The sequence below is a fragment of the Pseudoalteromonas sp. SCSIO 43088 genome (genome assembly GCF_023650795.1).
Classification (GTDB): Bacteria; Pseudomonadota; Gammaproteobacteria; order Enterobacterales; family Alteromonadaceae; genus Pseudoalteromonas; species Pseudoalteromonas shioyasakiensis.
Genome location: NZ_CP072675.1, coordinates 3704169 through 3761839, shown reverse-complemented (window position 1 = coordinate 3761839; position 57671 = coordinate 3704169). Strand labels below are relative to the sequence as shown.

Sequence of the window (57671 nt, the reverse complement as noted above, 5' to 3'; positions counted from 1 at the left end):
ACATATACAGCGGTTTCATGGTGAGGATACGGCTTAGTTATATGGCTACCTTGCTCTGCTACCGTATCGACATAAAACATCGGTGAGTAGCTTTTCACAGGGGAGCTTAAGCCATAGGCATCACCGACAATGAGTCGCATCAGCACGCCTTTTTCGATTTTCTCAGGCAATTGCTGTTTTTTGATATGTTCAAAACGCGGTGCTATTTCGGTCATACTCTCAGGTAAAGCAACCCAGCATTGCAGACCATTAATGTCGTGCTCGCTCGCCCGCACTTCAAGGCTTTCTCTTTCTGAGTGCACTATACCGCGACCTGCGGTCATCCAGTTAACATCGCCGGGTTCTATTTGCAGGCTATTACCTAGCGAATCGCGATGGTAAATATTGCCAGTAAATAAATAAGTGAGCGTTGATAGGCCAATATGAGGGTGAGGCTTCACATTTATGCCTTCACCGCGAGGAAAGTGATTTGGCCCCATGTGGTCAAAAAAGATAAATGGGCCAACCATTTTTTTGTCAAAATGAGGCAAGATGCGTTTTACATCGAGCCCACCAATATCATGGCTGGTTGCTGTTAATAACGTTGCCATATTCGCGCCCTCTTAAAAACAAATTCAGCCAATAACCTAGGTTATTGGCTGGGATAAATGTTATGCCTGACTACGTTTTAACACTAGTTGATCTAGGCTGATTTTGCCTGCACCAACACTGGCTAATGCTAAAAAGCCGCCTGCCATTGCAATGTTTTTGTAGAACATTAAAAATTGCATTTGATCATCAAGCTGAAAGTGGAATAACAAAGCACTAACTAGGCTGAAACCAGCAAAAGCGACAGCGGTAAGTTGTGTTAAAAAGCCCAGTAAAATAAATAACCCGCCAACAATTTCAAAAGCAATCACAAATGGCAGTAAGAACTCTGGTAAGCCTACTGATGCCATGTACTGTGCAGTTGCATCAAAGAATTCTATTTTGCTAAAGCCGGTTAGTAAAAAGATGGCCGATAAACCAATACGTGCCAATAAAGTGCTAATATTTTGTAAGAGTGGTTGAGCTGAGATTAAAGTAAAAAGTTTCATAGTAGGTATCCTGTTTAGTTAAGCAGTGTGTCTGCGATGGAGTAACTATAAGTTCACTTTAAAAGAATTAAAAATTGTAAAATTAGCGCTTATCATTCTTTAAAAAAGAATTTAAAATGAGGTTGAATATGAAGTTGTTGTTATTAATAGGGTTTTGTTTTTCGGTGGCTACAAGTAGCTTGGTGTTTGCCGAAAAAAATTTACCAAATAGTCGTCATTATGAGTTGCTAGTTTCAGATATTGCGGTGCAGCAAAGCTGGCAAGTTAAAGACACAATTAAAGGTTATGAGATGCTGGAATATCAAATTAACCTTAATAAAGGCACTACTTTAAAGGTTGATTTTGCTCCATCAAATTCAAGCAACTACTTTAATATTTTACCAAAAGGCAACCCAACTGCTTTGTTTGTTGGCCCGGCAAAAGGTGATCATGCCGAGATTAAAATTCCTGATAATGGCGATTATGTGATTCGGGTGTTTTTGATGCGCAATGCTGCGCGACGTGATGAACAAAGTGAATTTACAGCAGATATTAGCGTCGTAAAAAGTACATTAAAAGGCATGCATCCAAGCTGGGATGTCGATGGTGATGGGGTAAATGATTGCGAGAAAGACGGTAGCTGCGATCACACGGTTGACTACAGCCTTCCTCGAAAGTCGAATTAGGCCTTTGCTAAGGCCTAATCAGCATATTATTCAGGCGCTACTTCAAGCGTTGTGAATAATGAGTAACGAACGTTATCGATATCTGCTTCTGCTGGTTTTTGATCAACAGATGCTTCAATCAAATACATATCGGCGTGAGCGAATGTCACAGTAAAGAAACCTTCTTTATCGGTTGTTACTTTAACTTCGTCACGCTCATTACGGTAGCGAGCACTACCACGAACAATAGCAAGCTCAACGTCAGCAGCTGGTTTGCCATCCATTAGCAATTGGAACTTAGCTTCTTCACCAGCAAACAGGTCGTTCGGGTGAGTAGGGCCTGAAATTTCTAAGCCCTGACCAAGCAATGTTGGCTTAGAAGTACCATTACGGCTAACAAAAGTATCAACAGTTGCGATTGATTTTACAGTGCGCACGTCGGTTGCGCCTGCTGGTAGGTCTGCTTCTTTTTTACCTGCGAAAACACGGCCGCGATTGCCGTCTTTATCTTTATAGAAAGTCATTAGCATTGGCTTTTGCTGCATAGCAATATGGTAAGTACCATCTTGCGTTAAGCTCACTGCCGCTGAGTTTTTGCGTTTTAAATAGTATGCACGAATCGTTTCTTCAACCGGCTTACCATTTGGAGCAAGGGCAATTAATAAGTTGTCGTCATACTCTGCGCCTTTTTGTTTTGGGCGGTATGCTTTATCTGGGCTAAACAACTCATTAGAAATACTCGCATCGATCATCACATAGTGAGTTTTATCACCAGATAAAGAAGTGTGAGATGGCATTAACCAACGGGCATGTGCTTGTGCATAGCCAGATGCAATTGCTGTGAAGGTCACGGCGCCGATCAGCGCCGTTTTTAATAATTTTAATTTCATTGTTTGTCCTTAATTACTGGTAATGGTAACAAAGCTAGTCGCGAACTCTTTTTCGCCTTTAATTGTGACTTTGCCGTCTTTCGTTAAGTCGATTTCAACGCGGGTGTAATCTCGGCCACCTTCTTCACGTACAACTTCAACATTTAGTAGGTAGCTACCAGGTTTAACTGGGTTGCCCTTTAAATCTTTACCTTGCCACTCAATGGTGTAAGTGCCTGGGCGTTTTGTTGCGCCAGTTACACCATCAAAGCTGTCGTTGCTACGGCCTGCTTTTCGCCACCACTGACGTAAGTCTTTAAACCATTCAGCTTTTTCGACCCAAAGTGCAATAGTGGTAACGTGTTTACGCTCAGGTGTTTCTAGCCAAAGCGCCACGTAAGGGCGATGATATGGAGAAACATCTAGCTCAGGTAAGGTAAATTCAACGGTTAGGTTGGGATCTTTTGCAAAGCTCAGAGGGCTGAACAAACAGCCAATTAGTAGAGCAACGAGTAAGTGGGCTTTTTTCATTAAGATACTCCTTTAAGTTGAGGCACCCAAACTAGATAAATAACCAAAGGCGTGGCAACACCAAGCAGCGTTAACCAAAGGCCTGCGGCACGTTTTTTACGGTTTTGAAAGAGAATAAATAATCCGGTAATAGCAAACAGAATCATCAAAACAGCTGAGATATCAATCACCCAGCTCCATGCTTCGCCTGTATGGCGGCCCTTGTGTAAGTCACCAATCAGACTCATAAAGCCACCAGTTTGATAATCAATATTAAGTTCACCGGTTTGAAAATCGATTTCGGCATAGGCAAAGCCAGCCGGAAGCGGGTAGTCGAGCATTACCAAGGCATCTTCTTTTTCCCACTCAATACTTTTTACATTGCTGAGTGAAAACTGCTGTTGCATGTATTGCTCTATTTCAGGGTAAAGGCTTGGTAATGTGTCGAGGTTTGCTTGTGCTTTTTCGAATAGCTCTGCAGAAACAAGTAGTTGGTTCTGACCATTATGTTTATCATTTTCGAGCCAACTAACGTGGTTAAGAATGATGCCACTGACACAAAATAAAATAAGCAAAAAGAATAAGGCCGTTGAAAGGTATATGTGTAAGGCGCGGCTAACGCTATAAAAGCTGCGTTTGTTAAATGAGAACATAATGCGGTTTATTCGTTAAAGATACAAATATGATAATGATTTGTATTACTGATAACAAGCAGGTTTACGTTCTTTACATTTCTTTGTGCTAGAAATGAATAGCGAGATACGCCATCACTGCTAGTTGCGAACTGAGAAAACAAGCAAGCAACATCAAGCGCATCTGTGTGGTTATATTAACTTGAATTAGAGTTGGTTTATTTGGCTCAGATGGGCGGTTAATTAAATAGGCTAATACGCTCAATTCAATCACTGCTACTAAATACATCACCCAAATTGGCGCGGCACTTAGTAGTAAAAAAGCATATCCGATAGCCATACCAAAACCTGCTAATAACTTAGCACGGGTAGGGACAACCTTATGCTCTTGCCAAAACCTTAACGGTTGGCCGTATCTGGGGTGGTTTAGCAGCCAGGCAGAAAGCTTGGGTGATGAGCGGGTAAAGCACGCCAATGCTAGTATAAAAAAGATAGTCGTCGGCATCACAGGTAATGCAATACCTATGATACCTAAACCCACCATCAATAACCCGAGTAATTGATAGCAGCCATTTTTATAGGCGGTAAACGCCGCTCTCACATTCATCAATAAAGCTGGGCCTGATAAAACTTAAATCGTTGCAGTGCTTGCTCGGCACCCTCTATCAAGGTGGCTTGTTGCTGTTCACAGAGCTCAAGGTTATCAATAAGATGATTTAGTTGACAGTCTTTAGAGTATTCACTTGCTTTAGCAAGGTAGCGTGCACCACGTTGATTATTTAACTTTAGCTCAGCTTCTACCTGTTTGCCTAATGTAGCTGCAGAAAATTGCGCTCCTTCAATTACATACAGCCAACCAAGTACATAGGCAAAGTCGGCATTTTGAAAGCGGCAGGGGTACTGTTGATGATTTGGTAATGGGTGCTTTAAATCGTCTAAGTCCTGCTTGATTAAAGATAATCGCGTACGATCATGTAAGTTATCTATATATTGATGTAAATCAGCATGCTCGTAGAGGCCTTTTAATTCTAACTGGTAGACATACTGTAAGGTTAAAAACTTTTTATAGTTATCTAAATCAGCACTAGGCGCTAACGCTAATAAATGATGATCAATATCATCGGTTATGATGCTTATCGTTTGTTTTAGCTTTTCAGCTCGAGAAAGTAGCTCGAGTATTGGCATGAATATGTTCCTCAGCAACGTCTTTAGAGTAAATGCACGGGGTAGTTGATGTTGTCATAGGGTTATACCCATAATTTCTAAGTGATAATCAGGCAAAGCTGCTATACAGCTTTTAACAATAAACCGGGCTTAGAATGATTCTATATAATAATGATTTTCATTTGTATAGCCAGAAAATGTTTTTACTAAAGGTACAGATCGGACCTGAATATTCTTTGTTTTGTGTTTGTAACGTTTTATCAATACTCCAAAGCTACATTATAAAAAAGTAAAAAAGCATGGAGGTGTTTGACTGTGAAGTTTAGTTCCAACATGCTTTATAGCATGTACTAAGCGATACTTGATGGTCGTGTAAGGATATATGTCACAATAAGAATCTTTATAAAACCAATCATGAAAACCAGCCATAGAGCGGGTTCTGCTAAGGCTAATAATGAGAAACTAAAACATATACACGTTACTGCCATGAGCTTTGCTTTGACAGGTATTACTTTGTTTTCTTGCCATAAACGCAATGTTAATCCAAAGCGAGGGTGGTTAAGTAACTGCTTTGCATGTGTTGGTGAAGCATGACTAAAGCACACTAAGGCAAGTATAAAAAAAATCGTTGTTGGCATAATAGGCAAAGCCATACCTACAACACCTAGAGCTACTAAAGTAAACCCACTTAGTTTTAGTGTGGTTTGTTTGTACCTTATTAGTCGAAGGTTAAATTTCATGAATACACTTGGCTTTGAAATTGTTGAAAGCGTGTAAAGGCTTGGCGAGCACCTTCAATTAGAGCAGCTTCTTGGGCTTGTGTTAGCTCTAACGTGTCTATTAGTTGTGTGAGTTCTCGCCATGCACTTCCTCGACCTGCTCCAGGTCCTTTCAAATATCGAGCGCCATGGTTAGCATCGAAGTTTAGCTGTGCCTCTACTTGCTTACCAAGCATAGCAGCTCCAACTTTTGAGCCCTCAACAACATAGAGCCAACCTAAAGCGGTAGCAAAATTTGTCTCATGGGTGATAGAAGGTTCTAAAGGGGTTTCTGGTAATGCGTATTTCAGGTCTTGAAAGTCCTGTTCTAATAAAGACAAGCGACGACGTGCGATTAGATCATTTATATGCTTAGCAAGTTCTGGGTGTTCGTATAATGCACTGACATCTTTCAAGAAGTTGTACTGTAAACTTAAAAATAATATATAGCTGCTTGTATCGGCAAATGGGTTTTGGGCCATGATGCTTTTATCGACATTATTGTGCACATCAGTCGTTGCTGTTTTTAGTGCTTGAGATCGCGAATGTTCAGTAATGGTAAGAGACATGTTTACTCCATAGATAAAGCACATTGCAGTGAAAAATGATCGCTGCAATGTATAAGGTAAAATAAGAACTTAAAGTTTGATTTCTAGGCCAAGAGTAATGGTCTTTCCAGGCTCGGGCATGGCGACAATAGAACCCGTTGAAACTTTATATTGGTCAGTTAGATTAGTTACAGATGCATAGCCACTCAGGCTTTCGTTGAACGTGTAATCAAGGTAAAAATCTAATTGATAACCAGATGGGATATACTCAAGTGCATCAACACCTGTTGATGATAAGAAGCCGCCAGGATGGCGCTTATCGGTATGCTTTTTATAAATAAAACCTGTATCTAATGAATCATCAAACAAGGTTGCACCGATATTGACGATGTAACTCTTTTCAGGAGGAATTCGCAACGGGGTTAAACTGCCTAAAAAGCCTTCACTATTACAACGTTCAGCACCGCCAATATCTGCCAATTCATTTGAACACATCTCTACGTCTTGGTAATTGATCATTGATGCAGATGCATAGAGGTACTGACTTTTATAATCTAGTTTTAACTCGATACCGGGAAGGGTGAATGAGTCATAGTTTGTAAATGCATAGGTGCGTTGCCAAGAATACGCTTCAGGATCCTTGTTGGGTAGGTTCGCCGTAGCAAGCATATCTTTTATTTCAGTGTGGAATAGGCTGAAATTGAAAGTAAAGTTATCATTGGTTGCGATGATGTCACTAAATGTGCTTTCAATATTCAATTCGTATGAATTTGTTCGCTCAGGAGTAATTGGGTAGCCGGGTGAGAAAGAAAACACCTCATTAGAAACGGTTCCCTCGTATAAACTCGGCATTCGATATGCCTTACTATACTTAGCAGATACAAATGTGTTGCCAATCAGAAGATATGAAGCTTGCAAGGTTAAATCTAGTTTAGCATCAAAGTTATGCTCTAATTCAGCTTGGCGGTCTTCAATTTTGGCATCATGAAGGTTCATGTTTAATAGAAGTTCTAAGTCATTAAAATCTAATTGCGCATTAGCAAAAAAACTATTTGAGGTTCGCTTACCATCACGTGATGTAGGGTATTTTGTATAGAAGGTGTCTTCATAACCTTCTTTTGGTTTTAATTCTTCAGACTGCCACGCGTAGCCAGTGGTCAAGGTTGTAGGGATCTGGCTGGCAATTTTAAAGCTTGATACATTATAAGCACTAAAGCCTGAACGAGTATTTGCATACTGGTGGGTATATTGTAATGCGTTTGAACCTAGGTTGCTTGCCAATGCATTGTATTGATCTAATTTTGCATGCGTGTTCCAAAGGTTCACTTTCAAATCGATAAGTGAGTTGTTCGTTGGTAAGTAGTGGTAAATAGCACTGATACTATTTACATGTGCTGTACCAAGTTGCCATTGTGGCATTGCCTCTTCACCTGCAGGAATTTCTTCCCATGTGCCGTCAGGTAGGCGGCGGTAATCACCTTCTTCATATTTATGCCAATAAGAAGCGAGCATTTCCCCTGCGGCTTGCTGATGATGGCGGGTATTGACTTCGAGAGTGTGTTCATCGGTAAACTCATAACTAAATTTAGCTAAGTAAGATTCACTTTCAAAGCTCGTATTAACGACTTCTGCGCCAGGTGATACCGGAGGGTGAATTTCAAAAGTACTCAGCCAGCCCTCAACAACTTCAACAAAATCTTCATAACCATTACTACCAGCAAAGTAGTTGCCGACCTTTTTGTCACTAAAAGCAAGTACTGCGCTGAAGTCATCATTTTTATAAGCTGTAGCTAGAACCATTGACCCGTTTTCAAAGTCTGTACTGTTATGGCTTGGCGCTACTTGGTAATACTCTTGCTCTACAGGGTCATCACTTACTTTTGGCATGGAGTTGTTGTTGTATGTTTTTAGTTTTACTAATGCGCCTAAATTTTGACCTTCCTTTAAAATATCAGCAGGATTTAAAGTGCTCATACTGACTGTGCCACCGATAGCGCCTGCGCTAAATGGTGAGGCTTTTGCCGTAGGGCCTTTTTCGACATTCACTGTACTGATCAGGTCTGAGTCAATGTAAGTGCGATCAGAGGTGCCCATATAACCGCGGTTAGTGTGAGTAGACTGTAAGCTACCATCAATAAAAATGGGAACTCGGCCTTCACCCTGTACGCCTCGGATGCCCACGTCTAATGCACCTGCTTCGTTACGAATATTATTCGCCTCAATTCCTGAAAAAGTTGAAAAAATATCAGAGTTTGAAAGGCCGCTTGTGCGGTCCATCTCTTCTCGAGTTATTTTTAATTGCGTACCTTTTACTACGATAACTTCTATATCTTTTTGTTTTTCTGTTAAATCATTAGAGACAGCGCTGTCTTTATCGGTAGTAGAAGAGGTTGAGTTTTTTGAATTGGTCGACTTTATAACAATACTGTTATCGATTACTTCTGCTCGAATAGCTGTATTCTTAAGAGCGACTTCTAAAGCATCATATACTGATTTTTGGCCATGTATTGAAGGAGCGACAATACCTTCTAATATTTTTGCATCAGCAATAAGGTTCATGTTCGCTTGCTGTGCTAGCTGGTTAAGTGAGTTACTTAATGATTGCTCAGCAATGTTAAAAGTAAATACCGCTCTATCTTGAGCGGCAAGGGGAGCGCTTAGGGCTAACCCAAGTGCAAATGCCAAAGGTGATAATTTAGTGGTTAAAGAGTAAGGGGTTTTCATTCATTTACATCCAAGTAATTAACTAACTAAAATGAAAACGAATGAGAATGAGAATCCCTCAATAAAAACTTTATAAATTATAGTTTTTTTATAACTATCTGATCTTTTTCTGTTTTTATTTTAACAGGAATTACATGGGGTAATAATTTTAAAAAATTATCCAATTCTGAGGCATTAAATGTTCCAGACAAAGGTAGTTGGCTCAATTCATTACTGGCAAATTTAAATTCTCTGTCATGGTATCGGTTGAACTCTACAAAAACTTCATTGAGAGGTGTATTGTCAAAAATTAGTCGCCCATGTTGCCATGCATCAATAAGAGTTGGGTTGATATTTTCAACAGAGATACCTTGCTCATTAACATAAGCTTGCTGACCTTGTATTAGTTCAACGATATGCTGATTATTTTGAACCTTGACTCTACCATGCGAGACGAGAATGCGTGTGTTTAATGGTTTTTTATCAACTGTAAACCTAGTACCTAACACGGTTATTTTAGTGGTATCTGTATTGACGATAAATGGTCGCTTGGGGTTTGTCGTGACATCAAATAAGGCTCGCCCTTTTACTAAGGTATTTGAGCGAATGTGCTCATTAAAATTAATGTTTAGGTTTGTTTGTGCATCTAAATATAGCTTAGAGCCTTCTGGTAGGTTTACTTTAAGCTGCTCACCAACTGCTGAGCTATATTGAGCACTGTAATCGCTGCTTTCAGTATGGGGCAATAATGTGAAACTGATCAGGCTTATCATGAATATCGCTAAGCATGCTGCTGTTGCCATCCATACATTTGCTTGTGAAAAACGAAAGACTTTTGATGTAGATAGGTTCTCAATTTCTTGTTCTGAAAACTGTGCTAACAAGCCGTCTATTTGTTTACTTTCTTCGAAAATAGTCTTGTGATCAGGGTTAAGTGAAAGCCAATACTGAAATTGCTCTTCTTGTTCTGTAGTAAAGCCACACTTTTGCTGTTCTAGCCACTTATTTGCTTGCTCTTGCAATAATGTTTGCTGACGGTCCATTGTATACTTTCCTATTTTCTATTCAGTGTTTCACGGCATAACATCATGGCTGTTGCTAGGTGCTTTTCAACCATACTAACAGAAATGTTCATTTGCGATGCAATTTGATGTTGGCTAAGATTTTTAAACTTATAAAGTACAAAGGCTTGTTTTGTTTTTTGCGGCAGCTGTTCAATGCATTGGTAAAGTTGCTTGAGTTGTTGCTGTGCCGCGAGTTTTGATTCTGGCTCAAAGTCAGCGGGAGCAATAAGATCTAGTTCAACCTCTTCGGTTACTTTTCGCTTTTTACGATACTGATCGATAACAATGTTTTTTGCTGTAGTAAAAAATAGAGCACGCTGCTGGGTTGAATCATGATTTGGATTGTTTTTCTTATGATTCAGTATCCTTAAGTAGGCTTCTTGTACAATGTTTTGCGCCTTTTCTTTACAGCCAACGGAGCGTGAAATGTAATTTAAAACTTCAGCGTAATAGCGTTCCAAAAGTCACCTTTTTAGGTAATTTAAAAAGGAAAAGGATACTAGCTGTCAGTCAACTAAATGGCAATAATTTTCGTTTGCATTTGTAACTGGTTTGAGGTGTGACAAATAGCCCAGCGCAAGGCTGGGCTAAATAGGTGTATGGAGCAATAGGGTTACTAAAAGTAATAACCTATATTGATATTGAAGCGGGTTTCAGTCTCGTCGCTGTCGCCAGCAATTGAACCACCAACAAATGGTTGGTTTTTCGCTTGTACAAAATCAAAGTAAGTGAATAAGCCACCTGCGGCAACAGATACACCGGTTACATTCATCCATGTATCTTCGCTGTTATCTGACTTGTCATAAATGATGCCGTAGTCATTATAAAACTGCAGGTTTGTTACCGGCCCCCACTCTACAGGCAGGCTGTAAGCGATATTAGCATTAGTCATGGTCGCTTCTGCGGCAATACTATCGTAAAACGCATAAGCACCCACGGCCATACGGTCGACGTTGTCGATATCGTAGTTATACTCACCATGCTGGAGCTGGAAATTCCATGGACCAATAGTACTGTTTAAGTGCACAGCCCAAGCGTAGTAATCGCCGGCTTTATCTTCACCGTCATGCAAGCCACCCGATAACGCAGAAACACCTAGCTCGGTGGTGCCGCCGTCATGCTCAAAATGATAGCCATAACGACCAGAGAAGGTGTTGTACTCACCAATCGCATTGGTTGGTTCGGCATATACACCTTCATCAGCTGAGCGGAAACCAACAACATCATATGAGTAGCGGTCGCTTCTGTCGCTTACGTAACCATCAACACCACCTAGCTCATCATTTTTGAAAAAGCCAAGATCAATTTGCCAGTTGTCAGCAATTTTGCGCTTGAATAGCACACCCAGATCGTGGTCATCTTCAAGACCAATATAGTAAGTGGTGCCAAAGAAGTAGTTGTGTGAGTTATAAGGCCAGTTACCAAAGGGCACTTTGGTAATACCTGCCTGTACCTGCCAGTCTTCGGCAAAGTCATAGGCTGCATAGGCATACTTAACTGCAGTCATGTAATCGAAAAAACGGATCTCAGCGTTAAGCTGCACATCACCGACATCGCCTGCAAAATTTAGCCTGAAGATGTCAAAATCGAAGTCACCACCGCGGTTTTTATTACCATCATTATAAGATGTATGGCTGAAGTTGGTACGTACTGCACCCCCGACCTTAATGCCAGATTCTTTTTTAGGAGCTTCAACAGCTGCTGTTTGTTGCTCAAGTTGCTTTTGCTGTTTTGCTACTTGTGCATCAATCTGCGCTTGTTTTTCGGCTTGTTGCTGCGATTTTTCTTCGGCAGCATCAAGTTTGCTTTGCAGTTGTTGCATTTGCTGTTTCAGCAATTGCAGCTGCTTTTGAAGGTCATCAATTTCAGATGCCTGACTAAGACTTGAAGTTGTGCCCAAGGCTATTGCGAGGGCTAACTTTGATAGTTTAAGCATGAATTTTCGCTAGTGTTGGAATGGGTACTACCAAGCATAGTTGATATTCATGCTGAACCCAAGACTCGACACAGAAAATTAATATTAATCAATCAGTTTTAATTTTTACTGTGGTTCTAATGTCTTGGTGATTGCGCCAACTTCAAGCAGGGGTGAAGCATCAAGCTGATCTGCATCCATCATTGCGGCAATACGTTGCATTGATGAAAGTAGTAAGCTTTGCTCCCACTCATCGAGTGCTGAGAACTTTTCAATGAAGTGTTCTTGCAGAGGCTGAGGTGCTTGATCTAGTAGCTGTTTCCCCGCTTCTGTGAGATGCAAACTAACTCGGCGTTTATCTAATTGGCTACGTACACGAGTGATCAGGTTACGGTTTTCTATGCGGTCTAAGATATTAGTAACCGTCGCTGGGCTTAGATTTACATTTTGTGCAATGCGACTAGCGGTTATGCCATCGGTTTGTGCAACCTCGTTCATAATCAGTAATTGTGGGCCTGTTAAGCCAGAGGTTTTATTGAGCTGTTTTGAATGAAGGTCGATGGCTCTGATCACTTTACGCAGCGACACTAGTAGCTCGTCATACTTTTGCATGTTTCTGTCTCTTAAATAAGGCGGCGTGGAGCAACCGCAATCAAAAAATTTTACACATCTAATAAATTGAGTTCAAATAAATAATGACTATATTGCTTATAATTTATGGCCATAAAGGTTGTTTTTATGCTTTTAAAATAATTAGAGCAGAAATTAAAAAGCAAAAGTTAAAATTTAGATAGAGTAATTGTTGTTAACACTTAAAATGCAACTACGAGGTGACACCATCACTTTGTAGTAAAACAATTTATACAAATAACTAAATATTATTTACTAAAAGCCACTGCATTGGGTAAGGTGGATTTTTCTTTCATTAAATGGGACGAATTATGAAGTTATCGCCATCAGTTACGATTGAGCAAAGTGAAACCGGGCTTGAATTTATTAAAATTGCTAGTGAGTTTTGTAGCGCAACTATTTTTCTGCAAGGTGCGCAGATCACTGAGTTCACGCCAACCGATAAAAAGCCACTATTATGGGTCTCAGAATTAGAAGATTACCAAGAAGGCAAAGGTGTGCGAGGCGGTATTCCGATTTGTTGGCCATGGTTCGGAGTAAGCCAACATGAAGGCTGGCCAGCTCATGGTGTTGCTCGCACAAGTTTATGGCGCGCAGAAGAAGTGAAAGAACAAGACGATTCTATTTATATCAGTTTGTCATTGCCGATGACGCAAGTTGATGAAAAGTATTGGCCTTATAAAACTAAGTTATTGGCTGAGTTTATTTTAACCTCTAGCTTAGAGATGCGTTTAACAACCACGAACTTAGATAACCAAACAGTACAGTTTACTCAAGCACTGCACACGTACTTCCCAACACCAGCAATTGAAGAAACAAAAGTAGATGGTCTGCAAGGCGCGAAATACATTGAATTTGCTGAAGGTCCATTTGAGCAAAATGAATTAGTGTCGTTCACGCGTGAAACAGATATGGTTTACACCGAAGCAAAAGACACTCAGCGTATCATTACACCTGATGGCATTATTGAAGTAGGCCGCGAAAATTCAACATCCTGTGTACTTTGGAACCCATGGATTGATAAATCAAAACGTCTTTCTAATTTTGCTGATGACGAATACCACGTCATGCTGTGTTTAGAAGCGGCTAATGTCCTTGATGATAGTGTTGAACTTGCGCCTGGAGCAAGCCATACACTTGCAACAAAACTACGCTGGGTATAATTTATAACGACTCAGTGTTAGCACGTAAGGCCGGCACAGCTGGCCTTTACAAGGAATTACCGTGTTTAGTAATCAACAAATAGAAACCCTTCCAAAGCATCAAACGATTCAATTCCAACCACTTGCAGATAATGCGATATGGCATGTACAACTAAATTGGTTGTTATTTTACGTGCCTTTAATGGCCGTGATCATTGCAGTACGGCACTTTAATCCAGCCATTAGCGAAGCCATTGCTACACCTTGGCTTTTGGTTTTGCCATTGTTGGTAATACTGTCGATGGTTTACAACCTTTACAGCGTTCGCGCTAAAGGGGTGGCAGTAAGAGAGCATGATATTGCCTTTAAGCGAGGTTTAATTTGGCAACAAATCACTTTATTGCCTATTTCTCGCGTGCAACACACCGAAATTCATCGCGGCCCAATTGAGCGAAAGTTAGGACTCGCAACACTCAGGCTTTACAGTGCGGGTGGTATGAGTGCTGATTTACATATCAGCGGGTTAACGGACGAGCAATGCAATGATGTTCGCCAGTTCGTGCAAAGTTATGGTGATAATGCAGCAACTCAAGAAAATGAGCTTGCCGATGAGTGATCAACAATGGCAACGCGTGTCGCCATGGGCGCTACTGTATTTTATTGTTCACTTTGCACTGCGCTTCATAAAAGATGGGCTACTTAATTTACTGCCAATTTTGGTGTTATTTGTTACGCAAGTTGAGCAAAAGCTGTTTTGGGGGCAAATAGCTGTTGCCGTAGCCTCTTTAGTTTTAGTGCTGTATGCCTTTGCTTATTATCGTAATTTTAAATACCGCATAACGGATGGTCACGAAATACTGCTCAATAAAGGGGTATTCAAAAAAGAGCGGCTAACCCTAAAATTTGCTCGAGTACAGAACGTAAACATTGCCGAGCCTTTTTATTTTCAGCCGGTTAATTTGGTTAATTGTATTTTCGATGCTGCCGGTAGTAGTGCTCAAGAAGCTGTGATCCCGGGAGTAAAGCTTGGCTATGCTGAGCAAGTTCGTGAACAAGTTATGGAATTTAAGGCTCAGTTACAACAGCAAGAGCAGCTACCTGTTGAGCATAGCGAAGCAACAGATAAACCGAAAACCTTAACGATCAGCAATGCTGAAATTGCTAAGTTTGGTTTGATGTCGAACATGGCAATATTGGCATTGGCCGCACTTGCTCCATTTATGAATGTGATTTTTGAGTACCTCGAAAAAACCATCATAAACCGCCTAGAGGCCATACTGAATGAGCAAGCTGCTTTTGTTGGTAGTGCTGCTGCAATCGCTGTGTTAATTATGGTTGTTGTTATTGTTTTATGTGCCATATTACTTTCTGTTGTCATGGCCTTAGTGCGCTTTTTTAACTTTCAGCTGTATTTTCAGGACGATAAGTTTAAGCGTGTGGCAGGTTTATTTGAGCGCCAGCAACTCTCGATCAGCGTGTCGAAAATTCAAAGTGTGCAAATCAAACAAAATATTATTGCTAGGCTCCTTAATCGCTATACCTTAATTTGCCCACAAGTGAGTAGTGGTGGTATGGCAGCTGGGGTTGCGGCACATAAAAATAAACAAACGTTAGTGATGCCAGTAATCACTAAAGAGCAAGTGCAAGCCGTGTGTGGCTGGTTATTTCCATGGTTTGTTGATTTAACAGAGCTTAACTTTATTAAGCCTGAGCGAGCTTTACTTTATAAAAATACGTTTTTCTATGTGATCCTGCCAACGGTATTTTCTGCTTTAATTTTCAACGCCTTATTTGATGCTGTTACGATGCTGTGGAGCAGTGTCGTAGGCTTAGTTTTGATGATCGGTGTGTTTTTGAATTATCAAAAAACGGGTTTGGCTATGTATCAACATGACGGTCGTTTTTTTGCCGTATTTAAAACCGGTATGCTGGGTGTGCAGTATCGTGTTTTTGAAATCTATAAAGCGCAAAGCGTCACCACAATAAGCACTTATTTAATGCGCCGATCACAGCTTAAAAGCTTGTATATACAACTGGCTTCTGGTTCTGTATCAATGCCTTACTTAAAAGCGGAGCTGGCTGAGCAGTTTGCTGATTTCGGCCTATATGAAATAGAAGGCGTTGAGCGGAATTGGCTTTAAATGAAAATAGTTCTCAATATCATTGACTCGTTTTAATATCGAGGTATACTAGCGCAACGTCAATAATCACGGGTGCGCAATGATTTATTTACTACCTATTTTAGCTATTTCAGGTGTTGTAGCCTTACTTTGTTATGCACGTTCGCAGCAGGAGTGTAAGGGCTTATGTGTGAGTGTTGCCGTTACAGCAATTGCTTTACTCGTAACCGCAGCTTTAGTCATCGCAGGGCTCGGTGCATTAAGAAGTAGCCTGATGTTTGCCGTGACTATTTTTATTATTTATCAATTACTAGGCTTGGTTCGCCCGCTAAAAATCGAGTAATTTCTTACACTTTTTAACTTCAGCCTTTTAAAAAAGCATCGCATACTAGCCCTTAAATTAAGCAACTTGCTAATCAAGGATTGTGATGAAAAAAGCTCTGTTAACTGTGGCACTACTTGCTGCTAGCCACGCTTCAAGCCAAGAGACTTGGCAAACTATTCATACCGAGCACTTTAATGTGCATTTTAGTACTGAGAATCAGCAATGGGCCCGTTCAGCGGCAACAGAGCTTGAAATTGTTCGCGATAAGGTACTAAAACAGCAAAATCGTGCTCTTGATGAAGTGGTCGATGTTCTGGCTTTTGACCCATTTAACGCCTCCAATGGCTTTGCTTTGCCGGTGACTAACAAGCCTTTAATGGCTTTGTTTACTACGCCTCCACAATCCGACACGGTGATTTCTAACACCGATGGTTGGCAGCAGTTATTAATTTTGCACGAATATATTCATTTGGTGCACCTTGCTCAGCCTACTCGAAGTGACGTGCGCCAAGCTATTCGTAATAGTTGGGATATTTACGACTTAGTTGAAGGCGAAATGCCGCGCTGGGCTGCTGAAGGTTATGCAACGCTGCTTGAGTCGAAAATGACAGGGCGGGGTCGTTTATACGATAACCTTTCAGAGGCAATACTGGTTGAATTTGCACAGCAAGGCGCACTGCCACGATATAGCCAATTAAGTAGTACCGAAGGGGGTTATTTAGCTGGCTCAATGGCGTATTTAATGGGTTCTCGTTTTCTTGCTTGGCTTGAAGAGAACTATTCAGCGCAAACTCTTGATGCAGTTTGGACGCGCATGCAAGCGGTTAAAGCGCGTGATTTTAATGAGGCCTTTAGCGGAGTATTTGGCGATTCACCTGAACGCCTCTACCGCCGTTTTATTGCAGAATATACTTATAAAGCAATGGCTAAAGAGGTAAGTGAGCAAGCACTTACAAGTAAGCTTTGGTTGGAGCTTGATCTATACGCTTCGAACCCTGTTTTAAGTTTAAATAACAGTAAGCTTGCCATTGTCGAGCGCAACAAAGATGACGAAACCCGTTTAGTCATTTATAGCACTGATGACAATCAACAGGCTGCTGATGATTTTGCGAAGCAGCAACAAGCGTTACTCGATGATGACCCTGCTGATATTGCAGATAAAGCCCCCAGTGTTTTTAAACGAAAGCAAAAACATGTGCTTCACCAAATTAATAGGCAGGGTATAAAAAACCCGCAGTGGTTAGACGAAAATACATTGTTTTTCACCGCCACAACAACCGTTGCTAAAGGCTCAATTCAAGGTATTTCTGATCTATATCGCTATGATATTGATACAGGTAAAGTAACTGCATTAAGCCATCATGCAGGGCTGCGCCGCTTTAGTATCAGTGATAACGGGCAAACGGTTTATGCTGAGCAAACGAAGCATGGTTTCTCGGAGCTAGTGCGCCTTGACCTCAATACGGGTGTCGCTACGCCTTTATTTGAGAAAAGCCTAGAAACGGTTTATGACTATCCATTACTAAGCCCTAATAAAACACAACTTGCCTATTTAAAAGCGAAATTGAATGCTAATTGGCAGTTGTATATACAAGATGTAAACTCTCAGCAATCAATAGCAGTGCCTATGCCTGATGGTTATCAGTATGTGTCACAACCTAATTGGCAAGCCGATGGCACAGGGCTTTATTTTGTCGCTGGTAAAAATAAAGCTCTCGATTTATATCATTATGATCTACAAAGCAATTCACTACGACAATTAACGCAAGGCCAAGAAGCTATTGCACACCCAATGGCAATGAATAACGGTGAACTTTTGTATTTATCGATCACTGCTGAAGGGCCGAATATCAAGCATTTTGCTGAGCAACCACAAGGGGTAGAGGTTGTTGAATTTGCTAAAAGTGCAGCGCCACCACGAGGGCAAGTAACGAGCGAAGTATTACCTGAGGCTAAAATCTACCCGCAAAGCCCAACTGAGCCAGCCGATTATGATATTTGGCAGCAAAAACCCACCTTTTCATTGGCATCTCAGTATTACTCGGCATCATCTTCGCTGCTTACCCTTGGGGTCAAAAGTAACGACTTTTTAAAGCAGCTCGATTTACAAGCAGGCTACAGTGTTGATTTACATGACAAAGCATTGGAAGGGGTGTTCGCGGCCGCTAGGTACTCAGCGTTTGATTTAAAATTTAAAGCGATGTTATTTGATTACGACCTTGAATCAGCAAAACAGTACCATTCACAAATACCGGTTAAGATAAGTAACACTGGGGCGCATTTAGCCATGAGCTACCCGTTGCAGTTTCAGCAGCTTAGTATTACACCGAGTTTGAGCTATAACTACAGTGATTTTAGTAAGGGGGATGATCAATGGTTAACCCTTGGACTTAAACAAAAATGGCAACATGATAGACAGCGATACGGTTTTGCTCAGTCTGTGAGTGCTCAGTGGTTATCCGGTGATGCTAACTCGAATAATTGGCAGGGCTATAACTTTGCCACCGTATTGAGCGGTTATGCTTTTGATATTCCTGTTTATGTTAATTTTGCACAGCAATATCGCGATGACAGTATTCTTGCACTTGGCGGTTATGAGTCAAACTTAATTAATAATGACACGCAAAGCGGCTTTGTTGTTGCCCCTGAGTTGCCGTTTATTAGTCAATCAGGTAACCGCTATAAAGGTTATGGCGGGGGCATTAGTTACAAAGATTCATTACCTTGGCTTTATTACCAACAGCATCAGGTCGATAACCGAGTTTATGCACAAAGTTACGGGCTAAAATGGCGGGGAGACTTTAGCTTTGGTATGGGGCCCGCAGGTTTGAACGATGTAAACCTTGATTTTGGCGTCGCCCGGGTAGAAGGCGACGACTTTGAAAATGATTTACGGGCTTGGCTAAGCTTCTATTACTCGTTATAGCCTAGTGTTGGTCTTTTAAGGCGAAAAGCTTGGCGTGATATAGCGCCAGTTTTTCGTCTTTATTTTCTATCTCAATGGCTTTTTCTAGCCATTCCTTACTGCTTTGTTCATTACCTTGTTGAAAACTAATAATCGCTAATTCTATATAGGGTTCAGATAAATAAGGGGCTAATGCAATAGCATCTTCGAGTTGTTGCTTTGCCTTGAGAAGCTTGCCATTGTTACGGGCGTTAATTGCCGTTGCCAGTAACTCGAATGGATCCTGCTCTAGCATCGCCAACTGAGAATTGAGCTGCTCTGCCAAAACCTGATCATTCAGTTGCTCGGCCAGCACTGCGTAATTATGTAGTAAATTTGTATCGCTAAAGCCATGCTGCATTGCTGTTTGATAAATATGTTTTGCTCCAGCTAAATCACCCGCTTGGCGATGTAAAACGGCAGCTAGATTATAAAGTGCTGCTGCATTTGGGGTGTATTCATTGGCTTTTAATATATAACTATAGCTTAAGTCGAATTGTTTCAAGGCCAGTGCTTTTGCAGCTAAATTACTGTAATAACGGCTAATTAAGTCTTTTAATTCAGCGCGGCCAGAGTAAAAACTACCACGAGCAGGAAAGTAATCGATTACTGTGCCTGGCGGCACCAAGTAATTATCGTCATCATTTAAAGGGGCGTAGACTTTGGTGCGAAAATGGCCCGATACATACACGATGTTATTTTGTTTGCTATAAACAGGCTCACTGGAGACCGCTTGAAAGCTTGTTTGAAGTCCTGCTAGTTGAGCATAAGCATGGGTTAAAATTGCTAAGCTAATACAGTTACCTTGATGACCTTGAAGAGTCTGCTGGGCATTAAGTGTGGCGCTAAAGTAATTAAAATTGGTGAGCTTATTCTCTAAATAGCGATATAGGATTTGGTCATCTCTTAAATCACTACCCTGACGCTTGGTAAAATAATCAAGAAAACGTTTCTTCTCATCTGCAGGGAGCGTAAAGAGCTCTGGGTCGCTAAGTTCAACGTGTTTAAAGTGTGCTGCATTGAGTAAGCTGGCCACACTCGGTGGTGGCGTTGGTTGTTGTTTTGTACTCTTGCATCCAACTAAAAAAGTACTTAAAACAAGCGCATATAAAATTGACTTCATGGCTTAACCCTCCTGAGCACTATTTAATCAATGTACCCAGATCACATTAATTATTCAAGTTAGTCGTTAGTGTCATCAGCTGTAAACAGCTTGTACGGATATCTTGCCAATAGACTGTTGTTTATTTTTTATTCTTTATTGCATTCTAAAACGCTCTCATTACAATGCCGCGCTCTTTTAAATCGCTTTAAAAACAGGTGTTTACTGTAATTTTATGGGTGATTTATAAACTGCTAACTTATTAACTAAATTGTAACGAGAGAGGTCTGTTTTGGCGCACTTTTTGCCGATTATTTCATGCTTTATTTTAGCGTTTAGCTTTTATCCGCTTTTAAATAAGATCCGTAAAAATCGCAGTGTGTCGGGCGTTTCGCTGTTAATGATGAGCTTTGGTGTTGCGCAAAGTTTATATTTCATCACCTTTAACCTGTTTTTTCAGCGTTTTTACATGGTTTTGCCGTTTGTTGTTACCGGCATGCTAAGTGGTGTGATTCTTTACTACTTTGTTCGTTACAACGCTGCGCGAAAGCAACGCATGCAGCTAGCTGGGTTATTAGCCATGTCGGTCGTGCCTTTTGGTTTGTTGCTTAACCCTCATTATGAAACAGCAACGGTGCTTAACTGGCTAACTTATGTAGGTTTAGTCATGAGCTCTATTCGTGTTATGCCGCAGACTTATAAAACCATTAAAAGTGGTGATATTAGTAATTTAAGTGCGCGCTACTTTAGTTTACAGTTTGTTGCTGGAAGCTGCGGCCTCGCTGCCGAACTTGCTATGGCGACACCGAGTGTGTCTCACATACTGACCTTTGTAATGATTCTACTGACTAATGCCGCACAACTAGGATGTATTCAGTATTATAAATCGCGCCCTGCAATGGCTTAAAAACAAAAGGCTGCCAAGTGGCAGCCTTTTTTGTGTTGCTAAGCCTATGCTTCAAGCGCTTTACTAATTAAGCGATCGATATATTGCTTATGTGCTTTAGCTGCGGTGTCTGCACCCCATGGCACGCTCAAATCAGCAATTTGATTTAACTGATAAAGCGCGGCAGCTTTGGCTAGGTTATCGTGCTTGCTCGCTTTGCCTAAACCAGCAATCGCGATTAGCTGATTCACATATTCAACTTGTAGATTGTGACTTAGGGTATTTGCTTTTTTGCTGTCTACAAAAATGCTTGCTGTTAAGTCATTCATAAATTGGTTAAGTGAATACTCGTTGCCATACATTGCACTGTCTGAAATACGCAGCATGACCGCTGGGTGTAACAACTGAGCAAGTACCAGCTTTTGCATGCCTAAAATCATGCCATGTGGTTTAGGGTCTTCGTTCTTACCATAATGATTAAAGCCACGACGTTGCTGTAGCAGGTAGTTATACAGTGGCTGCATACTAGCAAGCACATTTGGCGAAAATACTTTGTCGGCTAACACTTGCATTGCATGTTGCTGGCGCTCAAGTGGCACTGGCGTAAATGGTGCACCATTTTTGTCATCGCCCACCACATTACGTTCTACATAAACACCACCAATTTGACGAGATACCACGCCTGCTTGTGTTCTGTAGCTTCTAAATAAAATGTTCGCTGAGGTAACCAGCTGCTGGTATGACTCACCATTAACCGTGGCATTGTCTTTAAGTTCAGTAAACAGCTTATTGATAAGTTCCATACGATCATCAGCATATGCGGCAGGGTTAGATGACATATCACCAATCATTACACGTGGGTCGATATGGCGGCCTGGGGCACGCATGTCATCAGCATCATTACCAAACGCTAAAGCATGCTCAGATGAGCGAGCGAGAATTTTTTCAAGGCGTTGTTGCTCAGCGGCTTTATCAGCTAATGCTTGGCTGTAGCCGTATTCAATTGCCCAATCATCGTAAGGGCCAGGTTTTGTTTGGAAAATATCACCTTGTTGCATGCCAATAGGGGCAATGTTTGCTGGTGCATAGTCCATAACTGAACCCGTTACGATACCTTGCGTTTTACTCTTATCGTGAACTTCTTTTTCATCCCACAAAATAGATGATTTCATATTGTGGTTAAGACCAAGGGTATGGCCCACTTCGTGTAAAACTAGCTGAGTTAAGCCTTGGCGTAAAATCTCTTTGTCTTCAATGCTCGCACCTGTGCCTAAGCCTTTAGCAAGTAGCATGTTTTCTTGAATGCTGTGGCCCAGTGAGCAATGTAAGTCTGTGCTGTTTTGGCTAGTTTCAAGCGTGGCTGCACCTTGAGTGTATAAGGTGTCGTACATCCAACGGTTTTTCATGAAAACATACTCTAACATGATGTCAGAGCCTAAGATTTCACCGGTTAATGGGTTCGCAAGGGCAGGACCATAACCGCCAAATGGAGGGCGCGGTGATGCAGTCCAACGCAATACATTGTAGTTAATATCGCCCGCATCCCAATCGGCGTCATCAGGTTGTACTTTTACTTCGATGGCATTTTTAAAGCCCGCTTTTTCAAATGAGCTATTCCATGCTAGTACGGCATCACGAATAGTGTCACGCCACTCAAATGGTGTGGTATTTTCAATCCACCAAGTAATCGGTTTAACTGGCTCAGACAGTGCCGCTGACGGGTCTTTCTTTTGTAAGTCCCAGCGCTTGATGACATCTTCATAAGGTGCCCAATCCGCTGATGTCATATTGTCGAATTCGTTAGTGAAATAACCAATACGCGCGTCATCTTGGCGAGCTTGATAATCATTTTTCGGTAGCGCGACAAATGAATGCTGTACTTTAATTGAAACGTTACGAGGATCGCTTACAGCTTTTGAACCTCGTACTGTTGGGTTAGCATTAGAAAATACGTAATCCACTACAACATCTAGGTTATTTGGATAAGGGCGCTGTTTAACAATACGCGACTTTTTGTCGTTTAACTTACCAAGTTTAAAGCGTTTGCTGGCATTTTTATCTTTTGGGTTTGCCCAAGGTGACACTTTATGCAGTGCTTCACTTAAAAAGAGCTTATCAACTTTAAAAGCAATTTTACCGTCTTCTTCTTTTTCGATTTTAATACTCGCAAGCACAGCTTCGCTGATGTTGGCATCGGCAGAGCGTGCTAAGGCTGAGTTTTCATCAAATTTATAGCGTGGTGTTTTGCTAATAATATCAATGCGGTCAAAATATTTACGAAACTCAATTAGTTTTGTCTCGCGGTATGCCCCTCTGAAGTGGCCTGCGTCAGTAACACCATCAACGGTGTGAGCAAAGTACACAAATGGTGTATCAAGTTGAGATTGGTCGATCACCATTAAGTTATCGCCGGTTTTCGCATCTTGGTAAATGCTGAAAACACCGGCAAACTCGCTTTTATCTTTGATCATTTCAGCCAGTGTTTTTGGCTTCTTTTCTTCTTTTTTTGTTTCGGCGGCGTGGCCATTCATGGCAAACGCTAAGCTTAGTGCCAGCGCAATGTTTGTTATTTTCATTGTTAACTCGTTCCTTTCATTATTTCTCAATCAAGTTTAATGAATTAACCCCTTGATAAAAGGCTGTTTGTTAACAAGTGTGAAGGTGGTTTTGTAAGCTTTTGATATTAGGTGACTTTTGTTTGTAACAAATTGTTCTTAGATAAGTTTTGATTTTTGTGTTGCCAATTTATCTGTTTTTGTAACAGTTCCTTACAAATGTCACATTAATGTTTCTGTCAGCTTTGGTATGATAGGGCCAGTGAAAATTTTATAGGTGTAAGTTATGCGCACAAGTTTATTAAAATGGATATTACCGTTTGTTGCATTAATCGTTGGTGTTGCTGGTTTTAAAGCAATCAACGCGATTGCTCAAGAGCCTAAAGACAAGGATGTAGTTGATGTGCGTCCTTTAGTACAGGTTGAGCCAGTAGCAAGTGATGATCATCAAGTGATTATTAATAGTTACGGCGAAGTGAAACCGCTTGAAAGTACCTTACTTGCCTCGCAAGTGGCTGGTGAAGTTACAAGCTGGCATCCAAATTTTGTTGCTGGTGGCATCGTAGCGCGTGGTGAAGTGTTATTTACCATCGAAAAAGATAACTACGAAGCAGCTGTACTACAAGCTGAAGCGTCACTTGCTAGTGCTCAAGCGGCACTGATCGAAGAGCAAGCACAAGCTAAAGTGGCAGAGGATGAAGCAAGACGTTACCCAGAACGTGAGCGCACAGACTTATTCCTACGTAAACCTCAAGTTTTAAGCGCGCAAGCTGCTGTTAAATCAGCGCAAGCTGCATTAAAACGTGCCGAACGTGACCTTGCTCGCTGTGAGGTAAAAGCACCTTACGATGCGCTGGTGATCAGCCGTGAAATTGGTGTCGGCCAATACATTAATGTAGGCAGCCAAGTTGCTGAAATTAATAATATTGAAAGTGCGGAAATCATTGTACCAATTGCTGGTTTCGATAGTGTATTTTTGCCAAAACGCTTAAAAGGCGTAAAGGCGACCATTATCAATAAAGGCTTAAACAGCTTTACTCGTGAAGCCGAAATTGACCGTGACCTAGGCGTTGTTGATAACGCGACGCGTATGAGCAATTTAGTTGTTCGTGTTGATGACCCATACGGCTTAAAGCATGACGTACAACCTATTAAATTTGGTGCTTACGTACAAGTGAGCTTTGCCGGTGCAACACTACAAAATATCTACCGTTTACCGCAGTCTTTAGTGAATAACCAAACGGTGTGGATTGTGAACGACGAGAATAAACTTGAACCACGCAAAGTAACGGTAGTACGCGAAGAAGGTGAGTATTTCTACATTAGTGATGGCCTTGAAGTGAATGACCAGTTGGTTCTTACGCTACCTGAGTACCCACAAGAGGGTATGGAAGTGAAGGTTGCAGGTATGAAAGAAATGACAAGCGATGCAGAAACTGCAGCGGTTGAAAAGCTTTAAGGTAGCACTATGACTGATACAAACACAGAAAAACAGTCTGGCCTTATAGCTTATTTTGCCAATAACTCGGTCGCTGCAAACTTAATGATGGTGTTTATCATCATCATGGGGATCATTAGTTATTTCACTATTCAGCGCCAGATGTTCCCAAATGTTGAAATTAACTATATTGAAGTGCAGGCCAATTATCCGGGGGCCTCACCACAGGAAATTGAAGAAAGTATTCTGATCAAGATTGAAGAGTCACTAAAAGATGTAACCGAGATTAAACGTGGTGTATATCGCTCATTTCGAAATAGTGGCCGTGCAAGTTTAGAGATCAACACTGATGCAGAACTTACTGATGTACTCGATAAAGTGAAGCTAAGAGTAGACAGTATTGCGACTTTCCCTGCGGGAATGGAGCCTGTGACGATTAGTCAGGTTGAATTTCGCCAAGATGTAATCGGTATGACGCTGGTAGGTGATATTCCACTTACTGAGTTAAAGCCAGTTGCAAATAAAATTGAAGATGAATTACTGCAATTATCCAATGTGTCACTGGTGCAAAACGATGTACCACTTGATGAAATTGCAATTGAAATTGACCCAGATTCACTACGTCAATACAACCTTACTTTAAGTGAGGTGGCCAGTGCAGTACGTCGTTACTCTGCGAATATCTCGGCAGGTCAACTACGTACTGACGCAGGTATTATCTCGGTACGTGTTGAAAATCAATACTACAGCGGTGATGAGTTCCGCCAGATCCCAGTAAAAATTGGTTCCAATGGCGCGAAAGTACTGCTAAACGACATCGCTGTGATTAAAGACCAATTCACAGAAGGTGAGCGCTACTTTAAATTTAATGGTGAAAATGCCGTTTATTTATCAGTAAAAGCAACCAAAGAACAAAACATGATCCCGGTTGCTGATTCAGTTAAAGCGTTTATTGAGCAAAAGAATAAAGAGCTACCGGCGGGCTTGCGTCTTGAGCCATTAATGGACATGACTTACTACCTAAATGCCCGTTTAGACATGATGAAAAGCAATTTATTCCAAGGGGCTATCTTGGTTGCCATTATGTTGTCTATCTTCTTGCGCTTTAAGTTGGCACTTTGGGTAATGATTGGTTTACCTGTGTGTTTCTTAGGTGCAATGATGATGATGCCATTATTTGGTATCAGTATTAATATCGTGTCGTTATTTGCCTTTATTATGGTGCTGGGGATCGTGGTCGATGATGCCATAGTCATAGGGGAAAGTGCCTACACCGAAATTGAGAAAAAAGGCGGTGGTGTTGTAAATGTGGTAAATGGCGCAAAACGCGTTGCTACCCCAGCAACATTTGGTGTTTTAACAACGATTGCTGTCTTTGCACCATTTACACTATCAAGTGGTCCAGAAAGCGCATTTTTCTTCGGTATCGCCGTGGTGGTAATTCTGTGTCTGATATTTAGTTTGATTGAATCGAAACTTATTTTACCGGCACACATTGCCCACACTAAGTTCCCGCCAATTAACCCAAATAGCTGGCGAGCGCGTTTTAACAAACGTTTCTTTAACTTTGTAAATGGCCCTTATAAGCGTTTTATTGAGCTGTGTGTGGAGTGGCGTTGGTTTGTGCTATTTGCGTTTATCGGTTTATTGATTTTGACGTTTGGCTTAATTTCTTCAAACCAAGTGCGTGTGGTACCAACACCAAAAGTACCTCATGACTTCCCGCAAATTCGTTTAGAAATGAATGAAAATGCCTCGGATATGCAAACGATTAATGCTATTCGTGAAATTGAAGCCATGGTTAACAAGGTAGACCAAGAGACCGAACGTGAATTTGGTCAAAAGCTAATTCGCGATATCTTAGTGTTCAACCAAGGTCGTACTGAAGCACAATTACTTGCTCCGCTGGTAGATGAAGAGCTTCGCCCGTATAACGCATTCGAATTATCTCGTCGTTGGCGTGAGCAAATGCCAAGTATCCCAGGTGTGAAATCGCTGCAAATTTACGATGATGTAAATGGCGGTGGTATGGATGGTGAGTTTGGTTACTTACTTTACGGCCCAGATATCGATACCTTAAATGATGCAGGTCGTCGTTTCATCCAACTATTACAACAGCAAAAAGGCTTGTTTGATATTAGTTCGACCATCGATCCGGCGAGCAAAGAAGTGCAATTAAGCTTAAAACCTGTGGCATATGATCTAGGTTTAGACCTTGCCAACATTGCTAACCAAGTAGGCGCAAGCTTCTACGGTGGTGAAGCTCAGCGTGTTATTCGTCGCGGTGAAGAAGTGCGAGTTATGGTTCGTTACCCGAAACTAACACGTGAAGCGTTTGCATCATTAAAGCACGCTGTTATCACAACGCCTGCAGGCCAAGAGGTGATGCTGGGTGATGTTGTTGAACTGAACGAAAAACCAGGTATTAGCTATATTCGCCGTGAAGGTGGCTATCGTACTGTTTATATCTACGGCAGTATCGATGAAGAAGCGATTGAACCGGGTGAAGTGGTTAAGCAAGTTGATGAGAACTTATTACCGCAGTTAAAAGAGGAATACCCATCAGTTAAAACTGAGCTAGGTGGTTCTATTGAAGAACAACAAGCGCAAGCTAACGAGCAAATCATGTTCTTTATTGGCGGTATGATCTTAGTTTATATCTTGCTTGCAGTGCCGCTTAAGAGCTATTCGCAGCCTCTTATTGTTATGTCGGTTATTCCATTTAGCTTAACCGGTGCAATTTGGGGTCACTTCTGGTTTGGGTTAGATATTAGCTTGATGTCGGGCTTTGGCTTGATTGCTGCAGCGGGTGTTGTAATTAATGACTCGTTAGTTATGACCGACTTTGTAAACCAAGCACGCCGCGAAGGTATTTCAACTCGCCAAGCGGTTATTGAAGCAGGTTGTGCGCGCTTTAGAGCAATCACCCTGACATCAATTACAACCTTTGCCGGTGTACTACCGATTATGTTCGAAACCAGCTTGCAAGCTAAGTTTGTAATTCCAATGGCAGTAGCACTTGGTTTTGCGGTTATGTTTGCAACTCTAATCACTTTAGTACTAGTACCTTGTTTGTATATTGTAATGAGTGATGTGGGTAATGGCTTCTTGAATGTATTCCGTGCAGGGCACCGAGTCGCGACCAGAAGAAAGCTAGCAAGGGATTAATAACCCATTCGCGAAAAGCCAACCAAGAGGTTGGCTTTTTTGTACCTAACGCATTTGCTAGTAACTATTTGCTATATAAGACGTTTGGTTACATTCTTTTGTTTGATTTGTGATTCGGTCACGATTATACTCAGTCTTGTTTTTGGCAAACTAACTGAAAGGTTAGGACGCAAAGTTTCCGGTCTAAGGTTTTAAACTATGATAGCGGGACCGCTGATAAGCACATAATCTAGTGCTTTGGTTCACTTGCCTCAAACTAAAAGTATTTATTTTGTTCGGTTGTTAGATAATGCCTATTAGTTGTTCTTAGGGTGATATTTTGTTTATGCATACGTCAATGGCCTCCGGGAAGTGGTTGCCGATTGGTTGCTTAAATCATCATACCCAACTGTTTGTTGGAGATAGGGTGATTGTAACCTTTTATGACATGCAAGGAGAGCTAGTCGATTTATCATTCGAATACCCGATCAGTAGTTCCGATCAGGGTGAGCCTCATAATTGGCCACGTTCTGTTGCCGAGCATATAAATGTGCATGTTCCGCTGGTAAAAGCGGGCAAAATGACTGAACAAGGTTTAGTGGTTGCGTACCGTTCAAACCAAATTTATGCCCTTGAAGGTTCGGGCATTACGCATGTAAAAGTGGCGTTTAATTGCATCGCAAAATGTAAAGAGCGAGTGCAAGATAGTCTGCAAGATTATGACTATATATACCCACAAGCATGCAGCGATTACAGTGCAGGTGTTAAAGTACTGCAGCCAAAAACGGGCCATATTTATATGTGCAAACCGTGGCCATTTAGCGAGTTTTGTCGTGTTAAAGATTCACACAACCCGCTGTTTGAGCCAGGTGTAGGAAAAAGCTGGGCTATGGCTTGGCAGCAAGTATCGCATTAACAGTTTCCCCCTAAATGCTATTTTAGCATTGCTTAGCCCACTCAATTTGAGTGGGCTTTTTTAATACCAACCCGCAATAATACTTAATCATTTTGAGGGATTAAACCTGTCGCTAACTGCGTTAAAAATTTCTCATTTAGAACAACTAAATAACGAAATTTTTGCATTGTTATCAACGAGGTTTCATTGCCTCAAAATAGACTACTTAATTAAGCAGATTGGTATAATTCTGTGATAAACTGCCAGCAATTCGTTTTTTTATTTTGGTTTTTCTTGTGTCGTCAAATTCGTATTCTTTGTCTTTATTAGCGCATCCTCCTGTTGCAAAAAAACACCCTCAGCAATTAACTACACATCAACTGACGCGCACCGATAATTATTATTGGATGCGTGATGATGAGCGTGAAAATGAAGATGTATTAGCGCATTTAAATGCCGAAAACGATTATTGCGATAAGCAACTAGCCGATATAAAACCACTGCGCGAACAACTATTTAATGAGCTAAAAGACCGTATTGTTAAAGACGACAACACGGTACCAGTAAAAGATGGCCAGTATTGGTATCACTCAGAAGTACGTGGCGACGATGAATATGCACGCCATTATCGCAGCAGCTCAATAAAAGCGCGCGATAAGACCTTGTTGTTAGATGTAAATCAATTAGCCGACGATTACGAATTTTATGAATTAGGCGAAGTTGCAATTAGCCCTGACGAGCAGCTACTTGCTTACTCAGAAGACACCGAAGGTCGCCGTATATATACTGTGCGTTTTAAAAATATTGCCAGCGGTGAAATGTTTAGTGATGTGCTGGAAAACACCGAAGGCCAAGTGGTGTGGGCTAATGATAACAAAACGGTGTTTTATGTGAAAAAAGACCTGCAAACCTTATTGGGTTTTCAGGTTTACCGCCATGTTTTAGGCACCCCGCAAGCTGATGACGTACTTGTTTATGAAGAGCAAGATAAAAGCTTCTTTATGGGGCTTGGCAAAAGCCGCGATGAAAGCCTTATCATTATTGACCTTGCGACCACAGAAACAAACGATACTTGGGTGCTTGATGCGAATAACCCAGAGGGTGAATTTAGCGCCTTAATGCCACGCGAAGAAGGCCATGAATTCGATGTCGATAAGCTAGGTGATACCTTTTACATTGTGACCAACTGGCAAGCGAAAAACTTTCGCTTAATGACCGCGACGCAAAGCACCATTGCCGATAAAAATCGTTGGCAGGAGCATACACCGCATCGCGAGAACGTATTGTTAGAAGGGGTCGAAATTTTCAATGACTACCTTATCCTCACTGAACGAGAGCTTGGCCAAACACGTTTTGTGGTGGTGGATCAGCAAGCAGAGCGTCTTACTTTAGAGTTTGATGACCCTTGTTATTATGCTGCAATTGCAATGAATCCAGAGCCGAATGTGAGCTCTGCGCGTATTTACTATTCAAGCTTAACGACGCCAGGTTCTTTGTATGATGTTGATTTAAAAACAGGTAACAAAACCTTATTAAAACAACAGCAAGTGCTCGGGGATTTTAATCCAGAGCATTATCGCTCAGAACGCTTAATGGTTACCGCAAGAGATGGTGAGCAAGTGCCGGTTTCTTTGGTTTATCGTATCGACCAATTTAATAAAGACGGTACTAACCCAGTACTGCAATACGGCTATGGCGCGTACGGTATTACCATCGATCCTAGCTTTTCAAGCAGCTCACTAAGCTTGCTTGACCGCGGCTTTGTTTATGCGATTGCACATATTCGTGGCGGCGAAATGCTAGGTCGTCATTGGTATGAGCAAGGTAAAAAGCAAAATAAGCAAAATAGCTTTAGCGATTTTATTGATGTTACTCATGCGCTTACTGAGCAAGGCTATGCACACCCAGAAAAAGTATTTGCGTCTGGTGGCAGTGCTGGTGGTTTATTAATGGGCGCTGTGGTTAACCAAGCACCTGAGCTTTATTTAGGTATCGGTTGTCATGTGCCATTTTTAGATGTGCTAACCACTATGCTTGATGAGAGTATTCCACTGACGACCAATGAATACGACGAGTGGGGTAACCCAAATAATCCTGCGTTTTATGATGTGATTAAGGCTTACTCGCCGTACGATAATATTAAGTCGCAGGCTTACCCTAATATTCTCGTTACAACCGGATTCCATGACTCTCAAGTGCAATACTGGGAGCCAATGAAGTGGGTTGCTAAGCTGCGTGAACTTAAAACCGATGACAACATTTTGGTATTTAAAACCGACATGGATGCAGGTCATGGCGGCGCATCGGGTCGCTTTAAAAGCCTTGAGGAAAAGGCATTAGAAATGGCGTTTTTTATTGCTTTATTACCGAATTAAGGCTTAGATAAATAAGTAAATAAATTTTATAAGCGTAAACTTAAGTTGTATTTCAAAGGGGTGAGCATGTTTAAAGCCCATGGTGATTGGCGTTATTTTGTTGAGCCGCCAGTGATTTATGTGGAAGTTAGTGGCAGCTTTAATAAAGAAGCCGTTGCTTCATTTAGTATTGAAGTCGGTCAAGAAATCATGAAGTACCCTGAAAATTCAATTCAGTATGCTGTGGTTAATTTGGAACAATTTGAATTAGCAACTGCAGATAGTATTGAGATTGCAAAGGCTTACTTTCAGGCTGTAAAAGCGCGGGGTTACAAACGCGTTGATTATATTAAAGCTAATATCATTGCTCGCAATTTATTAGAGACAGTTTGGTCTGGCGTAGAAATGGATATTAACTTTCACCCAGATGCTGAAAGCTTTTTTCAAGCAAGACCCGAGTACGATAATTTAAGAAAGTGGTTAAAGTAATGCTTTCTAAATATAAAAAAGCCCTCATTTGAGGGCTTTTTCGTGTCAATTCTAAATATTAACCAAGGTAGGCTTTTAACATCCAAACAAGTTTCTCTTGTTCTTTAATGTAGTCGCCCATTAGCGATGCTGTACCTTCGTCATCTGCATCACCTGCTTGTGCAAGGATTTCACGCTGCATTTGAATAAGTGTGCTGTAACCTGCTAAAAGGTTTTCTACTGCAGCAGTACCTTCAGTAATATTTTTAGCTTCACTGATCTTGCTATCTTCGATGTACTCAGAGAATGCATGTACCGGTGTACCGCCTAACGTTAAAATACGCTCTGCAATCTCGTCTACTTTCTCAAGTAGTAAGTTATAAATTTCTTCAAACTTAAGGTGTAATTCAAAAAAGTTACGACCTTTAATATTCCAATGAAAGCCGCGTGCGTTCATGTATTGGATTTGGTAGCAGCTTAGTAAAGAGTTTAGTGAATTTACGATATCTTCACTTTTTGCGCTGTTTAAACCAATTGCATTTACCTGTGACATAGATTGCTCCTTAAAAAAACCGTTAAGTGTTTACTTGCTAGTGCTTGGTGTTAAGTATTAGCCATCTTGGCTAATCTGTAAAATGGTTTAATTCGAACACAGTGATAGGTTTTAGCTATCAAAGGTTGGTTTTGTCCATTTGTGCACTATCAACATAACTTTGAATTACTTTTATATAGACTTGGGGCAACTGAGCAAAAAATCTACCTTATTTTGCAAATATTCAAAAATTAGGCAGAAAGTATGATCTAAAACAAGGTTTGTACTCGCTGATAAATACGCCGATTTAGAACTTGATTTAGGTCAAAAAAACAACGAACCATAAGCGCATAATGACTTTACCGCATTTAACCAGGAGAAGAAAAATGGACGGTAAAACAGTTAAAGAAAGCAAAGCTGAAATAGTTGTTGTAGTGATTGCATTACTTGCATTTGTTATCGGTTTGGTAGGTCATCTAGCTGGTGCTAGCTTCGCAAACTTTGATACCTTTGGCTATATTGCTGCACCTGTACCATTGATCTTAGGGATCATTGTTTTAATCTCATATAAAGTGGCTGCAAGTGCTGAAGATTAAAGTATCACTCACTTTGATTTATAAGCTTAATAATGTAATCCATCACTTGGCGTGAGTAGATCATACTGGTGTGACTCAAATGAAACACCTTATGTTCTGCCATGCCATTGAGTTTGGTTTCATCTATCAAAACTGTACCATCAGAGACACTGCCTTTAGCAATCAGTGGCATTAGCCCTATTGGTAAGTCACCAGCAATACTATAAAGCTTGGCATTAAACGGCCAATCGCCATTCTCAGATAATAAAAACTCCACGCTATTTTTTAACAGCATTTCAAAGCCCTTTTGCTGCATTTGCTTAGCAATATGACTGCCTTTATGCGGGGTGCCTAAGGTGATCACCTTTTCGACATGGCGACTTTGAAGAGAATTGGCCTCTAAGTAAGCGCGAGCAACTAAGCCACCCATCGAATGGCAAACTAAGGCGGTAGGTTTACCACCGATAAAGCGATCAATCTTATCGAAAATTGCCGCTCTATCGGGAGAGAGCGTGTTATAGGTCAAATTGAGTATTTTTAGACCTGACTTTTCAAGACGCGCGCACAGTGGGCGCATCACAAAGCCTGACATATAAAGTCCGTGTAATACTACAACTTGCCTAATTGCCATCGCATTCCTTACATTAACTGTTGTGGTTTAATTTCGATATTTGCTGTATCTGAGCTAACCCATACTTCACCATCTTGAATGGTAATAGTGAGCTTAATATTGCGATCAGCTAAGTCGGCTAATGCCTGAGTCGCGGCATAATCGAGACTAAAAATACTTAAGTTTTTAAAATCATACAACTTAGGTTGATGTTTTTGCCACCAAATCGCTTGGTTATTTTCTCCGTAGGTATATAAAACAACTTGCTTCGACTTATTGCAGGCTTTTTTCAGGCGTTTTTCGTCTGGTAGCCCAAGCTCAACCCATAATTCAATTTCTTCGCTATAGTTAATGTGCCAAAGCTCAGGCTCATCATCGGCGCATAAGCCTTTAGTAAACTCTAAGCCTTCACGGGCATTTAGCGCAAAAGCCAACAAGCGGATCATCAAGCGTTGTTCGGTTTCTGATGGGTGTTGTGCCAGTGTTAAATTGAAATCTTGATAAATGTGGCGGTCCATATCGCTTAACGATAATTGCGCTTTAATAATGGTTGATTTAAGAGCCATAATTGCTTACTTGAAAAAATTTGCGTCATTATAGCGCAATTAATCTTACCGACGCTTAAATATCTCCAGCGAAACTTTTGATTAATCCTTATCTATTATCAAAAGCAGTATTCATAAACCTAAATTACGCCGGTGACATTTTAGTCACATTTACTTTGCTAACGTCTAAAGTTGATTAATTCGAATTCAATAATTAGGGCTATTTGGGAGGATGAAAGTATGTGCAAGTTATTGAAATCAAGATCATGGTTGGTGCCAAGAGGGACGCAATTATGAAAGAACAATTTAGACAGATACTCTGGTCATTTGCATGGCTATTGTTGAGTAGTTTGGCATTTTACTCTTACGCAGTAGAAGAGCCAGGGGCAATAACGGTTATTGTTAAAAATCAGACTACAGATCGACCACTTCCAAACGCACAAGTCATACTTAAGGAACGAGAAACCTCTGCAATACAAACCTTACAAACTGATCTACAAGGGCGTATTGCTGTTGAGCAACTCGACCCGGGCCTTTACTCAATAAAGATTACAAAAAGTGGCTTTGCGGCTTTATACGAACCAAGTATTCGCGTTGTAACTCGTAAAAATACGAAGGTTGAATTTGACCTTAGAGAACAAGCCATAGAAGTAGTTGAAGTAAGAGCCCAACAAGCTGATACATTTACTTCAGGCTCTAGCACCTATCTCGACAGAGAATCTCTGCGAAGTGCCGTGGGAGGAGGTGCAGATCCACTACTTTCTCTAGATGGATTGCCAGGTGTCGCATCTGACAGTGAATTTGCAAGTTTCAGTGTGCGTGGTCGAGGCCCAAGAGATAATTTACTCTTTGTTGATGATTTTCCTTTTGATAAAGCTATTCACTTTGATGCGACGTTAGGTGAAGAGGAAGATGTAGGCGGCGGTGGTCGCTTTTCTATATTTGCCCCAAATGTGATAAATGGAGCAGAATTTTCACCTGGCGGGTGGCAAGCAGCTTATGGTGGTCGTGCAGGGTCTTTACTGAAGCTAGAAGTGGCCGATGGTAACCCTAGTCCATCAGCAAGTTTTCGCTACGACCTTGCTGGTTATGAAGTAGGTTATGACGGCCCTATAAATATCACTGATGAAGCAACTATGCTTTTTTCTGCAAGGCGGTTAGATTTTGGTGCCTTGTTTGAAACTATCGAAGAGCTAGATATTGGTGAACCTGTTTTAAGGGATATTATTTTTAAATCAGTGATACCCATTAATCAAAATAACACTTTTGAAGTGTTACTCATGGATACGCATGAGAAATATACTCGTGGCGTTGAGCATGTTTCTGAATCACCTAATTTTGAAGATACTGCATTGCAAAATGCTGAGCAAGATAGTGACTTGTATGGTTTAACATTGACCACGTTACTTGGTGAAACCGCTGTTTTGACTAATAAAGTTTACTACCGAAAAAGTGATAAATTGAGCTCTGAAGGTGAGGCTTATCCAGATTTTGTGCCCGAGGGAACGCCAGCTTCTGAATACCCTATTCGAGAAGACATTATCACTATATCTGAAGGTGAAACAGAAATTGGTTGGAGAAGTGATTTCGAGGTAGAAAATCAATTAGGGATGTTGAGCGTCGGTGCCCGAATTACGCAAATTGAACTAGATTACAGCACCTTTTTAGATGGTGAATGGAGTCGGTATGTTTATGATAGTGACGATTATAGACCAGACCCACAGCAAAAGTTTATTGTACTAACCCCTGAAAGCCTTAATTCAGTCACGTCTTTGAAAGAATTAAACTATGCAGGCTATATAGAACAAATTTTTGAAATGGGTGATTGGGATTTTGGTACAGGTTTACGATTTGAACGAGATGGGTTTGCTGATGAAAGTTTTATATCACCTCGATTCAGCATTAACTGGATGCCAAGTCAAAAGGTAAGGTATTTTGCAACGGCGGGGTTATTTCATCAGTCACCGCGATATTTAGAACTTGCAGCTAACGAGACTAATAATCTTAAAACTGAAAAAATTACCCATACGAGTGTTGGTTTTAAATATTTCCCTAATGCCAACTGGTCATTACTAACGGAAGTTTATTATCAGCAACTTAGCGACTTAGTGGTTGACCTAGACCGTACCAGTGGAACTTATGCAAATGATGGTGATGGTACTTCATATGGTGCTGATTTTGTGCTTAATGCTACTATTTTCGAAGGTCTTTACGCCAGTGCAACCTATTCTTACAATGATGCGGTCGTAGACCGAAAGGATGGTTTTGGCGACGTAGCTGCTGAATTTAGTCGTGAACATGTTGCCACGTTAGGGCTGACATGGGAAATAAGTGACCGTTGGAAACTTGCTGGACGATATAAATACCTTTCTGGCAGACCAGATGACATATTTATTGTACATGAAGATGTTTTGGGGCCAGGACAGCCTTTACGTTACTCTAAGGAAATTACAGAGCGTAATGTTGGCCGTAAAGAAGGATCAGGCTCATTGAATGTTCGTGTAGATTACCGACGTGCCTTTGGTCCTATTGATGTTACCGCCTTCCTTGATGTTATAAATGTCACGGCAGCTTCATCAGCTGATGACACTGAGTTTGATTACCGCCGAGGAATTGAAGTCGTTGACGATAGCGAAGCTGAACCGCTGATCGGATTGCGATTAGATTACGCTTGGTAAGGAAGAAAAATGCTAGATGCTTTGAATACTGAGCCGATCAGAGCTTTGATTGTTGAAGATAATCGTGACATTAGTGCGAATATTGCTGCGTATCTAGAAAGGCACTGTTATCTCTTGGACTTTGCTTATGACGGTATAAGTGCAATGCAACTAGCGATGAACAACAAGTTTGATGTCATTGTTTTAGACCTAATGCTTCCAGGGATGGATGGCTTACACTTTTGTCAAAAGTTGCGAGCTGAAGCTGACGTTGAAACACCTGTACTTATGCTCACTGCGAGAGACACGCTTGATGATAAACTGAGAGGGTTTGCAGTCGGAGCCGACGATTATTTGGTTAAGCCATTCGCATTGCAAGAGTTACATGTGCGCCTGCAAGCTCTTTATAAGCGGAGTCACGGTAATACCAACAAGATATTGACTGTGTCTGATCTAACGATGAATAAGTCCACCTTGCAAGTACATCGTGCAGGCCAGCTTATTGAGCTTAATCCTGCAAGTATGAAGTTATTGCAGCGGTTAATGGAGGTATCTCCTTCTGTTGTTACACGCGATAGTCTCGAAACTTTATTATGGGCAGATGAGCCTCCCGATGGTGATGCGCTTCGTTCGCACATGTACAAGTTAAGACAGGCAATTGATAAACCATTTGATACACCATTGATTCATACAGTGCACCGTATCGGCTATCGAATTGCAAAGGACGTGCAATAATGTATCGGCATAGTTTGCACAAACGTGTCGCTATCGCGTTTGCAATGTGTGTGGCTGTGCTCAGTATTGCATGGGGGTTTGCTTTCTTTGCTGCAATAAGATTGAGTGAAGATCGCGTGCTAACCCAGCAATTGCAAGTTGCATCAGATAACTACCCTGCTATTACTACAAATCTTAAGGCGTACGATAAAGTAGATAACTTACCTCAATCACTTCAAGCGTGGGCGCAAACAAATCCAGCAGTAGGCTTGTATGAATTTGATAGCGAAGAATTACATGTTGCCGTAATTGATACAGGCAATGAGCAGTCACCTGGGTTTGTAGTGTTTGATGTCGCGCAGATTGAGGCTTCTTCGTCAGAGGATTGGTGGTTATTACTTATTATTAGCAGCCTTGTAGGAACATTGGGGTTATTAGGCTTTGGGCTTGGAATTGTTGTGATGCGTCGAGCTTTGGCTCCCGTAACTCAACTTGCTAAAGCTGTGGCCGACATTAATCCTGAGCAATTATCAAACGAAGATTACAAGCGTATACATGCTAACCGATATACAAATGATGAAGTTGGCATGCTCGCAAGTACAATAGAGCAGGCTTTTGAGCGAGTGAGTGCATTCATCGCAAGAGAACGCTATTTTACAGACTCAGCAAGCCATGAATTGCGCACACCAGTGACAGTCATTACCGGTGCCCTAGAGCTTTTAGAACAAAGCCAATTGACTCCTGCCGATATGAAGGTGCTAGATCGTGTAAGGCGGGCAACACACGACATGAATACAATGATCGAAATGTTTTTGTGTCTTGCTCGTGAAACTGATGATGGCTTGTATGATGAGCAGTTTTTAGTAATGCCACTGGTAAGAAAAGCAGTAGAGCAGCAACGCTATTTGTTAAACGGTAAGCTCGTTGGTGTTGAACTTGATGAGCTCGCCAATCCCATAATTTATGGGCATGCACAGGCATTTTCTATTGCGATTAATAACCTGGTGCGAAACGCGTTTGAGCATACCCTTGCAGGACAGGAGCCGATTGCAATTTTGATTAAAGAGCATGAATTATTAATCACTAATCAGTTCAGTGACGGTGATGCCCAACATACGGCGACTGAAACAGCCTCTCATGGCTACGGCTTAGGTTTAGGTATTGTGCAACGCTTATGTGAGCGCAATGGTTGGTCATTCTCACTGCATGCAGATACAGCGCATGTAGTCGCTCGTCTTTCGTGGTGATGGAAGGCATGATTTTATTTTTAAACAATCCTGCTTGATGTAGTAAACTATACCTATCAGCAAAATCCCCATGGCGTTAGCCTTTAAAATAAAGAGCTTAATAATCTAATGAGTAGAACAGGAATACAGTGGTTCCCGGGTCACATGAACAAAGCCCGAAACGAAATTAAAGAAATCATGCCACAGATGGATGTGATCATTGAGGTACTTGATGCCCGTATTCCTTATAGTAGTGAAAACCCAATGGTTACTGCGCTGCGTGGCGACAAGCCGGTGATCAAAATCATGAACAAGGCGGACTTGGCTGATCCTAAGTTAACGCAAGCTTGGAAAGACTACTTTGAGCAGCAAAGTGGCGTAAAAGCGATTGATTTTGGTAATGATAAAGCGGGTGAAGTACATCGTATTAATGAGCTTTGTAAAAAATTAGTGCCGCATAAAGTAGGCGCTGATAAACAAATTAAAGCCATGATCATGGGTATTCCTAACGTTGGTAAATCAACTCTTATTAATACCTTAGCTGGCCGTATCGTGGCAAAAACAGGTAATGAACCTGCGGTAACCAAAGCGCAGCAACGTATTAAGCTTGACGATGGCATTATGCTTTACGACACACCGGGTATGTTATGGCCTAAAGTAGAGAACGAAAACTCAGGTTATCGTTTAGGGGCAACTGGCGCTATTCGTGATACCGCTATCGACTACGAAGAAGTGGCAAGTTACACCGCTGAATATTTATTGCAAGCATACCCAGAGCTTTTAAAAAGCCGCTATAAAATTGATGAGCTACCAGAGTCTGACTGGGAGTTTGTTGAAATGGCAGGTAAAAAGCGTGGTTGTATCCGTGGTGGTAATCAAATCGATACTTACAAAATGTCTGAAATTCTTATTAACGAATTACGCGATGGCATTATTGGTCGTATTACCATGGAAACACCAGCTATGCGTGAAGAAGAAGAGCAAATGGTTGCTGAGCTTCGCGCTGCTGCAGAGGCGAAAAAAGCCGCTAAAGAAGAAGAGAAAAAGCAACGCCGTGCACGTGCACGTAAGAACCGTCGATAAAGTTAATGCATTAATTTTTAGACATAAAAAAAGCCCTGCAAGGGCTTTTTTAGTTTCATATCTACCGTCACCGATATGAGCAATGTAGCAAGTAAAATAAGTAGGGTCGCTTATATGTCGCCAATATCAAGGGGCGTTGCCATTAGTAACATATAAGCTAAAGCTTTAACGTGGCGACACGCGTTTCTGGGGAGAAACAAATTCAATCTGAACAAGTCATCATACTTCGCTTGGCTTGTTGAGATTAATTATCAATTAGGTTTGCGATGCTGTCAACACCTTTTTGAAAATAATTCTCATTTAGTTTGAGTTGCAGATTTGGTACGAATTTTAGACATAAAAAAAGCCCTGTAAGGGCTTTTTGAGTTTCATATCTACCGTCACCGATATGAGCAATGTAGCAAGTAAAATAGTAGGGCGATCACCTGTTGCCAATATCAAGGGGCGTTGCGATTAGCAACAGGCGATCTTAGCTTTATCGTGGGCCACACGTGTTTCAGGGTCGAGAAACAAATCAGTTTATTCCGAACAAGTCATAACACTTTATTGTCTTGTTGATAGTGATTATCAATTAGATTTACGTGGCTGTCAACACTCAATTGAAAATAATTCTCATTTCTTTGTGTTTGTTTTTTAAACTTCCGTAATACAATGTATTAGCACTAAAGTTAGGCTGTAAATTACGTGCAATAAAAACTATGCTGGGGCTATAACAATTAAAATAATCACATGCGATGTTCTCAATTTGGTCAATAAGCCTTCTTGCAATTGTATATCTGGCAATTTTATTTGCGGTTGCAGGCTGGGCTGATAAAAGAAAAGTATTGCCTTTTAAAGGCTTAACCTATGGTTTATCACTTGGGGTGTATTGCACCTCTTGGGCGTTTTTTGGTACCACAGCACAAGCTGCATACAATGGCTGGTGGTTGGCTCCGACCTATGCCGGTACTATTTTGTTATTCATTTTTGGCTGGCAAGTTTATTGCCGCATAGCGCATATTTGTCGGCAGCAAAAAATAACCTCAATGGCAGATTTTATTGCGACCCGATATGGTCAGTCGTCGAGTTTGTCTGGGCTCATTTCATTGATTTCAGTGATTGCCATTGTGCCCTATATCTCTTTACAGCTGAGTGCAACGGCACAAAGTATCAACTTACTTACCGATCGTGCTGCCACACAAAGCCATGAAGTATGGGCCGATAGCACTTTTTACATCACGATTGTATTGGCACTATTTGCTATTTTATTCGGCGCGAGGCGGCTAAAGCCCAGCGAACATAATCCAGGTTTGATAGCCAGTATTGCCTTTGAGTCTGTGGTTAAGTTGTTGGCGTTTTTAGCGGTGGGTTTGTATGTGTGTTTTGCACTATTTGATAGCCCAGTGGCGCTGTTTGAAAAAGCGCATGACCTAAATATTGATCAGCAAGTGGCGGCCACACAAAGTCCAACCTATGTGTATGTTGCTCATACTTTGCTTGGTATTTTGGCGACCTTATGTTTGCCAAGACAATTCCACATGAGCTTTATCGAAAAAAATAACGATAAAGAGCTGGCCTCGGCGCGTTGGCTATTTCCGATTTACCTCTTACTTATTAACCTGTTTATTCTACCGATTGCATACGCCGGATTAATTTACTTTCAAGGTCAAGAAGTCGGCTACGACACCTTTGTATTGGCTTTACCCATGGCGGCTGATGATGCTTTTGTGGCGTTATTAGCCTTTTTAGGCGGCTTTTCAGCGGCAACCAGTATGGTGATTGTGTCATCAATTGTGCTTTCAGTGATGATCACTAATGACTTTATTAACCAATTTATTTTACGCCGCTCGCAACTTACATCGAGTAGTCGCGGGCTTGATAAAAATAACCTTTTACATGCGCGTAAAATCGTTATCGTATTGATTCTATTGCTTAGTTACTTCACTCACCGAGTGCTGGGCGAAAGTACAACCCTTGCCAATGTGGGTTTGATGTCGTTCACCTTAGTCGCGCAATTTTCGCCGGCCATGATCATAGGCTTATGGTGGCGACAAGCATCCTGTCGCGGTGCGCAATTGGGGATTTTAAGCGGTTTTATTATTTGGGGTTATACACTTTTACTACCGAATATCGCCGGAGGTTTAGGAAGCGATAGCTTATGGCTTGTGAATGGACCGTGGGGAATAAGCTGGTTAGCACCAACCGACTTATTCTCATTAGGCATGGAAAGCATTAGCCAAGCTTTATTGCTATCGCTAGGTGCGAACTGTTTAGTGTATTTCTTAGTACCGTTATTTAGTCGAGCAACCTTAGCTGAACGCTTACAGAGTAATAAGTTTGTTTCGCAGCTGAATGATTCGAAGGTAAGCAATCATCTACAGCCTTTGAGCTACCATGACCTAGGTGCACTATTGCAACGATTTGCCGAAAAAGAAGCGGCACAGTCTTTGGTAAATCATTACTTTCCGGATGATAAAAGTAAGTGGAAGCGCCCTGCCAATGTCGAGTTAGAGCTATTAGTTGAGCGCGAGATGTCTGCGGTGATCGGCGGCGCATCGGCACGGCTTATTTTAGATGTGGCGAAAAATGAGCAGCGCCAGCCTCTAGAGCAGGTTGCTGAGTTTGTGGATGAAGCAAGCCAAGTACTTAAATTTAATCGTGACTTACTGCAATCAACAATCGAAAACATTCAACAAGGGATCAGTGTAGTTGATAGTGAGCTGCGCTTGGTAGCTTGGAACCAAGGCTACAAAAACATGTTCGCCTACCCAGATGATGCGCTTTACATAGGCCGCCCGGTTGCCGACATTATTCGTTTTAATGCCGAGCGCGGCTTATTTAGCGGTGAGAGCATGACCAGCGAAGTCGAAAAACGCTTAGCCTATTTACGCCAAGGCAGCGCTTATAAATACCAGCGCTCGCACAATGATGGCCGGGTGTTTGAAATGCAAGGTAACCCACTGCCCGGTGGTGGCTTTGTAACAACCTATACCGACATCACCGAGTTCGTAAAACAACAAAAAGCGTTAACCGAAGCAAATGTTAGCCTTGAAGAAAAAGTCGCAGCACGCACCTTGGCATTGACTCAAGCAAACCAAGAGTTGTCGATGGCAAAGCAAGTGGCGGAACAAGCAACGGTCAGTAAAACGCGCTTTTTTGCCGCTGCCAGCCATGATTTACTGCAACCTTTCAATGCTGCGAGTTTGTTTTGTTCTTTAATGAATGAAAAAGCCCAAGACACCGAACTTAAAGAGCTGGCGATGAATATTAAGAATTCATTAGGCAGCGCCGAAGAGTTGTTATCGAGTATTTTAGAGTTAACCAAGCTCGATTCAGGCTCGTTTAAAGTACAAATGAGCGAGTTTGCTGCCAGCTCGTTGGTTGAGCCACTGCGTAATGACTACGAAGCCCTTGCCCGTGAAAAAGGCTTAAAGTTTATTATTGAAACCTGTGATGTGCGCCTGCATACCGACAAAGCGCTGTTACGCCGAGTACTACGTAACCTTTTGAGTAATGCGATTCGTTATACCGAGCAAGGTGAAGTACGCTTGAAAATGCAGTACGACGATGACCATGTATCCTTTATTGTTGAAGACACAGGGATTGGTATTGCATCGAGCGATCAACAAACTATTTTCCAAGAGTTTAAACAGCTTGGTGCAAAACCAAGCGCCGAGGGGTTAGGCTTAGGGTTGGCAATCACTAAACGTATATGTGACTTACTTAAAATTCCGCTAGTGATGGGGTCTGAACTTGGTAAAGGCACGCAATTTACCCTAACTCTGCCTTGTAAAGTGAGTACTGCGCCAGCGCAAGCGAAAGGCGCTGAGGCATCACAAGAAACCGAGCTGGGGCAATTGCGTATTTGGTTGCTTGATAACGACCGCAACGTGTTAGAGGCACTAAAGCAGCTACTCGAAAATTGGGGCTGTGAAATCTCAACAGCCACAAACTTAGTGGAGCTTGAGCAGTTAAAGGCAAGCCAAGCCCTGCCGCAATTGTTGATTATTGATTATCAGCTTGATGATGGGGTAACGGGACTTGAAGTGATTGAGCAAGCGGCACTAACACGCTTACCAGCCATCGTTAATACTGCGAATCATGATGAAGGCATACGCGAGTTAGTGCTCGATGCGGGCTATCCATTGCTTTATAAGCCTCTGAAAGCGCCCGCCTTAAAACGCATGATTAAGCGACTGACTTAATCTGCGTTTTGCTCAGTTGCTGGGGTATTGGCTTTAATTAAGCGCTCTACCTCAGCGACAAACTTCTTATCTAAGTCATCTTCATGGCTCAAAAATAACAGCATTTCATCACCATTGTGGTCAATGACAGTTACCGTGGTGGTTAGTAGGGCGCTTTTAGCATAATCAACGTTGAGCTCTTTAATGTCACTAAAGCGGCGTTGATCTTTTTCGAGCACACCTTGCTCATTTTCCCAGTAACTAAAAATGGTGTTTTCTGTGATGCCGTTTCCATCAGTTTTAAAATCGAAAAATGCGTCACTATAAAAATAGTGCACATTCTCGTTGGCAGGAATAATTTCTTTTCTTTTTAGAAAGTTAACTTGATAGGACCAAAGCTTATCGCCGGTTACTATGGTTGAGCTTGGCAACAAATATAGCTCATAAATCAAGCCATAAAATAACCAAGGCAACATGAATATCGAAATGATAACCTGCCTCGCTCGCCACTGAGAGTGGTACTCAAGAGCCTGTTCTGGTTGCTTGAGGTTTTGAATGTAATTAACCAGTGGCAACCATAGAATAGGTATAACTAAAAACAGCCAAGTACCGTATTCCCAGTTATAGCTTACGACTTCAGCAATGATAATCGCCAGCCATAACACGAACCCAACCGCAACGGGCATGATCTTATTTTTGCCAAAGGTTTGCTCGCTGTGCTTGCAAAGTTCAAGTAACAACGGAATAAAAAACAGAGGTGCGAATATCCCTCGAGCAATAGGCATAATGTGGCTTTGTTGTTGCTCTTTTATCGCTTTCCAGTTGCGATAGCTCCAGTAGTGAATGAATATTCCTAAGCTCAATAAGCTGTAAATAACAAACTTACTGTTACTGACAGGGTAGAACTGTTGCTCAGCAAAAACTGGGCGGTTACTTGCTTCTATACGCCAAGCCGCGATGAAAAAGATGATTGCCGCCAAGTAACTTAAAATAAAAACGCTATACCAGTTGGTTTCGTCATCCGCTGGTGTGGTTGTTGAGCTATTTGTGCCGTATTTAATGATGCCGAAATGGGTCGCGTTATTGAGTTTTTTGCGCTCGCTTAGGTAATGGTCTATTTGATCGGCTGGGATGTGATCCTGCTTAGCGCTGTAATCAAAGTATAAGGTCAACACCGAGTCTTTAAATGTCACGCGTTTTTCGAAATGAAAAAATGGGTTGTCGATCGTGACCTGCTCATCATCAAACTGCCAATTAGTATCCGTAAACGTAACCTTTATGGTTGTTTCGATATTATTAGGGTAACGAAACCACATTGGTGCATTGTTACGCTCTCGCTGTTCTGGCTTATAAACTGAGTTTTGAATTTCACTGGCGTAAAAGTCGTTTTGAAAATCATTACCCTCAGGTCGCCAAAAGTTATCAATAGTATAGTGCTCATTGGTAATTAGCTGACCGGTGTCTTCTGGAGATTCAACCAGCATAGGTTTGACTGTTTTTAAGCCCTTGTAGGTATCTTGATAATATTCGCGGTAATCATCTTCTATGCTTTTTAAGCTGTTTTTAGCGATTGAACTACGGCGGTTAATTGCTTCAAAGTCGCCGTATTTATATTGAGTTGAAAAACTAACTGGCTCATTAATACCTTCTGGGATCTGATAATTATCAAAAACCTGAACGCGTTTTAGGGCAGGTTCTGTGAACATATCTGTAAAGCCTGTTTCACCTTGCTTTATTATTAACGCGACATCGTAGTTCGGTTGAGCTAAATGTGCTAAATCGCCGCGCTGATACGAAATGGTTGGATCAAGCCAATAGCGCTTACCTTGGTGCTCTAAGGTGACAATCACATGGTCAAACAAGCTAGGAGAGACCGGTAAGCTGGCAGTACGTTTCCTGTCTTCGGTGTTAACTAAAGCTGGATGAGCCTCTACGCCGAGCGCTTTAAGTAAAGAAATGAGCAAGACGGTTTTGTCTTTACAGTCGCCATAGCGCAGTGCCAAGGTTTCTGATGCAGGAGTAGGCTGGTGCGAGTTGGTGCCCATTTCTAGGCCTAAATAACGTACTTCGTCTTGGCTAAAGCGCAGGGCTGCAACAATTTGAGACTCTAAATCGGTATGTTGAAACTTAATTTGACGGGCAATTGTTTCAATAGCAGGGCTTACTTCGATGGCCGATTGGTATAAAGGTAACGACCAATTGATCACCTCTTGCCAATTATTTACTTCAGAGAAATACACTTCTTTGTAAGGTGAATACCAATGCGGTACTTCGCTTGCGGAGCGAATTGTCGGCTCATTGTGTTGGCTAATTTGGTAGTCAAAACCCGTATCTAGCTTGGTTTTAGTAACTGGTGACTCGCCATTCATAAAGTTGATATATAAGGGCGTAGGCTTTTGCCACTTTACCCGCATAAATTGCTGCACTATCGGCACCGACCAGTTCAGTGTGCGCATGGTGCTGAAGTGTTGATAAACAGGATTACTCCCCGAAATCGTATAGCTGTAATCTAAAATATCCATGACCCGCATATCATCAATAATGACATTTAGGCTTAAGGTGCCATTGTATATACGACTTGCTAAGTCAGTCTCGCGTTGTAACACCTGTAGCTCGGCACTATTTAGTTTATCTATATATTGGCCGTCACGAATGATGCCTAAACTATTGAGCGTAAGAGATTGATAATTTGGGTCAAAATCAATATTCAGCTGGCTAATATAATCAACCCCAGACTGATTGACTGCTTGCATTACAGTACGATTAAAGCGTTGCTGTGGGGCTTGCTCAGATACCTGAAGCTGAGTGTCGAGCATCAGGTAGAAAGTCCCGTCTCGTATTTGGTCTCGAGGAATCTCAGGGGTGAGTAACTTATGTTGTTTTACCCAGTTAGCTGCGGGTGCAACCTGATACTCTTCAGCGGCTGCAAAGCAGCTCACAAAGAATAAAAAAACAGCCAGTACCTTAAGTTGTAAGTGCATCCATTTCATTGTTATTTTCTAATTACGTTTAGTTTTATATGACAAATTACTGAATTTCACGGCATGAGCCAAATAAAATTCAATATAAATGCTTCTTTTTAGGTCCAATGCTCAATAAGCGCTAATTTTCAGTGCTTTCTTTATCAGGTAAGTCTTTTATTTCAACGCGACTATTTACTTCATAGTATTTTTGCGTGATTTTTTTCAAAATCTCGCGGCGTAATGTGCTTACGGTGCCAGCTTTAGTTAAGTGGTTACCATAGGTCGTAAATGTTTTATCCCAGCCCAGTGCCACAATACTAGGATCGACAACAACAGCATTACCTCCACCATAAGCAACATCGGTACCTAAAATATCGGTAATATCGTAATTATCGAGACTAAAAGAGAGGTTTTGCACAACTTGGTCTTTATCTGGTTCTTGAATAACTAATGATTGAAGATGGTCAGCTAAGTCTTCTTCAAAGTTAGGGAAATAGTTTTTCTTTTCAAGGTATAACGAAGAAACACGTGTGCTATGAGTATCAATAACACTGCCTCGATTTGAATTTACAAATTGCACTGCATTGTTAGTCAGGGCGGTAAATACATTTTTCGCTGTATATGGGTAGTTAAGTAAATTTGGGCTACCAATATAACCACGGTAATAGCCATATATTAATAGCGGGTCATTGTTAAATAGCGGTGCAACAATGTTGTACTCTATATCGTTCAATGAATATTGATTACCGTTAAAGTTAAAGCGTGGCTTATCAAAAAAACTTGGCTCTTCGTTTATTAGCTTAGATAAGTTTTTTACTGGGTACTGCTGGACTAACTCATTGAGTACCGTCACGTTATAAAGATTGAACCAGTAAGCGAGCAGTTCAGACTTTGGCAAGTTACTCAAGTTAATCTTATTTGGCAGGTCGGCCATATTTTTTTGTATGACCTGCAAGGCTTGCCTCATTTTGGGATTGTCTTTATATGAATCATAATAAAAGCGGTTTGCTTCTGTTGCTGTTGAAGGTTTAGGGCTGGATGATAAATGTGTACCAATTGTCGTGGTGTGTGAGGTGATGCGGTAGCGGTCAGACATGCCTAAATCAATGACCGAAGCACTTAATATTTGCCCATAGCCAGTGTAATCAAGAGTGATTGTGGAGTTTTCATCATATTGATGAAATTGGCTAAATTTTTCTTGGTTAATTGCTGTAATGGCTGTTTTATTAATAGGAGCCGTTGAATTACAGGCCGTTACCAAAATAAGTGATGTTGTTAATGTGGTGGTCTTTATAGCGCTTTTCATTTTTACCACCTTCCTTAGTACAAAAAACAAACATATTACTTTTGCTTTAAATTGGCAATATCCAGGTAATTAACACAGAAAAAACAAGACTTAAAGTTGGCTATTGCGGTTTTGCTAAGTGTTTTAGTTGGGTATTTAAGGGAGTATTAAAGCGGCTTATAGCGAGCCGCTTTAGGGTTATATTATTTATCTTCAGACTCTTTAGCTGGTAAGTCTTTTATTTCAACGCGAGTATTTGCTTCATAGTATTTTTGCGTGATTTTTTGCAAAATCTCGCGGCGTAACGGGCTTACATGGCCGACTTCTTTAGTTAAGTTTTCACCATAAGCAACAAAATTAGTATCAAAGCCATCTGCTACTATACTCGGATCGGCGACAGTCGCGTTACCTCCACCATATTCAACATCGGTACCTAGAATGTCGGTAATGTCGTAGTTATCGATACTAAAAGAGAGGTTTTGTACAACTTGGTCTTTATCTGGCTCTTGAATTACTAACGATTGAAGGTGGTCAGCTAAATCTTCTTCAAAGTTAGGAAAATAGTTTTTCTTTTCAAGGTATAAAGAAGAAACACGAGTGCTATGGTTACCTATCACACTACCACGATTTGAATTAACAAACTGCACTGCATTGGTGGTTAGGGCTGCAAACACATTTTTTGCTGTATATGGGTGGTCAAGCAAATTTGGGCTGCCAATGTAGCCACGGTAGTAGCCATATATTAATAGCGGGTCATTGTTAAATAGCGGTGCAACGATGTTGTACTCAATGTCGTTTAATGAATACTGGTTACCGTTAAAGTTAAAGCGTGGCTTATCAAAAAAGCTTGGCTCTTCATTTAATAACTTGGTCAGGTTCTTAACAGGGTACTGCTGCACTAACTCATTGAGTACCGTCACGTTATAAAGATTGAGCCAGTAAGCGAGTAACTCTGATTTTGGTAAGTTACTTAAATTAATTTTGTTTGGCAGGTCGGCCATATTTTCTTGCACTATTTGCAAGTCTTGCTTCATCTGAGGATTCTTTTTGTACGAATCATAATAAAAGCGGTTTGCTTCTGTTGCAGTCGACGGTTTTGGGTTCGACGACAACCGGGTGCCAATTTTGGTTGTGTTTTGTGAAATGCGATAGCGGTCTGACATACCTAAATCAATCACCGAGGCATTTAATATTTGCCCGTAGTCAGTGTACTCAAGGGTGATATTTGATTTTTCATCGTACTGATGAAATTGGCTAAATTTTTCTTGGTTTATGGCTGTCGTTGCTGTTTTATTAATAGGAGTCGTTGAATTACAGGCTGTAACTAGAATAAGTGATGTTGCTAATACGATGGGTTTTATAGCGTTTTTCATTTTTATAACCTTCCGTAGTTTAAAAAATAAACATAGCGTGGTTTTTCTGAAAGCGCAACAATCTGTTGTTTTTGTGAATTTTATTAAAAAATAAGCGTATAGTAGAAGAAATAAAAATAAAAAGGACAACTCATGGAAGAAGCAAAACAACAAAACCAAATCGAAACACCAGAAGCTAAAAGCTCCGTAAATGATGACTTAGTTGGCATAAAAGGTTGGCTCATTCTTGTGGCGATAGGTGTGGTGATCAGCCCTTTTAGAGTATTTATCGAATCAATTAATACCTTTAAACCCATTTTCACTACCGAGATGTGGCAACGTTTAACGTCGCAATTCGGTGATATGTATCATCCGCTTTGGGAGCCTTTACTAATCATTGAAATGGTGTTTAATGCAGCATTATTTTTAGCTTCGCTTTATTTAATTGTGTTGTTTTTTAAGCATAAGAAAGCGTTTGTAAGTTGGTACTTAGCGATATTATTTGGTGGATTAGCGTTTATTGCTATCGATGCCTACGCGGTTAGTTTAATTGTGCCCGATGTCGATGTGTTCGACGATGAAGTTAGAACTATGATTATCAGAGGCCTTATTCAAGCTGTGATCTGGGGACCTTACATGCTGTTATCTAAGCGTGTGAAAGCCACATTTGTAAAATAAGTTAGCTGGGCACAGTAATTGTAGCTTGCGTGCCTTGCTGGGGTTTTGAGTTTATTGATAATTCAAAGCCTTGGTTGCGCACAAGTTCTCGGGTTATCACAAGCCCTATACCTGTGCCATTTGCCTTGGTTGAGTAAAATGGTACGAACAAGTTATCGGGGTTTTGAATACCACAACCTTGGTCGCTAATTGCAATATTTAAGTTATCACCTTGTCTTGACCAAGTGAGGCTAGGGGCAGAATTGCTGCCAGCTTCAAAAGCATTTTTTATCAAGTTGATTAACGCTTGTTCTAGCTGACCTAGGTCGGCATTAAAATGTAACTCTTCGCTGCTATTTATTACTAGTTCAGGAAAGATAGCGCTTAAGCGAGTGTTTAATTGCTCGCTACTGATTACCTGTTTTTGTGCGGGTGGTAGCTTGGCAAACGCACTGTAACTGGCCACAAAATCAAGCAAGTGTTGAGCGCGTTTTTCTATTACTTGCAGCATATCTTGGGCGAGATCATCGTGACTGCTAATTTGCCCTTGGCGCTTAAGGGTTTGCAATGATTGACTCATCGAATAAATCGGCGTGAGTGAGTTACGCACTTCATGATTTAACACTCGAATTAACCGTTGCCAAACAAGTTGTTCGTTATCGCGAAGCTGTTGCTCAATTGAAAAGAAGGTTAGTAATTCAAAGTTTCTGCCGGTCCGCCAAAAAGTCTGCGATGAGATTTGAAAGCGTTGTTTAAACAGCGAGTCACTATTTTGTTGCCATTCGCCATCATGCAGAGCAATGCCTAAGTCGCTGGCCGATTTACCTTCAATTTGGCGATGACTAATACTGTTTATAAACGCCTTATTACTAAAGTAAATTAAGCCATGGGGGTCTAGTATAACGATGGGTAAGTCCAGCATGCTGGCAAACTCAAAAACAAACTCTTCTGTTTGCATATAATGGCGTTTGTTCTTGGCTATTTTATTGCTGAGCTTGGCAAAATCTTGCTTAAGCGCTGCGACTCGTCCACTTTGATAAGACGCTAAATGCCAACTATTACTTTCGTCATTTGCCAGTGCATCTAGTTGCAGACCAAAGCGTTCAACCACATCGGTGATCGTACGGTAGCTTTTAATTAAAGCAAAAGCGCTTATCCCGATAAACGGCAATAATAGGCTGATACTGGCAAACCAATCTAGTTTTAAGCTGAGCGAAAGGGCAATACCAAGCGTTAATAGCACCGCTACAAGCATATAAAAATAGCGTCGAATACGCTGCTCTAACGACAGCTTGTTACTCATTTAGCGTTCTACTTCTTTTAAATCGAGCTGATGTTTATCAATGCGACGATAAATTGCCGATTTGCTTAACCCTAAAAATTCTCCTGCGGCGATAACATTGCCATTAAATTGCAGCAGTGCTTTTTGAATCATCTGTTTTTCAAGCTCTTCAAGGGGCAATAGTGGCAAAGCCTGTTCGGCATTGCTATTTGTTTGCTCGCAACTTGGTTGATCTAAAATGAGGTCATTGGCTTGAATATTGTTGTTATCGCTCATGATCACCGCGCGTTCAATACAATGGCTTAGCTCACGAATATTACCAGGCCAACTGTAATTTTTTAGCGCCTTTAGGGCATCATCACTGAGCGCCATATTCGCTCGTTGATATTTTTTACCATGCACCAACAATAAGTGTTCTGCCAAGGGGGCGATGTCGTCTTTTCTGTCACGAAGCGGTGGAATGTGCAGTTCAATGGTATTGAGTCTAAATAATAAATCACGGCGGAACTCACCCTGCTCAATGGCCGTAGCTAATTCACTATTGGTAGCAGAAATAATGCGAACATCGGCGGTTTTGGTTTGGCTTGAGCCTAGCACTTCAAATTCTTTGCTTTCTAGCACACGGAGCATTTTACTTTGTAGCTCAAGGCTTAAAGTCGCAATTTCATCTAAAAATAAGGTGCCGCCTTCGGCAATTTCAAAACGCCCTAGGCGGTCTTCTTTGGCATCAGTAAAAGAGCCTTTCTTATGGCCAAATAATTCGCTTTCGAATAGCGTCGGGGCAATGGCGCCAACATTCACGCTTACATAGCGTTTATCAGCTCTGAGCGAGTGCTGGTGGATATAATGTGCCAATAAGCTTTTTCCAGTGCCATTTTCGCCGGTAATTAAAATGCTGGCATCGGTTTTAGCTGCGCGCTCAGCTTTGGCAAGCAACAGCTGCATGACTTCTGATTGAGCTATGTAATGTGCTTGTGTGTCACTGGTAAGCGCCTTTAAGCAAGCATTGTCGTGATTACTTTGCTTGAGCTTGAGTTGTTGTCGCACAACGGCGGTTAAGCGTAAGTTATTCCATGGCTTTTCAACAAAGTCGACAGCCCCTAATTGCATGGCTTTAACGGCAACATCAATGCTGGCCCACGCGGTCATGACAATGACAGGTATGGTCGAACCTAATTGATTTAGTTGCTTTAAAAAGCGTAATCCCTCTTCACCTGAGGTCGTGTCGAGCTTGTAGTTCATATCGAGCAAAATCAGGCTAATGTGCTCGGTTTTTAATAACTCAAGCGCATGTTCAGGGCCTTCGGCCTCATGGCAGTGTAAGCCTAATTGTTGTAATGCAACAGTAGCAGCCAGACGTACATCAGCTTGATCGTCTATGACTAAGATTTTGTCCATGATGTTTTCTTATTATCCTGTTGAGGTGGCTTAAATTTAAGCCACCATTTTGTGCTGTTAATCGTTACGTAGTGCAGCCATAGGTTTTGCTTTAAGCAGCAAAACCAAAGGTCTAAAGCAAGCGAATAGCGCAATACATAAGGTAATACTCCAAGCGAGTAATTGCAGTCTTACATCAAGTATCAGCCAAGACATTAGCTGTCCTTGTAACATGTAAAAACCCACTATTACCGCGGCGAGAGCAACCGCAAAACCAATGAGCACAGGGATAATAGCTTCAACACTCATCAGCTTGAATAAGCGTGCTTTTTTCGCACCTAATGCCATACGAATACCAAACTCATAGCGGCGCAGACCTAGGTTGTAGCTCAGTACCCCAAAAATACCGATTGCTGCTAATAATAGAGTAAATAGCGCTAAGGTACTACACAGAACCACGGTCAGTCGGCTCATATACAGTAAATTGTCGTACTCTTGTTGCAGGTCATTAAATTGCCACATGGTTAAGTCGCTGTTCTTTTCTTTTAGCGTATTAAGTATTTGTTTATTAGTCAGCTTAACGCCTTCAGAAGCTTTGATAGTAAACATGTAGCTATACGGTGTTGCTGGCCACCAAATGTGACGACCAAACGACTCATCGTAGTATTTAGGGTGATTAAAATCTTCGGTTACACCCACCACTTCATACATCTTTTCTTCTAAACCTTGGTAGCTCTTGCCGATGATATTTCGATAGTCTTGGCTTGGTAATAAGTTCTCTGCCACGCTAACTGATACCAGTATCTCGTTGGTTTCGCCACGTATAGCTTGTTCGCTAAAGGTGCGGCCAGCGAGAATTTTGGTGTTAACTAACGCAAAGTAATCAGGCCCTACCCACTGACTAGGGAAGAAAATTGAGCTTTTACCGTTTACATCTGTCAGGGTGTTGGCATTTTGTCTTTGCGAAACAGGGCTGTGACCCAGGGCAACATCATCAATGCCTTGGCTATCAAGCAAAACCTGCTTGTATTGCAGCATATGTTCGTAGCGCTCCGCCAATGACATTTGATTATTTGGCTGGAACAGGTTGGCAAAATACAGGTTTTCGGTATCACTGCCGAGTGGGCGGTTAATCGTGCCCATGGCTTTACTCACTACCATCACCGAAAAGCTAACAAGCAGCGCGGCAACAAACATTTGTGAGCCAATTAAAATACGCACTGTACGGCCAGATACCTGCGAAACTCCGCCTTTACCACTGTTCTGCATTTGCGTATTTAGGGTTTTGTAATTTACCAAACGCGCTGTAATTACAGAGAAAATATAAGCAAGAGCAATACAAAGTATGATGGCAACAATGACCAACGTGCTATCAACCGCCAAGCTGTTAACCAGTGGTAATCGTCCTTCTGCCAATACTTTAAATAAACGTATGCCCCATACCGATAAAAACAGCGCAATGCTTACCGATAAGGTCATTAAAATCAGTGATTGTAAAAAGATACTTTTAAATAACGTGCTGCGCTTAGCGCCTAACACCGCCTGCAAGGCGAGGGTTTTATGTTGAGCAAGAGCGCGTGAGAAAAACAAAGTGCTTACATTAAGTACTGCAATAATCAGTAGCCCTACTGCACCGGCTAACATCATTAAGCTTAAGTCATCGTTATTACCCAGCTCAACGTCACGATAAGGAGTTACTTCAGGTTTTACATCGGTGATCCCCCCGTTGTTTAGCCACTCTGATTTAACCGTATCAATTTGCTGTTTTAAATCGACTTTAACTTGATCTATGGTGACCCCAGGCTTTAAAACGGCAATCAGTTTTAGGTTTTTAAAAGTGTTTGTCCACGGGCTTTGCCAATCATCATTGTGAAAGAAACGGCGGTCAGCACTTGATGGAAACCATACTTCAACATCGCTTGCTTTAAACATGTAAGGAGGGCTGAATGAGTCATCAACAACACCGACGATACGGTGAACATAATCGGTTTCACCCGCCATGACTGAGAGTGTTTTACCAATAATGTTCGGGTCGCTGTTGTAATGCTTGCGCCAAAAATTGGCAGATATAACGACCCGATCATCAGGAGTTTCCAGCGTTTCTCCAAGGTCAAAACCTTGTCCCATTAAAAATGGCGTGTTTAATAAGTCAAAATAGTTGCCGCCAACATACAGCACTGGTTCTTTCGGTTCGCCATCTAGGTTTGCAAAGATTTGCTCACCTGCATTGATCATCATACTTTGTTCAAAGCTTTGATTATGCTTAAGCCAATGCACCATCGACTGATAGCTTTGAAAGCCGGTGGCATCGTAGTCATCATAAGTAAGTGATTGCTCAACCACCACCATGCGGCTTTCATCGTACACATCAAGGGGCTTTAAAAAGTAGCTGTTAACAAGGCTAAGCACTACAAACAAGGTGGCAAGTGTTAAAGCAAGCGTTGCGATAACCGCAGTGACAAAGCCCGGTGCATTCATTAATGATGCCCACGCTAAGCTCAGTTGGGCGCGTGTTTTGGTTAATTTCATTACATCACCTCGGCGCTTTCGAGTACTTGCTCAGCAGTGTCGCTGCTAGGTGCTTGGCGAGCTTCTGAGTAGGAAACAATTTCACCATCTAGCAATTTAAGTTGCGTTTTAGCACGTCCGGCATAACGTAAGTCATGGGTTACCATACAAATGGTGGTGCCTTTTTTATTCAGCTCATCAAGCAAGTCCATGACGGCATCACCATTTTTTGAATCTAAGTTACCAGTTGGCTCATCCACCAATAAAATGCTTGGCTTGCCAGCCAGTGCGCGGGCAATAGCAATACGCTGTTGCTGACCACCAGATAATTGATTTGGTTTGTGCTGAGAGCGGTGGCCCATTTCAACTTCATCAAGGGCCTGTTTTACCGCAAGCTCAATTTCGCTCGGGCTCATGGCTGGCTCTCGATAAGTGAGCGGCAGTGCTACGTTGTCAAACACCGATAATTCATCAATTAGGTTAAACGACTGAAATATAAAACCAATGTGAAGGTTTCTAAGTTCAGCTTGCTGATCCATATCAAGGGTTTTTGTGTCGACTTCTTTAATGAAATAGTCGCCAGCAGTTGGGCTATCGAGTAAGCCTAATAATGACAGCAGCGTCGATTTACCACAGCCAGATGGGCCGCTAATGCAGATATAGTCACCTTGGTTAATATTCAGGCTGATGTCTTTTAATGCATAGGTTTCAACATTTTGGCCGCGATAAACTTTGGCGATTTTGTTTAATGAGATAAGCGTATTGGTTTTCATAAACTGTCCTGTTCGATTTTTATTGTTGCCAAATGCTGCCATTTAGAAAGGTCTGAAATGATCAGCTGTTCGCCCACGGTGGCACCGCTCAAAAGTTGAATTTGATTGTCACTGAGTGTACCAAATTCGATATTGGTTGGCGTTGCTAACTGGGTGTTTGGATTAAGTTTAAATAGCGTGGCTTCGCTATTTGCTTGTGCTTTTTGCGGCACGTTAATGGTTAACGCATTGGGAATAATGTTGCTAACCACATAGCCTTCAATGCTTAAATCGGGTCGAGCATTAGCAGGCAGTGTGCCTTGTAAATCAAGTTCGATAATAACTCGACCATCGGTAACGATAGGGTCAATTCGGGTGACTTTGGCATCAACTTCACTGTGGTCTGCTTGGCTAAAGGTGTTTACTTTCGCTGCCATATTGAGTGCCACTTTTTCGGCATCTGCTTGCTTAACGCTTAGCTCTGCTTTGAGTGCTTTGTTTGATCCAACCACCGCAAGGCGGGTACCGGGCACGAGATTTTGGCCAAGTTCAACATTCAACTCTTGCAGCATGCCATCGATACCTGCCGTTATTTGCAGCTGATCAAAAGCCTGTTGCTCAACTTGATAATTAAGCTCAAATTGGCTTAATAGTTCTTGCTGTATTTTGCTACGTTGTAAGTGCATTTCTTTAAGCTGTGCAAGGCGTTGCTGCTCGATACTTACGCGCTCTGTAAGCTGTGCAACGTTTAGCATGCTTCGTTTGTAATCGAGGCTTGAAACAATCCCTTGCTCGATCAGTTTGCTTTCAGCATCGACTCTAAGCTCTGCACTTTGCAGCTCACTTTTTAATATGGCGAGATTTGCTTGGCGCTCAAGTAGCTCACTTTGTTGGTTAATTCTTTGCTCATTAACACTGGCTTTTTGGCGAGCAAGTTCTAACCGAGCGACCGATAAACGCTGCGCTTGCTGTGGGTTGACGAGGCTTAAAATCACAGTGTCTTTTTTAACGATAGTGCCGGGGTAAACATGGATAGCTTCGACCATTGCGGTGTCGGTATTGGTTAAATAACGTTGATACTTTGGCTTTAAACGACCAAAGCCACGTATTTTTACCACAAAATCGACTTGTTCTACGGTTGCAATTTGCAGTTGGCTTGCAGCAACTACAGTGGGTGTAGCCCATTGATAAACCATTAAAGCGCCAAGAGCCGACACGCCAATGGCTGCAGCCATAAGCCATTTTTTAGCTTTTGATTGCTGAGGTTTGCGTTTTAGTGTGCTGTCTAAGTCCATGATACTGATAAATTTAAATAATCATGGAATAGCTAAGGCGAATTTTGTGCCAAAAACTAAGGTGTTGAAAAGTAATGGCTTTTTGTTTTTTGGAACGTGAGCTTTTCCCACTACTGGGAAAGCGAGTTTTAAAACTGGGAGTGAATGCTTAAATTAGCTTTCTTCGATTTTGCCAACTTGCGAAAGCTGATTAAACAAAATGCCTG

Annotated in this window: 46 protein-coding genes, 1 pseudogene and 1 riboswitch (2 of these 48 cut by a window edge); of the genes and pseudogenes, 19 read left to right on the top strand and 28 right to left on the bottom strand. The window is 41.4% G+C overall.

The window, feature by feature from the left end; genetic code table 11:
- Together J8Z28_RS17310 and J8Z28_RS17305 are read right to left on the bottom strand one after the other, a co-directional pair.
- On the bottom strand, window positions 1–590 hold the 5' portion of the coding sequence (locus J8Z28_RS17310) for a pirin family protein (RefSeq protein WP_062566341.1). The gene continues 277 nt to the left of window position 1, outside the view; only the first 590 of its 867 coding nucleotides appear in the window; the start codon lies at window positions 588–590; the stop codon falls past the left edge of the window.
- 60 nt (window positions 591–650) lie between these two features.
- Entirely contained in the window at window positions 651–1076 is a 426-nt protein-coding gene (locus J8Z28_RS17305) for a DoxX family protein (RefSeq protein WP_062566340.1), read from the bottom strand.
- 128 nt (window positions 1077–1204) lie between these two features.
- Here J8Z28_RS17305 and J8Z28_RS17300 point away from each other — a divergent pair, with 128 nt between their 5' ends.
- On the top strand, window positions 1205–1741 hold the full coding sequence (locus J8Z28_RS17300; protein ID WP_062566339.1) for a hypothetical protein: 537 nt from the start codon (window positions 1205–1207) through the stop codon (window positions 1739–1741).
- Window positions 1742–1767: 26 nt separating this feature from the next.
- Here the strand turns inward: J8Z28_RS17300 and J8Z28_RS17295 are convergent, their stop codons facing one another.
- From J8Z28_RS17295 to J8Z28_RS17240, 12 genes and pseudogenes are all read right to left on the bottom strand, one after another.
- Window positions 1768–2610 (bottom strand): DUF4198 domain-containing protein, encoded by an 843-nt coding sequence (locus tag J8Z28_RS17295; RefSeq protein WP_062566338.1) that lies wholly within the window; start codon window positions 2608–2610, stop codon window positions 1768–1770.
- Window positions 2611–2619: 9 nt separating this feature from the next.
- The gene (locus tag J8Z28_RS17290; RefSeq protein ID WP_055198551.1) at window positions 2620–3120 is read right to left on the bottom strand and encodes a DUF2271 domain-containing protein; all 501 of its coding nucleotides are present in this window, start codon (window positions 3118–3120) and stop codon (window positions 2620–2622) included.
- A complete protein-coding gene (locus tag J8Z28_RS17285; RefSeq protein WP_058586042.1) occupies window positions 3120–3752 on the bottom strand; it encodes a PepSY-associated TM helix domain-containing protein in 633 nt (210 codons plus the stop codon). The genes J8Z28_RS17290 and J8Z28_RS17285 overlap by 1 nt, the downstream gene beginning before the upstream one ends.
- A gap of 196 nt (window positions 3753–3948) precedes the next feature.
- Window positions 3949–4338 (bottom strand): annotated as a pseudogene (locus J8Z28_RS17280) (YbaN family protein); the annotation flags it as partial.
- Window positions 4338–4916 carry a biliverdin-producing heme oxygenase gene (locus J8Z28_RS17275; RefSeq protein ID WP_062566337.1) on the bottom strand — a complete coding sequence of 193 codons (579 nt, stop codon included), beginning with the start codon at window positions 4914–4916 and terminating at the stop codon, window positions 4338–4340. The pseudogene J8Z28_RS17280 and the gene J8Z28_RS17275, both read right to left, overlap by 1 nt.
- Window positions 4917–5245: 329 nt before the next feature.
- Window positions 5246–5635, bottom strand: a complete 390-nt coding sequence (locus J8Z28_RS17270) for a YbaN family protein (protein ID WP_058586044.1) — start codon at window positions 5633–5635, stop codon at window positions 5246–5248.
- Window positions 5632–6222, bottom strand: coding sequence for a biliverdin-producing heme oxygenase (locus J8Z28_RS17265; RefSeq protein ID WP_062566336.1), 591 nt, complete (start codon window positions 6220–6222; stop codon window positions 5632–5634). Before J8Z28_RS17265 ends, J8Z28_RS17270 begins: the two co-directional genes overlap by 4 nt.
- 69 nt (window positions 6223–6291) lie before the next feature.
- The gene (locus J8Z28_RS17260; RefSeq protein ID WP_062566335.1) at window positions 6292–8925 is read right to left on the bottom strand and encodes a TonB-dependent receptor plug domain-containing protein; all 2634 of its coding nucleotides are present in this window, start codon (window positions 8923–8925) and stop codon (window positions 6292–6294) included.
- A gap of 77 nt (window positions 8926–9002) precedes the next feature.
- On the bottom strand, window positions 9003–9947 hold the full coding sequence (locus J8Z28_RS17255) for a FecR family protein (RefSeq protein ID WP_062566334.1): 945 nt from the start codon (window positions 9945–9947) through the stop codon (window positions 9003–9005).
- Window positions 9948–9958: 11 nt separating this feature from the next.
- The gene (locus J8Z28_RS17250) at window positions 9959–10429 is read right to left on the bottom strand and encodes an RNA polymerase sigma factor (RefSeq protein ID WP_062566333.1); all 471 of its coding nucleotides are present in this window, start codon (window positions 10427–10429) and stop codon (window positions 9959–9961) included.
- Window positions 10430–10584: 155 nt separating this feature from the next.
- Window positions 10585–11904: a porin gene (locus tag J8Z28_RS17245; RefSeq protein WP_062566332.1), complete on the bottom strand. Its 1320-nt coding sequence runs from the start codon at window positions 11902–11904 to the stop codon at window positions 10585–10587.
- Between the two features lie 105 nt (window positions 11905–12009).
- Window positions 12010–12495: a MarR family winged helix-turn-helix transcriptional regulator gene (locus J8Z28_RS17240; protein WP_054562966.1), complete on the bottom strand. Its 486-nt coding sequence runs from the start codon at window positions 12493–12495 to the stop codon at window positions 12010–12012.
- A 329-nt stretch (window positions 12496–12824) separates the two neighbouring features.
- On the opposite strand from J8Z28_RS17240, the gene J8Z28_RS17235 reads away from it, so the two are divergent.
- From J8Z28_RS17235 to J8Z28_RS17215, 5 genes are all read left to right on the top strand, one after another.
- On the top strand, window positions 12825–13676 hold the full coding sequence (locus J8Z28_RS17235; RefSeq protein ID WP_062566331.1) for a D-hexose-6-phosphate mutarotase: 852 nt from the start codon (window positions 12825–12827) through the stop codon (window positions 13674–13676).
- A gap of 61 nt (window positions 13677–13737) precedes the next feature.
- Window positions 13738–14271, top strand: a complete 534-nt coding sequence (locus J8Z28_RS17230) for a PH domain-containing protein (protein WP_062566330.1) — start codon at window positions 13738–13740, stop codon at window positions 14269–14271.
- The gene (locus J8Z28_RS17225) at window positions 14264–15796 is read left to right on the top strand and encodes a PH domain-containing protein (RefSeq protein ID WP_082710962.1); all 1533 of its coding nucleotides are present in this window, start codon (window positions 14264–14266) and stop codon (window positions 15794–15796) included. Before J8Z28_RS17230 ends, J8Z28_RS17225 begins: the two co-directional genes overlap by 8 nt.
- Window positions 15797–15875: 79 nt before the next feature.
- Entirely contained in the window at window positions 15876–16118 is a 243-nt protein-coding gene (locus J8Z28_RS17220) for a hypothetical protein (RefSeq protein ID WP_054562962.1), read from the top strand.
- 85 nt (window positions 16119–16203) lie between these two features.
- Window positions 16204–19026, top strand: coding sequence for a TolB family protein (locus J8Z28_RS17215; RefSeq protein ID WP_062566328.1), 2823 nt, complete (start codon window positions 16204–16206; stop codon window positions 19024–19026).
- A gap of 1 nt (window position 19027) precedes the next feature.
- Here J8Z28_RS17215 and J8Z28_RS17210 read toward each other — a convergent pair whose 3' ends face one another.
- Entirely contained in the window at window positions 19028–20167 is a 1140-nt protein-coding gene (locus J8Z28_RS17210) for a tetratricopeptide repeat protein (protein WP_062566327.1), read from the bottom strand.
- A 271-nt stretch (window positions 20168–20438) separates the two neighbouring features.
- On the opposite strand from J8Z28_RS17210, the gene J8Z28_RS17205 reads away from it, so the two are divergent.
- Window positions 20439–21053, top strand: coding sequence for a PQ-loop domain-containing transporter (locus tag J8Z28_RS17205; protein WP_062566326.1), 615 nt, complete (start codon window positions 20439–20441; stop codon window positions 21051–21053).
- A 44-nt stretch (window positions 21054–21097) separates the two neighbouring features.
- Here the strand turns inward: J8Z28_RS17205 and J8Z28_RS17200 are convergent, their stop codons facing one another.
- The gene (locus J8Z28_RS17200) at window positions 21098–23608 is read right to left on the bottom strand and encodes a zinc-dependent metalloprotease (RefSeq protein WP_062566325.1); all 2511 of its coding nucleotides are present in this window, start codon (window positions 23606–23608) and stop codon (window positions 21098–21100) included.
- A gap of 265 nt (window positions 23609–23873) precedes the next feature.
- On the opposite strand from J8Z28_RS17200, the gene J8Z28_RS17195 reads away from it, so the two are divergent.
- From J8Z28_RS17195 to J8Z28_RS17175, 5 genes are all read left to right on the top strand, one after another.
- On the top strand, window positions 23874–25046 hold the full coding sequence (locus J8Z28_RS17195) for an efflux RND transporter periplasmic adaptor subunit (protein WP_054562957.1): 1173 nt from the start codon (window positions 23874–23876) through the stop codon (window positions 25044–25046).
- Between the two features lie 9 nt (window positions 25047–25055).
- Complete coding sequence (locus J8Z28_RS17190) at window positions 25056–28193, top strand: efflux RND transporter permease subunit (RefSeq protein ID WP_062566324.1); 3138 nt, start codon at window positions 25056–25058, stop codon at window positions 28191–28193.
- A gap of 134 nt (window positions 28194–28327) precedes the next feature.
- Window positions 28328–28411: riboswitch (cyclic di-GMP riboswitch) on the top strand.
- Window positions 28412–28518: 107 nt separating this feature from the next.
- Window positions 28519–29088: a hypothetical protein gene (locus J8Z28_RS17185; RefSeq protein WP_062566323.1), complete on the top strand. Its 570-nt coding sequence runs from the start codon at window positions 28519–28521 to the stop codon at window positions 29086–29088.
- A gap of 275 nt (window positions 29089–29363) precedes the next feature.
- A complete protein-coding gene (locus tag J8Z28_RS17180; protein ID WP_062566322.1) occupies window positions 29364–31442 on the top strand; it encodes a S9 family peptidase in 2079 nt (692 codons plus the stop codon).
- A gap of 66 nt (window positions 31443–31508) precedes the next feature.
- Window positions 31509–31910 (top strand): hypothetical protein, encoded by a 402-nt coding sequence (locus J8Z28_RS17175; protein WP_095209738.1) that lies wholly within the window; start codon window positions 31509–31511, stop codon window positions 31908–31910.
- Window positions 31911–31968: 58 nt separating this feature from the next.
- On the opposite strand, the gene J8Z28_RS17170 is transcribed toward J8Z28_RS17175, so the two are convergent.
- Window positions 31969–32442, bottom strand: a complete 474-nt coding sequence (locus J8Z28_RS17170; RefSeq protein ID WP_054562953.1) for a Dps family protein — start codon at window positions 32440–32442, stop codon at window positions 31969–31971.
- 365 nt (window positions 32443–32807) lie between these two features.
- Between J8Z28_RS17170 and J8Z28_RS17165 the strand changes: the two genes are divergently transcribed.
- Complete coding sequence (locus J8Z28_RS17165; RefSeq protein ID WP_054562952.1) at window positions 32808–33017, top strand: hypothetical protein; 210 nt, start codon at window positions 32808–32810, stop codon at window positions 33015–33017.
- A 4-nt stretch (window positions 33018–33021) separates the two neighbouring features.
- On the opposite strand, the gene J8Z28_RS17160 is transcribed toward J8Z28_RS17165, so the two are convergent.
- Both J8Z28_RS17160 and J8Z28_RS17155 read right to left on the bottom strand, forming a co-directional pair.
- Window positions 33022–33627 carry a PGAP1-like alpha/beta domain-containing protein gene (locus J8Z28_RS17160; protein WP_062566321.1) on the bottom strand — a complete coding sequence of 202 codons (606 nt, stop codon included), beginning with the start codon at window positions 33625–33627 and terminating at the stop codon, window positions 33022–33024.
- 8 nt (window positions 33628–33635) lie between these two features.
- Window positions 33636–34172, bottom strand: a complete 537-nt coding sequence (locus J8Z28_RS17155; RefSeq protein WP_054552313.1) for a YaeQ family protein — start codon at window positions 34170–34172, stop codon at window positions 33636–33638.
- A gap of 272 nt (window positions 34173–34444) precedes the next feature.
- On the opposite strand from J8Z28_RS17155, the gene J8Z28_RS17150 reads away from it, so the two are divergent.
- The 5 genes from J8Z28_RS17150 to J8Z28_RS17130 all read left to right on the top strand — a co-directional run bounded on the left by J8Z28_RS17150 (window position 34445) and on the right by J8Z28_RS17130 (window position 44015).
- Entirely contained in the window at window positions 34445–36829 is a 2385-nt protein-coding gene (locus J8Z28_RS17150) for a TonB-dependent receptor (RefSeq protein ID WP_062566392.1), read from the top strand.
- A 9-nt stretch (window positions 36830–36838) separates the two neighbouring features.
- Entirely contained in the window at window positions 36839–37543 is a 705-nt protein-coding gene (locus tag J8Z28_RS17145) for a response regulator transcription factor (protein WP_082710961.1), read from the top strand.
- The gene (locus J8Z28_RS17140; protein ID WP_244269407.1) at window positions 37543–38769 is read left to right on the top strand and encodes a sensor histidine kinase; all 1227 of its coding nucleotides are present in this window, start codon (window positions 37543–37545) and stop codon (window positions 38767–38769) included. Before J8Z28_RS17145 ends, J8Z28_RS17140 begins: the two co-directional genes overlap by 1 nt.
- Before the next feature lie 108 nt (window positions 38770–38877).
- Window positions 38878–39831, top strand: a complete 954-nt coding sequence (ylqF, locus tag J8Z28_RS17135) for a ribosome biogenesis GTPase YlqF (RefSeq protein WP_058586080.1) — start codon at window positions 38878–38880, stop codon at window positions 39829–39831.
- Window positions 39832–40565: 734 nt separating this feature from the next.
- Window positions 40566–44015: a PAS domain-containing hybrid sensor histidine kinase/response regulator gene (locus tag J8Z28_RS17130; RefSeq protein WP_062566319.1), complete on the top strand. Its 3450-nt coding sequence runs from the start codon at window positions 40566–40568 to the stop codon at window positions 44013–44015.
- Here the strand turns inward: J8Z28_RS17130 and J8Z28_RS17125 are convergent.
- The 3 genes from J8Z28_RS17125 to J8Z28_RS17115 form a co-directional block, all read right to left on the bottom strand.
- The gene (locus J8Z28_RS17125; protein ID WP_062566318.1) at window positions 44012–46984 is read right to left on the bottom strand and encodes a DUF3857 domain-containing transglutaminase family protein; all 2973 of its coding nucleotides are present in this window, start codon (window positions 46982–46984) and stop codon (window positions 44012–44014) included. The genes J8Z28_RS17130 and J8Z28_RS17125 overlap by 4 nt on opposite strands.
- Window positions 46985–47096: 112 nt before the next feature.
- A complete protein-coding gene (locus J8Z28_RS17120) occupies window positions 47097–48263 on the bottom strand; it encodes a DUF547 domain-containing protein (RefSeq protein WP_062566317.1) in 1167 nt (388 codons plus the stop codon).
- A gap of 182 nt (window positions 48264–48445) precedes the next feature.
- Window positions 48446–49615 carry a DUF547 domain-containing protein gene (locus J8Z28_RS17115; RefSeq protein WP_062566316.1) on the bottom strand — a complete coding sequence of 390 codons (1170 nt, stop codon included), beginning with the start codon at window positions 49613–49615 and terminating at the stop codon, window positions 48446–48448.
- 132 nt (window positions 49616–49747) lie between these two features.
- On the opposite strand from J8Z28_RS17115, the gene J8Z28_RS17110 reads away from it, so the two are divergent.
- Window positions 49748–50272 carry a DUF2569 domain-containing protein gene (locus tag J8Z28_RS17110; RefSeq protein WP_062566315.1) on the top strand — a complete coding sequence of 175 codons (525 nt, stop codon included), beginning with the start codon at window positions 49748–49750 and terminating at the stop codon, window positions 50270–50272.
- 1 nt (window position 50273) lies between these two features.
- Here the strand turns inward: J8Z28_RS17110 and J8Z28_RS17105 are convergent, their stop codons facing one another.
- From J8Z28_RS17105 to J8Z28_RS17080, 6 genes are all read right to left on the bottom strand, one after another.
- Complete coding sequence (locus J8Z28_RS17105; protein WP_062566314.1) at window positions 50274–51554, bottom strand: sensor histidine kinase; 1281 nt, start codon at window positions 51552–51554, stop codon at window positions 50274–50276.
- Window positions 51555–52931: a sigma-54-dependent transcriptional regulator gene (locus J8Z28_RS17100; RefSeq protein WP_062566313.1), complete on the bottom strand. Its 1377-nt coding sequence runs from the start codon at window positions 52929–52931 to the stop codon at window positions 51555–51557.
- Window positions 52932–52988: 57 nt separating this feature from the next.
- Window positions 52989–55439: an ABC transporter permease gene (locus J8Z28_RS17095; RefSeq protein WP_062566312.1), complete on the bottom strand. Its 2451-nt coding sequence runs from the start codon at window positions 55437–55439 to the stop codon at window positions 52989–52991.
- The gene (locus J8Z28_RS17090) at window positions 55439–56191 is read right to left on the bottom strand and encodes an ABC transporter ATP-binding protein (RefSeq protein ID WP_062566311.1); all 753 of its coding nucleotides are present in this window, start codon (window positions 56189–56191) and stop codon (window positions 55439–55441) included. The genes J8Z28_RS17095 and J8Z28_RS17090 overlap by 1 nt, the downstream gene beginning before the upstream one ends.
- The gene (locus tag J8Z28_RS17085; RefSeq protein WP_062566310.1) at window positions 56188–57465 is read right to left on the bottom strand and encodes an efflux RND transporter periplasmic adaptor subunit; all 1278 of its coding nucleotides are present in this window, start codon (window positions 57463–57465) and stop codon (window positions 56188–56190) included. Before J8Z28_RS17085 ends, J8Z28_RS17090 begins: the two co-directional genes overlap by 4 nt.
- Window positions 57466–57618: 153 nt before the next feature.
- Window positions 57619–57671, bottom strand: partial view of a response regulator transcription factor gene (locus J8Z28_RS17080; RefSeq protein ID WP_054552322.1) — the end only. The gene runs 610 nt beyond the window's last position; only the last 53 of its 663 coding nucleotides appear in the window; the start codon falls outside the window, past its right edge; its stop codon occupies window positions 57619–57621.

What these genes read in the sequence shown, in the direction of transcription:
- J8Z28_RS17305 (WP_062566340.1), bottom strand. Translation starts at nt 1,076, where the DNA reads ATGAAACTTTTTACTTTAATCTCAGCTCAACCACTCTTACAAAATATT.
- J8Z28_RS17300 (WP_062566339.1), top strand. Translation starts at nt 1,205, where the DNA reads ATGAAGTTGTTGTTATTAATAGGGTTTTGTTTTTCGGTGGCTACAAGT.
- J8Z28_RS17295 (WP_062566338.1), bottom strand. Translation starts at nt 2,610, where the DNA reads ATGAAATTAAAATTATTAAAAACGGCGCTGATCGGCGCCGTGACCTTC.
- J8Z28_RS17290 (WP_055198551.1), bottom strand. Translation starts at nt 3,120, where the DNA reads ATGAAAAAAGCCCACTTACTCGTTGCTCTACTAATTGGCTGTTTGTTC.
- J8Z28_RS17285 (WP_058586042.1), bottom strand. Translation starts at nt 3,752, where the DNA reads ATGTTCTCATTTAACAAACGCAGCTTTTATAGCGTTAGCCGCGCCTTA.
- J8Z28_RS17275 (WP_062566337.1), bottom strand. Translation starts at nt 4,916, where the DNA reads ATGCCAATACTCGAGCTACTTTCTCGAGCTGAAAAGCTAAAACAAACG.
- J8Z28_RS17270 (WP_058586044.1), bottom strand. Translation starts at nt 5,635, where the DNA reads ATGAAATTTAACCTTCGACTAATAAGGTACAAACAAACCACACTAAAA.
- J8Z28_RS17265 (WP_062566336.1), bottom strand. Translation starts at nt 6,222, where the DNA reads ATGTCTCTTACCATTACTGAACATTCGCGATCTCAAGCACTAAAAACA.
- J8Z28_RS17260 (WP_062566335.1), bottom strand. Translation starts at nt 8,925, where the DNA reads ATGAAAACCCCTTACTCTTTAACCACTAAATTATCACCTTTGGCATTT.
- J8Z28_RS17255 (WP_062566334.1), bottom strand. Translation starts at nt 9,947, where the DNA reads ATGGACCGTCAGCAAACATTATTGCAAGAGCAAGCAAATAAGTGGCTA.
- J8Z28_RS17245 (WP_062566332.1), bottom strand. Translation starts at nt 11,904, where the DNA reads ATGCTTAAACTATCAAAGTTAGCCCTCGCAATAGCCTTGGGCACAACT.
- J8Z28_RS17240 (WP_054562966.1), bottom strand. Translation starts at nt 12,495, where the DNA reads ATGCAAAAGTATGACGAGCTACTAGTGTCGCTGCGTAAAGTGATCAGA.
- J8Z28_RS17235 (WP_062566331.1), top strand. Translation starts at nt 12,825, where the DNA reads ATGAAGTTATCGCCATCAGTTACGATTGAGCAAAGTGAAACCGGGCTT.
- J8Z28_RS17225 (WP_082710962.1), top strand. Translation starts at nt 14,264, where the DNA reads ATGAGTGATCAACAATGGCAACGCGTGTCGCCATGGGCGCTACTGTAT.
- J8Z28_RS17220 (WP_054562962.1), top strand. Translation starts at nt 15,876, where the DNA reads ATGATTTATTTACTACCTATTTTAGCTATTTCAGGTGTTGTAGCCTTA.
- J8Z28_RS17215 (WP_062566328.1), top strand. Translation starts at nt 16,204, where the DNA reads ATGAAAAAAGCTCTGTTAACTGTGGCACTACTTGCTGCTAGCCACGCT.
- J8Z28_RS17210 (WP_062566327.1), bottom strand. Translation starts at nt 20,167, where the DNA reads ATGAAGTCAATTTTATATGCGCTTGTTTTAAGTACTTTTTTAGTTGGA.
- J8Z28_RS17200 (WP_062566325.1), bottom strand. Translation starts at nt 23,608, where the DNA reads ATGAAAATAACAAACATTGCGCTGGCACTAAGCTTAGCGTTTGCCATG.
- J8Z28_RS17195 (WP_054562957.1), top strand. Translation starts at nt 23,874, where the DNA reads ATGCGCACAAGTTTATTAAAATGGATATTACCGTTTGTTGCATTAATC.
- J8Z28_RS17190 (WP_062566324.1), top strand. Translation starts at nt 25,056, where the DNA reads ATGACTGATACAAACACAGAAAAACAGTCTGGCCTTATAGCTTATTTT.
- J8Z28_RS17185 (WP_062566323.1), top strand. Translation starts at nt 28,519, where the DNA reads ATGCATACGTCAATGGCCTCCGGGAAGTGGTTGCCGATTGGTTGCTTA.
- J8Z28_RS17175 (WP_095209738.1), top strand. Translation starts at nt 31,509, where the DNA reads ATGTTTAAAGCCCATGGTGATTGGCGTTATTTTGTTGAGCCGCCAGTG.
- J8Z28_RS17170 (WP_054562953.1), bottom strand. Translation starts at nt 32,442, where the DNA reads ATGTCACAGGTAAATGCAATTGGTTTAAACAGCGCAAAAAGTGAAGAT.
- J8Z28_RS17165 (WP_054562952.1), top strand. Translation starts at nt 32,808, where the DNA reads ATGGACGGTAAAACAGTTAAAGAAAGCAAAGCTGAAATAGTTGTTGTA.
- J8Z28_RS17160 (WP_062566321.1), bottom strand. Translation starts at nt 33,627, where the DNA reads ATGGCAATTAGGCAAGTTGTAGTATTACACGGACTTTATATGTCAGGC.
- J8Z28_RS17155 (WP_054552313.1), bottom strand. Translation starts at nt 34,172, where the DNA reads ATGGCTCTTAAATCAACCATTATTAAAGCGCAATTATCGTTAAGCGAT.
- J8Z28_RS17150 (WP_062566392.1), top strand. Translation starts at nt 34,445, where the DNA reads ATGAAAGAACAATTTAGACAGATACTCTGGTCATTTGCATGGCTATTG.
- J8Z28_RS17145 (WP_082710961.1), top strand. Translation starts at nt 36,839, where the DNA reads ATGCTAGATGCTTTGAATACTGAGCCGATCAGAGCTTTGATTGTTGAA.
- J8Z28_RS17140 (WP_244269407.1), top strand. Translation starts at nt 37,543, where the DNA reads ATGTATCGGCATAGTTTGCACAAACGTGTCGCTATCGCGTTTGCAATG.
- ylqF (WP_058586080.1), top strand. Translation starts at nt 38,878, where the DNA reads ATGAGTAGAACAGGAATACAGTGGTTCCCGGGTCACATGAACAAAGCC.
- J8Z28_RS17130 (WP_062566319.1), top strand. Translation starts at nt 40,566, where the DNA reads ATGTTCTCAATTTGGTCAATAAGCCTTCTTGCAATTGTATATCTGGCA.
- J8Z28_RS17125 (WP_062566318.1), bottom strand. Translation starts at nt 46,984, where the DNA reads ATGAAATGGATGCACTTACAACTTAAGGTACTGGCTGTTTTTTTATTC.
- J8Z28_RS17120 (WP_062566317.1), bottom strand. Translation starts at nt 48,263, where the DNA reads ATGAAAAGCGCTATAAAGACCACCACATTAACAACATCACTTATTTTG.
- J8Z28_RS17115 (WP_062566316.1), bottom strand. Translation starts at nt 49,615, where the DNA reads ATGAAAAACGCTATAAAACCCATCGTATTAGCAACATCACTTATTCTA.
- J8Z28_RS17110 (WP_062566315.1), top strand. Translation starts at nt 49,748, where the DNA reads ATGGAAGAAGCAAAACAACAAAACCAAATCGAAACACCAGAAGCTAAA.
- J8Z28_RS17105 (WP_062566314.1), bottom strand. Translation starts at nt 51,554, where the DNA reads ATGAGTAACAAGCTGTCGTTAGAGCAGCGTATTCGACGCTATTTTTAT.
- J8Z28_RS17100 (WP_062566313.1), bottom strand. Translation starts at nt 52,931, where the DNA reads ATGGACAAAATCTTAGTCATAGACGATCAAGCTGATGTACGTCTGGCT.
- J8Z28_RS17095 (WP_062566312.1), bottom strand. Translation starts at nt 55,439, where the DNA reads ATGAAATTAACCAAAACACGCGCCCAACTGAGCTTAGCGTGGGCATCA.
- J8Z28_RS17090 (WP_062566311.1), bottom strand. Translation starts at nt 56,191, where the DNA reads ATGAAAACCAATACGCTTATCTCATTAAACAAAATCGCCAAAGTTTAT.
- J8Z28_RS17085 (WP_062566310.1), bottom strand. Translation starts at nt 57,465, where the DNA reads ATGGACTTAGACAGCACACTAAAACGCAAACCTCAGCAATCAAAAGCT.